Genomic DNA, 56088 nt, shown 5'->3' on the forward strand with positions numbered 1-56088 from the left:
TTTCCGAACCATCGTTGCTGCGATGGGTGGCTGAATAATACCCGACGACGGGATCGGGCCGTTGCAACCCCATACATCTGGGCCCGGAAAATACCCGTCGTCTTGCTTGTGGAACAGGATATGCGGCACCATGCCGTCCGCCCATTGGCCCGAGAAAAGCGTCTCTACTTCTGTCCAGGCGCGGTCGATGTCGAATTCGGCAAAGCCCACGGCGGCAATCGCGCTGTCCCAGTTCCACTGATAAGGATACAGCCCCTCGGTCGGGATTGTGTAACCCCCGCGATCATTGGCAATCAGGATATTGCGCGCTTCGCGGTTGTGGTTCGTATGTTGATTCATTTCTGTCATCCTTTGACGGACCCCGCAGTCAGGCCTTTGGTCATGAAACGTTCAAGCCCCAGGAACAACGCCATGATCGGCAAAGTGGCGATTACCGCGCCAGCCATGAGATGTTGTCGGGGAATTTCCGAGGAGTTCAGCATCGTGACGCCTCGGGTCAGGGTAAATTTCGACGGATCGTCCAGCAGCATGAAGGCAAGCAAGAATTCATTCCAGGCGATCATAAAGACATAGAGCGAGACCGAGGCCAGCGCAGGCAGGCTGAGCGGCAGGGTGATCTTCCAAATCACGGCCAGACGCGACAGACCATCCATCAGACCAGCCTCTTCCACTTCGGTGGGCAGACCACGGAAATAGCCTTGCAGCATGTAAAGCGCGACGGGGATCGTCGTGACCGGGTAGATCATGACAATGCCGAGGATCGAGTTCCGTAGGCCCGTAAGCGAAAACGCGATATAAATCGGCAGCGCCAGAACGATCATCGGAACCATGTAGATCAGCAGGATCGACCGCGAAAACGCCTTTTGCCCTTTGAACCGGAACCGCGCCACCGCGTAGGCACCGGGGACACTGAACAGCAACGTGATGAATACTGTCAGGACCGAGACGTAGAAGGACGTCCAGAGATAAGTGCCGAAATTGAAGTCGCGGAACAGCTCGGTATAGCTGCGGAACAGTGCAGTGCCCTGGCTCAGATCAACGGAAAAATCCAGCGGGTTCTGCAATAGCGCCTGCTGAGATTTCAGGCTGGTCATCACCATCACATAGAAGGGGATGACGACAATTGCCGTGAAAAAGATGTACCCGAATCCGGTGCAAAAGCGGATCACCGCATCTTCGAATTCATGGCGTGTCAGTTCGGTGAAGGGCAGTTCCTTAAGGATCTCGGCCAATGACAGGTGCATGACAACCGCAACAGCGATGACAGTAGTTAGGCTTGCCTGCAGCGTCGTATCCGGACCAATCAGAACGGGACCCAAACCGCTTAGGCAAGACAAACCCAGCAGCACAGAGATCGCCAAACGCGCCGGAGCATGACGCGCCGGAAACGCAACATAGGTAAGACCTGCCACCGCGCCCCAGATCAGGCTCAACCCCACCTGCGGGCGAAACGCTGCGCCCGTGGCGAAGGACATGGTGACGGAAACGGTGGTTGAAATGATGACCAACCAGAGTGCGCCCAGAACCGGGCCAGTGATGAAACCTTTGCGCATCACAAACCCTCCTCACGGCTGATGAAGCGGAAGAAGACAAAGCTGAAGGCGATCAGGCACAGCAGGATGACCACGGCCACCGCCGCGCCTGCCCCGATGTTTGAGATCGCAAACGCCTGCTCATAGACATTCACAGTCAGTGTGCGGGTACCCGCATTACCACCGGTCAGCAGGAAAATGTCGTCGAACTTGTTGAACGTCCAGATAAAGCGCAGAAGGAACAGTACCGACAGGATGCCCAACAATTGCGGGATGCTCAGCAACCAGAACTTCTGGAAGGGCGACGCTCCATCCATATCAGCGGCTTCATACATGCTGCTATCAATGGATTGCATCCGCGCCAGAATGAACAGGAAAGACAGCGGGAAATAGCGCCAGATTTCGAACACCGTGACCATGATCAGTGCCAGAGGGCGTTCGCCGAAAAAGTTGATCGGCGCACTGGTCAGACCCATCTGGATCAAGAGCGCATTGGCTGAACCCGAAAACGGATCAAACAGCGTGACCCAGGTAAAGGCCACCGCAATGACAGGAGCGACATAGGGAAACAAGTAAAGGCCCCGGATGACCCCCTGCCCTTTGAAGCTCTTGTTCAGCAAAAGCGCTGCAAACAGGCCCATAACCAAGGCGCCAATGGTCCCGAACACCGTGTAAAACAACGTTACCCAAAGCACGCCCCAGAACTCAGCTCCGTCAAAGACGCGAGCATAGTTTTCGAGGCTGAATTCAAAGTTGGTCAGAACGTTCGGTCCACTACCAGTCAAACGCGGTTCTGACGCTTCGACCACGTCTTCAAAGGCATCGGGATCGCCGTCGACGGCAACAGGAATGCGGATACGCTCACGCTGGCCCCCTTCCAGAGTGCCGAAGTCACAAAACAGGTCCTGCCCGTCCAAAACGCAGGGGGCGGCAACGTCCCCCGCAACGACACCGTCGGGCAGAACGTCACTAAGGGTGACGCCGTCGATTGCGATCTCCTGACTGGAGTTGCGCAGACGGTATTCAATCCGCAGATCGTCGCCCGATCCGCGCAGGCTTTCACGCACAACCGGTGCGGGTGGGCGGAGATCGGACAGGGTAAATGGCTTGAAGCTGATCCAGAAGATTGCCAGCAAAGGCAAGATCACCACAAGCGATACGCTGATCACGGTCGGAGCCAGCAGCGTCCAGGCCAGACGCGCCTCGCGTTTGGCTAACGCCCCGGTTCCGGTCGGTGGGGTGGCCGAAGTCATGGGGTACCTCGAAGGGTTAAGTGCAGCGGCGCGCACGCCGCTGCAGATGCCACTTGATTACTGAACCTTCGCCAGTTCTTCGTTCATGGCTGCAACCGCTGCGGCTGCGTCGATCTCGTCATCAATGTACTGACGTACAACACGATTGATGGCCTGAGAGTTGATCATTTTCGACGCCAGCGCCAATTGACCCTCGGCTACGCCCCAACGCTGCGCCACGTCCAGACCACCGACGATCTCATCGATCATCGCCTGTTCATACAACTCGCCCAGAGGGGCCTTACGGTCGACACCGACAGGCAGTTCCGCCCAGGCTTCAGAGAATGCAGTCGGATTGTCTGCATTACCACGACGCACGGGGAACTTACCCTCAGGCGCAATGGCCAGCGTCTGGGTATAGCCGTCATCCATGGCAAACCTTACGAATTCCATGGCCGCGTCGGTGTCCGCATCATTGGTGATACCGAAATACCGCACGTCGCCCCAGGCCGCGCCATCGGGGTTCGACGGGCCCGACAATTTGGTCACGATACCGGTCTTGCTGGCCAGATCGCGCGATGTCGGGTCGTCGTTGATGGTCGGAGGGGCGCTGTCCCGCAGACCGGCCAGTTCATCAAGAATGAAAGGCGACCAGATGATCATCGCGGCTTTACCGTCGAAATACAGCTCACGCGATTGCTTCCAGAAAAGTTCACCCGGAGGCGAGGCTTTGGAAATGGCCTTGTAGAAATCCAAAACCTCGGTGGTCTTGGCCTCATCAAGCGGCTGGAAGCCATCGGGGCCAACCGGGCTGACGCCGTTTGCCAGGAATACATGCTCCAGCACCTGGCTCATGAAGTTCTCGTCAACTTTTGTGGCCGAGACAAAGCCATACATTTCTGGCGGGTTGTGCAGCGCCTCAAGTGCGGCCTGAATATCTGCAAAACTGTCAGGCGCTTCCAGACCGGCCTCTTCAAAAAGGTCCTTCCGGTACACAACCATTTGCGTCCAGCCGTCCACCGGAACCGAGGCGGTTTCACCATTGAACGCCGCCATGCCCAAAGCACCCGGAGCGAAAGTATCAGCGCCCAGTTCTTCGATCACTTCGGTCGCAGCTTCGGTGTCCAGAATGCCAGCTTCGGCCCACGGCAGGGCGTACTGCAACGGGTGGTAGACCACATCTGGCAAGTCACCTGCGGCAAAGGCTGCGGTTGCGCGGGTGCCCAAATCTGTTTCTGTGACAGGGATCACCTCAACGGTTGTTCCGGTCTCAGCCTTGAACTGGTCGGCCATTTCCTGTTGTTTCGCCAGACGCTCGGGCTGCTCTTCGGTCGTCCAGAAACGGATCGTGTCCGCCTGTACCGACATTGCCGTCAGCGCCATTGCCAACGAAGAGCCGAGCATCAGCTTGGCTGCTTTTGGTGTAAGTTTCATGGTCGGTTTCCTCCCCGATTGTCTTCCATGGATCGTTTGATTTTTTTCGCCAACTCGTTCGACGTCAGCAGCGGCGGTCCGTCAGAGTCGCGTTCAATCAGCACCGCCTGACTGAGCTCGCGCAAAGTTGCGGGCTCTTCTCCTCGGGTCTGACGTATCAGCATCGTAGCAAGGCGTTCACCTGCCCGTTTAGAGTCGACGCTGAACGTCGTTAGCCCGGGGCTGGCGTATTGGCATTCCGGGACCCCGTCATATCCAAGAACCGAGACATCGCGCCCGATCTCAAGGCCAAATTCTGCGCAGACAGAGTAGCTTCCCAGTGCCGCTTGGTCTGTCGCAAATACAATCGCGGTCGGCGGGACAGGAAGACGCAATAAAGCGCGCGCTTCAGCGGCCCCTTCTTCGCGGGTGCGGGCCCCTTCGCGTATCAATTCGGGATCAACTGGCAATCCTGCGTCCCTAAGCCCGTCGACATAGCCATCCCGACGCAGGTGGCTGTAGTTGAACTTTGGATCACTGCCGACAAACCCGATACGGCTGTGACCAAATCGGACCAGACGTTCGACCGCGTCGCTCATGGCTGTTTCGCCGGAAATATCAAACCACGACGTATCGTCCTGAAACCCGACCTGACCATAGCCAGTCCGCCCATAAAGGATGAACGGCACCTGCAAGTCCTTCAGGTATCCAACGCGCGCATCATCGACTTCGGTTCGCGGCAGTATAAATCCGTCGGCCTTACGTTCTTCAACCAAACGGCCCAGCATGTTCAGCATGTCCTGTTTCGACTTCGCGGTCGAAATTGTCATCGTCCAGTCAGACGCACTGGCAGCTTCACAAGCCCCTGCCAGAAAGTCTTGGAAAAACGGATTGTGCCGATCCGGTTCTTCACTGTTGATGACCATTGCAATGGCACGCACGCGCCCCGTTCGGATGGCCTGAGCGTGGCTGAGCGGGCGATACCCCATCTTGCGCGCCGTCACCTCAACCCGCTTTCGCGTTGATTCTGAGATGTCGGAATACCCATTCAATGCCCGCGACACCGTGCTTTTCGAAAGGCCGAGTTGATCGGCCAGTTCATCAAGCTTCACCCGTCCAGTCGCCGAGGCGCGCCGGGATCGGATTTGTCGCTGTCGCGTGTTGAGATTCGCTGTCATTCCATCATTTTGCGTTTCCGAAACCGGTTTCGGCAATGGAAAAGTCCAATTTTTGTGCGTATTGTAAATTTCTGGTTTCACAAGCCGGGATACTTATGCTTCGGCATCAAATCTGAGGTCACCGCACTGATTGTCAGACAGTGACACTGATCACCTCTATGCACCGAGCCGCAACTACACGGCAGAAACACCTTATTGAAATTCGGTATTGCCCTAAGCGATGCCGCAAACGAGAGTTGACCGTGTACAAGTTTTTCTGCCATCAACGCGCCATGTTCGGTTCCGGGGACTCACCCGGAGGCAATAGGGAATGCAGTGCGGCTTTTTCTTCGCCAATTCTGCAACTGCCCCCGCAACTGTAAGCGGCGAGCGCGGCTGATCGTGCCACTGGGATATGCCCGGGAAGGCCAGCCAAGCGTTTTGACCCGCAAGTCAGGAGACCTGCCGAACATGCGCCCTCGGAATGGGCGTTGATCGTCGGCGACGGGGTGTGCGCCGAAACTGTTTGCCTATTTGAGCAAATGGTTTCGCATTCCCCAATGTCAAAAACCAATGCGTGCCGGGGAAGGCACGACGTGAGAAGGACTTGTTTGTGAAACACTTTTTGTTGGCGGCAACAGCTGCCATTGCATTGCCTGCGATGGCTCAGGCTCATTTCCTGCTGGAATACACCGAAGATACCATGATTGATCGTCCTGGTGACGTTCCGGTCAAGTTGGTCTTCTGGCATCCGTTTGAAGCCGGGCACGTGATGACCCTGGAAAAGCCAGAAGAATTTTATGTGATCCACAACGGCGAAAAGACCGATTTGTTGGGTACGTTGGAAGAAACCACGTTCGAAGGCCCCGAGAACACAGCCAAGGCCTTTTTGGGCTCGGTTCCAGTGAAACGTTCTGGCGATTACGTCGTGGTAACGGTACCTGCGCCTTATTACGAGGAATCTGAGGATATCTATATCCAGCAGGTCACCAAGGCATATCTGAACCGAAACGAGCTGCCCACCGACTGGGACCAGCCGCAAGGTTTGGCTACCGAAATACTGCCGCTGAACAAGCCCTATAACATCATCGCTGGCTCGACCTTCACGGGACGTGTATTGAGCGAGGGCAACCCAGTGGCTGGCGTAGAGATTGAAATCGAACACATGGCCGCGGAACCCGACTTGGCCGGAAACGGCGCAAAAAGCGCAACTGCTTCCCCACTGCCAGGCGGCGCACTGGTCGCAATTTCGGACGAAAACGGCTATTTCACCTTTGGCGTGCCAAAAGCAGGCTACTGGGGTTTCGCAGCGTTGGGTTCGGGCCCGAAGACTGAACATGAAGGCAAAGAACTAAGTCAGGACGCTGTGATCTGGATCCGCGCCTGGGATCTGGAGTAACCCATATGCATATTGTGGACGGAGCCCTTTCGAACCCTGTTGTGATTGGCGGCGCAATCGCGGCAGCAGGCGGGATCGCCATGGGGCTGAAATCGCTGGACCTGGATCGCATTCCCACTGCCGGGGTGTTGTCAGCCAGCTTTTTTGTCGCCTCACTGATCCATGTTCCGATCGGCCCGTCCTCTGTGCATTTGATCCTGAACGGTCTGGCCGGGCTTTTGCTCGGCTGGGCGGCCTTTCCGGCGCTTTTTGTTGGCTTGCTGCTTCAGGCTGTGTTCTTCGGCTTTGGAGGACTGACAGTGCTTGGGATCAACACAGTCAACATCGCCCTTCCGGCGGTGCTTACATGGATAATCTTCGGTCGTCTGATCGCCAAGGGCACGCCTGTTCAAGGAGCAGTTTGGGGCGGCATAGGCGGCGCTTTCTCAATCGCAGCTACGACGGCTTTTGTCGCAGTATCGCTGGCGCTGTCGGGCGACGAATTCCTGCCGGCTGCGAAGCTTGTGTTATTTGCTCACGTCCCTGTCATGGCCGTCGAAGCGGTTCTGACCGGGTTCGCCATTTTACTGGCTCGTCAGGTTAAACCAGAACTCTTTTACAAAGGCGCATCGGCATGAGGCATCTGCTCGTCGTTATTGCGTTGTCACTGATGCCGCTTCCTGCGCTGGCCCACAAAGTTATCGCAGGGGTCTTTCCTGCAGGCGATGCAATCGAAGGCGAATTGGGCTTTTCAAACGGCGATATGGCGCAAAACCAAGAAGTCATCGTGTACGGGCCCGATGGTGCTGAGTTGGGACGAACACTGACCGATACGGATGGTTTCTTCCTTTACACCCCCACCAACCCGGTAGAACACACGTTCAAAGCAGACTTGGGCGCGGGGCATGTGGCAGAAGTCACCATGCCTGCTGCCGATGTCGCGGCGATAATGGGTGTTGAAGCTGACGTGGTCGAAACTGCCGCAATGATTGCCCCTAAGGAAGGTGGGACGCAGGTGACTGTCGCATCATTGACGGACGAAGAACGCGCCGCAATTGCTCAGGCGGTCCGAGACGAAACCCGCCCGCTGCGACGCGAGATTGCCTCCTATCGTGAACACAATGATCTGCAAACGATCCTGGGTGGCATCGGTTACATCATTGGTTTGTTCGGAATCGGCTTTTACATCGCCGCACGCAAGAAGATGACCTCCTGATGGCCCACGCCCTGGAACCCCAGGCCAAGACATTGGCCGAGACTGGCCCGGGTGCATCCTTTGGGGTGATCCAAGGCTTGGATCCTCGGATGCGGATCGTGGTGGCGAGTGTTTTTTCCATTGTCACGGTCTCGCTCAGCACCATTCCAGGGCTGATTGCGGCATTGGCTGTTTCTATCGGAGTGCTGCTGATGTCTCGCCTGCCCATTCGCCGAACGCTCAAACGTATGGCGATGATGGACAGCTTTATCATCTTCATGTTGGTACTTTTGCCATTTACCACGCCCGGGGATGCGATGTTCAACTTGTTTGGGTTTCCGGCCAGTTGGCAAGGCCTTTGGAAAGCCACTGAGATTGCGCTGACAGCTAACGCCGTCATATTGTCCCTGATGGTTCTGGTTGGAACGATGGAACCGGTTACGCTTGGCCACGCGTTGCATAAACTGCGCTGTCCCGAAGCACTCGTCCACCTTCTGATGTTTACCATTCGCTACATCGAAGTTTTACGCGAGGAATATATGCGCCTGCGCGCGGCGATGAAGGTCCGTGGGTTTCGACCGGGCACTAATTGGCACACGTATCGCAGCTTTGGCTATCTGGTTGGCATGATGTTGGTCCGCGCCATCGAACGGTCCGAGCGAATCTTAGCAGCGATGAAATGCCGAGGGTTCTCTGGACGGCTTCTCTTGCTGCAGGAATTTAACCTGACCCTGCGCGACTACGTGTTTGCGGCGACTCTATGCATAGTGTGCATTGGGCTTCTTTGTCTGGATTTCGCATGACGATCCTCAAGCTGGAAGACATTCATTTCGCCTATCCCGGTCAAGCACCCGTACTGGACGGCGCCTCGCTTACGCTTGAACCAGGGCAACGCCTGTCGATTGCAGGACCTAACGGAGCAGGGAAATCCACCCTGTTTGGAATTGCGCTTGGTTTGCAAAAGCCAACCTCGGGTAGTGTGATCGCCCTTGGAAAAGATCGGCGCACCGAGGCCGATTTTCACGAGGTTCGCCGCGAGATCGGACTGGTGTTTCAAGACCCTGACGATCAGCTGTTTTGCCCCACTGTGGCAGAAGACATCGCGTTTGGGCCTCTCAATCTAGGGCGCAACAAGGACGATGCTCTCGCCATCGTCGACAGAGTTCTCTCTGATCTAGACTTGATGCACTTGCGTGATCGCATAACACATAAATTGTCGGGGGGCGAAAAGCGTCTTGTGACCCTTGCCACCGTATTGGCGATGGAACCCCGGGCACTGTTATTGGACGAACCAACAAATGCGCTCGATATCCAGAACGAAGCCCGCCTGCTGGAGATACTACAGGGTTTGCCACAGGCCATCTTACTGGTCAGCCATGCGCCATCCTTCCGTCAGGCATTGGCCCCGGACACGCTTGAATTGAGAAACGGTAGACTTGTCGCCGCGGGATTTTGAACTGCTGCGCTTTGCCGACGATTGGTCAACACATCGGCCCCCTGCCCCTCATCAGGCGAAACGGTATACGGAAAAGGCCGGTAAGCCCGCGCAGTGGTGCCCATGGATGTCGTTTCAGCTTCGATAGCGCTGTCCAGTGCTTTGCGGAACAGTTTTGCGCCCTTATCCAGACCAAGATCAATATAGGGTGTCTTGGCGTGCTTAATACCCAGATGCACCTGCTCCAACACCCCTTTGTCTTCGAGAAACGCCATCCGCATGCGTCATTCATGAACTTTAAAACCTCTGCGTTATCGGGGTCTGTGTTTCGGTGCTGAAACCAAAAGTACCGGGTTCGGTCCTCGTCAAACGGCGTCATGAAATTGTACGAGATATTGACTTAGATCTTGTCGAATGGGGGTTGCCATAGCCACCGGTTCCAACAGGCGCGTAAACGGATCTGTTCAGCGCGATAGCAGGCAGGCACATCTCGTAATGCTGAAGCCGGTCGCAATCGCTCGGAAACGACACCGGGGTGCCATCTTCCTGCCGGAAGAAAACGATGTTCTTAGCCAGAAACGTTTCGGCCTTCAGCACGCGCCCGATATTTTTTCTCAAGGCCACAACTTACCAGCAATTTCTCAGAAACATCGATTGCCCGCCAATCCATCATTTGGCTTGCTAAAGTATGGGCGCCTAAACGCCGCCATGCCATGTCAGAGTAGTAATGGGTTGTATAAGCCTGACTAATTTCAAACTGAAGCCGGCGGAGGGATGTCAGGTTGCGCAGCAACCTCGGAATGAATCCAGCTCAAGAATTCGGCAACCTTTTCGCTACCCTTGGTTTCGTGCGGTCGGACCAGCCAATAAGACAACGGCGATTGGGTCATTTCCGCAAAGGGTCGGACCAAACGCCCGTCTGCCATCATGTCAATGACCAAAGGCTCGCGCCCCAGTGCCACACCTAATCCTTCAATCGCCGCCTGAACAACCATGTTTGACTGCCCCAGTCGCCGTGTCCGCAGCGCGGCTGGCAAGGTCAGGCCACAGCGCCGCGCCCAGAATTCCCATGTGGGGCTCGCCGCTCTGTGATGTAGATTCTCGTCCACCAACATCGTGTGACGTGCGAGGTCATCGACCTTGCGAAGGTCCGGCAACAACGACGGCGCGCAAACCGGAAACAGCTGCTCTGTCATAAGTAAATCGACCTGACAGCCCGGAAAATCGCCCAAGCCATAGCGAATTCCGATATCCGCATCCGCACCGGAAAACGGGAATTGTCCGGTATCGGTTGCTATCGATATCGACAGGTTCGGGTGGGCCATGTCAAAGCGTAAAAGTCGTGGAAACAACCAGTTGAACGCAAAACCCGGCAGACATGAGATAACGATTGTCCGATCCGAGCGTGTTTTATCCCTGAGTTGTGCGCATACATCCGAGATGCGCCCCAGTCCTTCCGAGATCGCAAGGGCCAACAACTCTCCTTCACGGGTTGGGCGCGACTGACGTGCGCCCCGCACCAAAAGCTCGCGCCCCAACCATTCCTCAAGGCTGCGCACATGCTGACTGACAGCGCTCTGGCTGACGCCCAATTCGGTAGCGGCGGGTGAAAACCCCGAATGTCGGACGACGGCCTCGAACGCTCTTAGTGCGGAATAGGGCAAGTTCAAGATCATATTAGTAACTCTAATGTCACTCATTAATACTTTCAAATAGATTGGCTGCAAGCCCCTGGCGTAACCTTGACCAATTCGATCCTATGGGAGACGCGAATGTCGGACATCACGCCGGAACGTGGCGCGCAAAACCTGTTGGCAAACTGTGCCCATGCAACGGCCGGAGACCGGCTGCTGATCGTCTACGAACCGCCAGAGTACGGGTATTTCGACGCGGACAGTGTCGAAATCGTCTCGCGTGTTGCCAAGTCCATGGGCCTGTCCGTCGAAACGGTTGATGTGGGGTTCAACCCTGACACTCCGCATCTGCCTGTGGACTTGCTTAAAAGGTTCGAAACCGCCGATGTTATCCTGTTTCTGGCCCGCCTCGGAGATCAGCTACGGTTTTCGCAAATGCCCAAGGGCAAAAAGATCATCGTCAGCTTTGCCCTAAGCCGCGAACAATTCGGGTCGGGGTTTTCGAACGGGCACCACGACGCCTTCATGGAACTCAAGGCCGAGATCAACTCTGTACTAAATACCGCGCAGGAAGTGCGTTTCACGTGCCCCCTTGGCACGGATGTGCGGGGGCGGCCTGAAATGAACCTGGACCCTTCGGGTGATACCTCCATCCTGCGCTTCCCGATGTCGGTTTTCACGCCTGTCCCTGCACACAGCTTCTCTGGCCAAGTGGCCCTGACCTTCCTGACAGGGACCGGATCAAAATACTATGAAGGTTACACTACCGAATTCACTCATCCCGTTCTTGCGCGCCTAGATCAAGGCCGCCTGACCGGGTTCGAGGGGCATCCTTCAGATGTAGCGCGGGCAGAGACTCATTATGATCGGGTGGCCGAACAGTTCGAAATTGACCGGAACTTTGTGCATTCCTGGCATGCTGGCATTCATCCCGGATGCGGCTACCCCTGGGACATGCGTGAGAACTATGAACGGTGGGGCGGGGCGGCATTCGGCAATCCGCGCATCTTGCATTTCCACACATGTGGTGCTTACGCTCCCGGTGAAATCAGCTGGAACGTGATCGACCCGACCATTGTCATCGACGGCACAACCTATTGGCAGAGCGGGCGTTTTTACGCCGATCGTCTGCCGCGCGGTTCAGAGATACTAAGCCGGTATCCTTGCGCCGCAGGGCTATTTGCCCATCCCGACACAGATATCGGGTTGCGCAAAACAGGTTAATCATACTGACACTAATGCGCGCGCTCTACATTGGTTCACCAAGATACGGAATTCGCCAAACAAACGTGGCGTGACACCAACGATCGCTCAAAACCTGGGCTATGAATACAAGGAAGGAACCAAATTTGTCTGCCTGGATCAGGATGATATCTGATGAAGAGGCCGAAGCGCCGCTTAAGGCCGTTCTGGACCTTGCGCGAACTCCGCATGGAACGGTGGACAACGTTATGCGCGTGCATTCCCTGCGCCCCAATACCATGAAAGGGCATGTGGTTTTGTATCGCGCCTGCTTGCACGATGACAGCAACACGATCCCAATGTGGTTTCAGGAAGTGGTCAGTTCTTATGTTTCGACGTTGAACACATGCCCGTATTCCTACGCAAATCACTGGGCCAACGCGCGGCATCTGATCGGGGATGACGCGCGGGCGGACAAGATCGAGGCCGCGCTCAAGGCGCAACGACCGCAGGATGCGTTCGACGGCGAACATCTAGAGGCCTTGATCTACGCCGAAAAGCTCACTGTGTCGCCTGGCACTATGGTTGAATCCGACGTCACCGCACTGAGACACGCAGGTTGGGACGACGGCGAGATTCTCGAAATCAACCAGATCGTCGGCTATTTCAATTATGCCAATCGATTGCTCAACGGATTGGGCGTCACAACGGATGGCGATGTCGTAGGGTACTATGCCGGCGAATGACCTGAGCGCGACGCGTGCTGGTTTCATTGTCAATCGACAACCATCCTGATTTCGCCGAAGACCTTGAGTGAGGCGCTCTTGGTTCAACCTTTTACGCCACGGAAACTGGCAAACGCTCAGAGAAGAAGACTTCAGTTTTCACGCGTTTTGCCAATGGCGGGATTAGCCAGCCAGACCAAAGCGCATACGCTCGGTTTGATCTGGCCAACTTGCTCTGATGTCCTCGCTCCAAGCCAATGGAAGAAACGCACCTCAGGATAATTGTCGTCCTTGGCGATCAGCTGACCCCCCAAGATCGCCGCGCTGCGTCGGGGCATCGCCGCGCGTGATACCGTTCTTGTTTGCCGCAACACGGGACAACGCGCTGGAGCACTTTGTGCAGACGGCCTTACCGCATTTCGGTGACTGTCAGGACGCGATTTAGATGGGTGAACCGTTTCATTATTATTCGGTCCTAGCTCAGTATCTGAACGCCGGGCTGCTGTATCCACTGGAAATCTGCCGACGGGTTAAACGCGCCTATTATGACGGTCATGCCCCGCTGAACGCGGTCGAAGCCTCCAATGTCATTAGCTTGAGTCAGTTTGCCGACTGAGGATTGCTGGGATCGAAACCCTATGCGGCCAGCAGCAATTACATCAACAAAATGTCGGATAATAGCGACACGTGCCGATATGATGTAAAGCAAAAAACCGACCCGAAAGCTAGCCCGTTCAATCCGCTGTATTGGGATTTTTCGTTGCGCAACGTAGAAAAACTGCGCGGCAATCCTCGCCTCAGCCAAGCCTAACGAACGTGGGACCGGATGAGCCAAAAGAAAAAATCAGGGCTATCTTGAAAGCGCGGCGAGGGTGTTGGACAACCTATGGCTCATCGGTGGGCGTACCACAGCAGCGCGACAACTATGGCTAAAATCAACGAAAGAGGCGGCAGCAGAAAACCTCGGAAAAGGTGTGCCATTGGTCAAAACTGCTGTCCAAATTCTTGACGTAAATGTCCAACAGGAAACGCCGCGACAGGGCAGTAATAATACAGCTTGTTGAAAACGGCCAAGTCATCGGGACAGCTACCCTTGATCCGGCCACAGCACCTATCGCCCGTACCGCTAGATCGCTGGAAACCCGCAACTGCTAATTCAAGCAGACATGTGTCCAAGAAACCGTCCGTTCCGAACCTGTTCTGGGCGTAATTTGTAACGTTTAATAAAGGCCCGCGACATTGCCGTTCGGGACGAAAAACCAGTTGCAGATGCGACCTCAACAAGTGGCATGTCAGTATACTTCAAAAGACTGTTGGACCTCTCAAGGCGGAGTTCCTTATATGTGTCCAAAAGAGTCATGCCCGTTTTACACAAGAACCTTCGCTGAAGCTGCCGGATGGACGTCCCGACCAGTTCAGAAAGCTCAGAAATCCTGAGCGGGTCTTCGATGTTATCCAGCATTGTATCCACGGCAAGGCTCACAAGCCTGTCTCCATTGGACTTTCGAATGAGGCGATTTGCGACCTGGCTTTCAGTTGCACCCTTGGGTTCGGCCAGCCCGACATACCGCCGCAACGTGTCTGCCAAATGCTCACCATGATCCATTGACACAAACTCGGCCAGCAGACGTAGGGCGCTGATCCGAGTGTTTGCGCTGTGCGTGCGCCCATCTGGGGGAAAATGGATCGAAGTTCCGCTGTTTCCAATCCCGAGTTCCAGCGCTGCGGCTTCGAAACCCGAATGCACGGCTGCTGTGCTTCGGTCAGCACTTCCGAGTTGCGCCAGCAGCATCACCGCCCCCCCTACAAGAACAGACCTAGGGGACAAGTTCAGCACCTGATTCACCCAGGACCTTTCAGCTGCAGTGGGGCACCAGACGCGTTCAAAATCCCCCCAAAAAATCGCGGTACGTCCGGCCCAATACAGCGGACCTCCTACTGGCTCTTTAGCAAGGACACGTAAATTCACAACATAGGTGTGTTTTTCCACCAAAGTGTTCAGCGCCCGGTAAAACTCCATAATCAGTTCAGCAGAGGCTTTGTCAGAGTTTCGGTACAAAACGACATCTATGAATTGTAACCGATCTGACACCGGGGCAGAGCCTTTGGCAGCATTCTCGTGATCCTTCGTGACAACATAGTGTTTCATTGGATGTACCAACCTTGGTTTGGTCAGTGCCAAATTGTTTCGGAAGTTTCCGATTGGCGAAAACCCCGCCTATGTTTTGGCGGGGTTTTGTTATGGGATTATTCTGCGGCGTCTGCGTATGCGTCCATTGGGGGGCATGTGCAGACGAGGTTTCTGTCGCCATATGCGTTGTCGACGCGGTTGACGGGGGACCAGTATTTGTCGACACCCATGGAGCCCGGAGGGAAGCAGGCCTGTTCACGGGTGTAGGGGCGGTCCCATTCGCCGACCAGATCGCGCACGGTGTGGGGGGCGTTTTTCAGCGGGTTGTTTTCCGCGTCGATCTTGCCGTCGATGATGTCCTGCGCTTCCGAGCGGATGGACAGCATGGCGTCGCAGAAGCGGTCCAGCTCGGCCATGGGCTCAGACTCGGTCGGCTCCACCATCAGGGTTCCGGCCACCGGCCAGCTCATGGTCGGCGCGTGGAAGCCTGAATCGACCAGGCGCTTGGCCACGTCGTCGACGGTGACATGCGCCTCGGCATCCAGCGGGCGGGTGTCGAGGATGCATTCATGCGCCACCCGGCCCGTTTCCGAGGTGTAGAGGATCGGATAGGCATCCTTGAGCCGCGCCGCGATGTAGTTGGCGTTCAGGATCGCCACTTTCGTGGCCTGCGTCAGACCCGCGCCGCCCATCAGCAGCACATAAGCCCAGCTGACCGGCAGGATCGAGGGCGAGCCGAAGGGCGCTGCCGAGACCGGACCCACGGCGGTGCCGTATTCCGGGTGACCGGGCAGGTGCTCTTCCAGATGCGCCTTGACGCCAATCGGACCCATGCCGGGGCCGCCACCACCATGCGGGATGCAGAAGGTCTTGTGCAGGTTCAGATGGCTGACATCGCCGCCGATGTCTCCGGGGCGCGACAGGCCGACCATAGCGTTCATGTTGGCCCCGTCGATATAGACCTGACCGCCGTGATCATGGGTGATCTGGCAGACCTCCTGCACGGTGGTCTCGAACACGCCATGGGTCGAGGGATAGGTGATCATGCAGGCGGCCAGATGATCGCTGTGCTTCTCAGCTTTGGCGCGGAAGTCGTTCAGATCAATGTTGCCATTCTCATCCGCCAGCACAGGCACAACCTGCCAGCCCACCATCTGGGCCGAGGCCGGGTTGGTCCCGTGCGCCGAGGTTGGGATCAGGCAGACATTGCGCTGCCCTTCGCCGCGGGCGAAGTGATAGTTGCGGATGGTCAGAAGGCCCGCGTACTCGCCCTGCGCGCCCGAGTTGGGCTGCTGGGAGATCGCGTCATAACCGGTGATCTGGCACAGCTTGTCGTTCAGATCGGCGATCATCTCGTGATAGCCCTGCGCCTGATCTTCGGGGCAGAACGGGTGCAGATTGCCAAACTCGGGCCAGGTGACCGGGATCATCTCGATCGTGGCGTTCAGCTTCATGGTGCAGGAGCCCAGCGGGATCATCGCCCGGTCCAGCGCCAGATCGCGGTCGGCCAGACGGCGCATATAGCGGGTGATCTCGGCCTCGGCCCGGTTCTGGTGGAAGATCGGGTGGGTCAGATAGGCACTTTCGCGCAGCGCATAGTCCGGCAGGCGGTACTGCTTGTTCGAGCTGTCATCGGTGCGGTCGATGCCGAAAGCACCCCAGACGGCCTCGATGGTCTCAGGCCGGGTCTGTTCGTCCAGACTGATGCCCACTTTCGTATCGCCGACCTTGCGCAGGTTGACGCCACGGGCCACGGCAGCTTCCATGACGGTCTTCTGCAGATGGCCGACCTCGACCGTGATGGTGTCGAAGAACACTTCCGGCTCAACGGCAAAACCCGCCTCTTCCAGGCCAGCGGCCAGGCGCGAGGTCTTGCGGTGCACCGATTGCGCGATGGCCTTGATGCCGTCGGGGCCGTGATAGACCGCATACATCGAGGCAATGACCGCCAGCAGCGCCTGCGCGGTGCAAACGTTCGAGTTGGCTTTCTCGCGACGAATGTGCTGTTCGCGGGTTTGCAGCGACAGGCGGTAGGCCTTGTTGCCACGGCTGTCGATGGACACACCGATGATCCGGCCCGGCATCGAGCGCTTCAGCTTGTCGGTGGTTGCCATGTAAGCGGCGTGCGGGCCGCCATAGCCCATCGGCACGCCAAAGCGCTGGGTCGAGCCGATGGCGATATCCGCGCCCATCTCGCCCGGTGACTTCAGCAGCGCCAGCGACAGGATGTCGGCGGCAACAATGGCGATGGCTTTGTGTTCATGCAGTGCCGCGATCTCGGCGGTGAAGTCGCGCACATGGCCATGGGTGCCGGGGTATTGGAAGATCGCGCCAAAGACCGCGCCCGCATCCAGGCTGTCGGGATCACCCACCTGCACGTCGATGCCCAAAGGCTCGGCACGCGTCTTAATGACCGCGATGGTCTGCGGGTGGCAGTTCTTGTCGACAAAGAAGGCTGCATTGTTCGCCTTGGACCGCCCGCCGCGCTTGGCCATGGCCATGGCTTCGGCAGCCGCCGTGGCTTCGTCCAGCAAGGACGCGTTGGCCACGTCCAGCCCGGTCAGGTCGCTGACCATGGTCTGGAAGTTCAGCAGCGCCTCAAGACGACCCTGGCTGATCTCGGGCTGATAGGGCGTGTAGGCCGTGTACCAGGCCGGGTTTTCCAGAATGTTGCGCAGGATCGGTGCAGGTGTGGTGGTGCCGTAATAGCCCTGACCGATCAGCGAGGTCAGAACGGTGTTCTTGCTCGCCACCTCTTTCATGTGGAACAGAGCATCACGTTCCGTCATCGCCGGACCCCAGTCCAGCGGCTCTTTCTGCCGGATCGCGGGCGGGACGGTGACGTCGATCAGTTCGTCCAATGTCTTGAAGCCGATCACCTTGAGCATGTCGCGCATCTCGGTGGGCGACGGGCCAATGTGGCGGCGGTTGGCAAAGTCATAGGCTTCGTAGTCGGTCAGTTTGAAGGCCATTGCAGCGCTCCTATGAATAAGTCAGGTCCGGCAGAGACCGCGCAGATCTCCGGTGGAAGGCGGGCCAGTCCGGCCCGAGCGGGCGGAGCCCCAAAAGCAGAAGCTCCGGATAAAGCGGTGGAACCCCAGGCGCGGGCCCCCGGTTTGGTTTAGCCGATGAAGGCTTTGTATCCGGCCTCGTCCATCAGGTCCTCAAGCTGCGATGCGTCCGCAATCTTGATCTTGTAGATCCAGGCTTCGCCTTCGGGGTCTTCGTTCAGCGCGCCGGGGTTGTCGGCCAGCGCTTCGTTCACTTCAACGATCTCGCCATCCACCGGAGCATAAAGCTCGGACGCGGCCTTGACGGATTCGATCACGCCGATCTCGCCGTCTTTCTCGAACTCGTCGCCCGCTTCCTGCTGCTCGACAAACACCACCTCACCCAGCTGTTCAGCCGCGTGCTTGGTGATGCCAAGCGTGGCGGTATCGCCCTCAACGGTCAGCCATTCATGCTCTTCGGAATAATAGGTTGCCATCTTGTCTCTCTCCTGACTTCAACGCTTGTAATTCTGTGTGACAAAGGGCAGCGCCACGATCTGCGCCGGTTGCGCCTTGCCCCGAATGATTAGGTTCACCTTCTCGCCGGGCTCACCATGGCCCTTCGACACGTAGCCCATCGCAACCGGACCACCCACCGTGGGGCCAAAGCTGCCCGAGGTAATCTGACCAATCGTGTTGCCCTCAAGGCATTGCACTTCAACGCCCTGACGCGCCGGTGCCCGGCCGTCGGGCTTGATGCCCACCAGCTTGCGCGCCGCGCCCTCGGCCAGTTCCTTTTGCACGCGATCCGCGCCCGGAAAGCCGCCTTCTTCCTTGCGGCGTTTTTGAATGGCCCAGCCCAGGCTGGCCTCGATCGGCGAGGTGCTCTGGTCGATGTCGTTGCCATACAGGCACAGACCCGCCTCCAGCCGCAGGCTATCGCGCGCGCCCAGACCCGCAGGTTCGCAATCTTCATGCGCCAGGAAGGCCTTGCTGATCTCGATCGCCTTGTCCTCGGGGATCGAAATCTCGTAACCATCCTCGCCGGTATAGCCCAGGCGCGAGATGCGGCATTCAACGCCGTTGATATCGGCCACTGTGGTTTCCATGAACTTCAGATCGCGGGCAGCAGGGCAAAGTTCCCCCACCACATCCTCGGCCTTGGGACCCTGCACCGCCACCAGCGCCCGCTCGAAGATCTCGGTCACTTCGACGCCTTCGAGGTGCGCGCGCATATGCGGAATGTCCTGATGCCGCAGCGCCGCGTTCACAACCACAAAGAAATGATCGCCCGCATTCGACACGATCAGGTCATCCATGATCCCGCCATCCGCATTCGTAAAGAACCCGTACCGCGCCTTGCCTTCCTTCAGCGTCGCATAAGCCTGAGGGCACAAAGCTTCCAGCTTCTCACCCACATTCTCGCCGCGCAAAATCACCTGACCCATGTGAGACACATCAAACAACGCCGCCTTCTCACGACACTGCTTATGCTCCCCCATAATCCCCAAAGGATACTGAACAGGCATCTCCCAGCCAGCAAAATCAACCAACTTACCTCCCAACTCAACATGCAACGAATACAAGGGAGTGCGTTTCGGTGAAGTCATTGCGGATACCTTTTCCTACCTATGGGTCGGTGCGCATCCCAACAGTCTGCAACAAGCAGTGAGGATTGCAACGATTCCAGACAGCCTACGCCCGACGCACCGTTCCTGGGAACGTTCTGCATACGGATGTATGCACATAAATGTTCCTATAGGAAACTTTTTTCCCTTAAGCAACACGCCTTGTTTGAAACTCAGAGGCTCGAAACGTTTTCTGCCGGAATTTTTCCAGTCTACTTGACCGCAAGAAACAGAAAAAACAGTATTTTACCCTCACTTTTTGCTATTGCCCCGCAAGTGACTGAACAGCGGCGTCAAGCACGCTCAGGCCAGCAAGCAGGTCGCTTTCGGCGGTGTCTTCAGCGAAATCGTGACTGATTCCGTTGATCGACGGCACAAACAACATGGCAACCGGCATCAGGCGCGACACGTTTGTTGCGTCATGCAACGCGCCCGAGGGCATCCGGCGCCATTTCCCCGGAGCAACCTGTTGCGCGCCACCTTCCAACGCATCCTGCAATGCCTTGTCCATGGCCACAGGTTCAAGCCCCAGCATCGGGCCATACTCCAGCGCCATCGCCTGTTCATCGGCTACCTCTTGTGCTGTCGCGCGAATGATCTCTTCCATCCGGACGAGGCGCTCCGCATCGCCATCCCGCCATTGCATCGAAAACCGAACCCGACCCGGAACTATGGATGAGGCATTGGGGTACACGTCAACACGTCCGATGGTCCAGACGGTCTGAGGCGTCACCACATTTCGGAAACGTTCATTGAGACGCGTGTTGAAAAGGGACAACGCCTGAAACGCGTCGCGGCGCAGGTGCATCGGTGTGGTGCCTGCGTGGTTCTGCTGACCCTCAAAAGTGATCGACATGTCGCGGATGCCGACAATATCAGTGACGACGCCGACCTGATCTCCTGTCGCGTCCAGGGACGGGCCTTGTTCGATATGCATCTCGATATAACCTTTGAAGTTGGACGGGTCGATAAAGCCACCAGACAGTTCGGACATTGAGGACCGCGCGGCACCAAAACTGACGCCCGCACCATCTGTCAAAGCATCTGCCCGTTCCAATGGCAGGCCACCGGACCATACGGCTGAGCCTGTGGTCACGCCGAACCGACCTTCTTCGTCCTGAAAGCTGACGACCGAGATGGGCCGATCACTTGAACGCGCGATTTCCAGTGCTGCAATGACGCCAAGCGCTCCGTCCAGCCAACCGCCCTCGGGCTGACTGTCGGAATGCGATCCCATCAACAGCGACGGACCTTCGGCCAACCCAAACAAGTTTCCGACCGGATCGAAATGCGGTGTCAGCCCCGCGTCAGACATGCGTTCGGCAAGCCATTTGCGCGCTTGGATGTCTGCTTGGGAATAGGCCGGTCGGATCACACCCTTGCCTACACCCGAGGCCCCGAATTCACGCAGCTTGTGCAAATCCGCCAAGAACCGTTCGTGATTGACCGACATGACACCTCCAAGTTTTCCTTGGGCAGACCATAGCCACAAACCGGAACACAGCCAGGAATTTTTCAACCGCACATGAAACCCCTCTGGTCCCGGGGTAGAACCTGCCCTAAGACGTCTGCGCAAGAGGGACCGACATGTCACATATCACATTGGTGCGTCACGGGCAGGCCAATACCGCAGCGCGCGACGAAGTAAGCTATGACAAGCTCAGCGAGTTGGGGCATCAGCAAGCCCGTTGGCTGGGCGCGCATCTGCGCGACACACGCAGCCACTATACCCGCGTTTATTGCGGCACTCTGACTCGCCATGCAGAAACCGCCCAAAGCATGGGGCTGTCTGACCCGATCCGTGATGCACGATTGAACGAGATTGAATATTTCACCCTGGCACAACTGCTCGAAGAACAGCACGGGGTTGCGATCCCCACGGACCGCGAGGGTTTTGTCGAACATCTGCCCCAAACCTTTGCCGCTTGGGCCAATGGCGACATCAGGAACGCACCCGAAACCTTCGAAGCGTTCGAAACGCGTGTTCGTGATGCGCTGAGTGAAATCGGAACCGAAGGCGGACCCGCCATTGTTGTCACCTCGGGCGGGTTGATCTCGATGGTGGTGCGGCAGGCGATGGGGTTGGACATCCCGTCGATGGCACGTGTGGCCCTTGCCATCATGAACACGTCAATGCATCGTCTGCATCCGATTGGGGCGCAACTGAGCCCGGTTCTTTTCAATGCCGTTCCGCATCTTGAGGCACCCGACCGGCAGTTCGCGCAGACCCACCTGTAACCAGATCGGAGATACCCCATGCAGCTTTATTATGCCCCTCGCACGATCTCGGTCGCTGTTGCGATTGCTCTGGAAGAGGCCGGCTTAGAATATGAGGTGATCAAACTGGACTTTGCCGGGGGCGAGCAGACGAAACCGGCTTACCGGCAGATCAACCCCAAAGGTCGGGTGCCGGCGCTGGTTGTTGATGGTGGTATCCTGACCGAAACCGGAGCGCTGCTGGAGTATGTCGCTGCCCAAGCACCTGCCGCAGGCTTGGTTCCTGCTGATCCGGTCATGGCCGCGCGCATGCGTGAGGTGATGTTCTATCTTGCGTCGACCATGCACGTGAACCACGCGCACAAGATGCGCGGAGCGCGATGGGCGGACAAGAAGCCAAGCTGGAAAGACATGAAGGATAAGGTCCCACAAACAATGACAGCATCCTGTGAATACATCTGTTCAAACGGCCTGCGTGGGCCGTTTGTTCTGGGTGAGGCATTTTCGCTGGCAGATGCCTATCTTTATGTGGTTTGCAGCTGGCTGGAAGGCGACGGCGTCGATGTCACGGCCTTCCCCAAAATTCTCGCCTTCCGCGAGGCGATGGAGGCGCGGCCTTCAGTTCAGGCGGTACATGCCGCCGGAATGCTCTGACAAAAGGAAATACGATGACACATCTCTGGGTCCGGGCAGAACAGCGCCCGAACGAGGAACGGGTTGGGCTGACCCCCGAAGGTGCCGCGGCGTTGATCGCGGCTGGCATCCGCGTGACGGTCGAGGAAAGCCATGTTCGTGCCATTCCAATCGACGGCTACAAGGACGCAGGCTGCGAGATCGCACCTGAAAACTCCTGGCCTGACGCTCCGGCGGACGCGATCATTTTCGGCCTCAAAGAGTTGCCCGAAGATGGCACGCCCCTGCCCCACCGACACATCATGTTCGGACATGCCTACAAGGGCCAGCATTCCGGCCGCGCTTTGCTGGAACGGTTCAAGGCCGGGGGCGGCACGCTGTATGATCTTGAGTATCTGGTGGATGAAGACGGTCGTCGGGTTGCGGCCTTTGGCTATTGGGCCGGCTATGCGGGTGCGGCAGTGACGCTCAAAGCATGGGCCGCGCAGCATCGGGGCGACCAATGTCCGCCTGTTGGGGTTTATGCCGGTAAGGACAAGCTTAATGTCGATTTGCTGGCCGAACTGGACGCCACAGGGGCCGAACGACCAAGCGCCATTGTCGTCGGGGCCTTGGGCCGCGTCGGCACTGGTGCTGCCGATCTGTGCGAAGCGATGGGTATCACTGTCACCAAATGGGATATGGCCGAAACTGCCAGCGGTGGTCCTTTCCCGGAAATCCTGGACCATGACCTGTTCCTGAATTGCATCTTCGCGCGGCCGGGTACGCCGGTCTTTGTTCCGCGTGACGCGCTGACCGCATCACGCAAGCTGACTGCCATTGGCGACGTCGCCTGCGACCCGGACAGCGATTACAACCCGGTGCCGGTCTACGACCGCGCAACCACATGGGAGGCCCCAGTGCTGCGCGTGGCCGATGATCCGGTGATGGACGTCATGGCCATCGACAACCTGCCGTCGATGCTGCCGGTCGAAAGCTCGGAAGACTACGCCGCGCAACTGCTGCCGTCTCTGCTGACACTGACCGATCTGGACAGCGGCGTCTGGGGTCGGGCAGAAGCAACCTACAAAACGCATATTGAAGGACTCTGAACGATGACGATTCACTGGTGTGGCACCGGCCTGTCGGCCATCCCCGGCCTGCGCCGCCTGATCGAGGGCGGGCACAAGGTCACTGTCTGGAACCGAACCATCGAAAAGGCCCAAGCCGAGGTCGGCGACCTGACCGACGATATCCGGGCGTTCGACATCGAAGCCCTTGCCAAGGTGCTGGGCAAAGGCGATGTGATCGTCTCGATGCTGCCGGGCGACTGGCATGTTCCGCTGGCAGAATTGGCGATCTCGAAACAGGCCAACTTCGTCTCATCTTCGTACATCGCGCCCGAGATGCGTGCGCTGGACGACAAGGCGCGCGAGGCCGGTGTGATTCTGGTAAACGAAGTCGGGCTGGACCCGGGCATCGACCACCTGATGGCTCATGCGTTGGTCGACGACTATCGCGCCTCAGATGTGTTCGATCCTGAAAACCACCTGAGCTTTATTTCTTATTGCGGGGGCATCCCGAAAACGCCCAACCCGTTCCGATACAAGTTCAGCTGGTCGCCTCTGGGCGTGCTCAAGGCACTGCGGTCGCCCTCGAAGTCGATCCGCGACTATGCCCCGCTGGATGTTGCACGCCCATGGGATGCCATCAGCAGCTATATCGCGCCGCTGCCCACACCGGAGAGCTTCGAGGTTTACCCCAACCGCGACTCGATCCCCTTCATGGCGCAATACCATTTCGAGGATCACTGGCCGGTCAAGGAATTCGTCCGCGGCACCCTGCGCCTGAACGGCTGGGCCGACGCGTGGTCGGATGTGTTCACCGAGATCGAAACTCTTTCCGGGCCCGAAGGTGACGCTCGCCTGAAAGAGATGTCGGATCAGTTCTGGGACGAAAACGCCTATGATGAGGGCGAACCAGACCGCGTTGTGCTGTGCGTTGGCCTAAAGGCCGAGAAGAACGGTATTGAGGTCTGGAACAAGACCTATGTCATGGATGCCTGGGGCGATGCGCGCGGCACCGCCATGGCGCGTCTGGTGTCGATCCCGGTATCACTGGCAATCGAGGCGGTCCTGAACCGAGCAATCCCGGCAGGGGTTCACGCAGCGCCCAGCGATCCGAAACTTGTGCAGGATTGGATGAGTGAGATCGATACGCTGGCACAACATTTGCAGATCGTTGATCACTTGGCCTGATTGAAAAGTGAAAGCCATCCCAGTTTTGCTGGAATGGCTTTCATAGTTCTTGGCTAAACATGACTTGCGTTCCCTTTCGGGCTTTCAGATGTACCGCTCAATCGTGTCTTCGATGTCGCTTCGATTGATGCCGAGCTCGGACAATTGTTGATCGCTCAAAGCGTTCAGATGCTGGGCCGCCCGGACAATGTCCGGGCTGATGGCACGGATGCGCATGGCACGGTCGAATAGCAGCAATGCACTAGCAGCCGGGGCCGGTTGATTGGTGGGCGGGATAACGTCAAACATATTGATAACCTCACTAACAATGAACTGGGGATGATTTAACTCAGGGGTTTTTCACCATCATTGCCGGTAGGGTTTGTTGTGATAAACACTCTCGTACGCGCATCGATTGATCTGGTCCCGCTGGACACCGATATCGGCAAGTTGTTGATCATCCAGCTTCTCAAGATCGCGCACAGTTTTTGCAAGAATTCGGCGACGGAAGTGCTCGACCTTTTTGTCGGCGTACTTCGAAAACAGACCATCAAGAAGGCCGTTCTGGGTGTTTACTGCTTGGGTATGTACCATGTCTTTGTCCTCCTAAACTTGATTTGCGTTGTCTTGGTGAAATCAAACTTGGGGACGCCGCCTTAACGTTATCAAAGCGCATCATTAAGGTTTGTTTAAGTCTGGGTCAGAGAAAGCACGTGGAGGATGAGTTATGCCGAGGCGTGTCCGCAATTTACGCCAGCAAAGTGTATCTCAGTAATAGATAAAGCCCAGATGGCGGCCAAACCGCCATCCTCGTATTTGGTGTGGAAAACGAACTACATCAGGTCGTTCTCAATATCCTCAGCCGAAATGCCCAAAGCATCCAACCCGTTCTCCAAGTGATCCGACAAGTGTGGGGTTCCAATCAGATAGTCGGCACAGGGGGTCGAAGCTTCGGACTTGGCGGTGGCGATGGCTTCGGCCAAATCCTCGGCGAAAAAGCTTTCGCGGCCGATCCACATGATGGCGACCAGCTCGGCCTGTTCGTCTTCGCCCATGCGGTCGATGAACGCCCGCAGCTCGCCCTCGGCCCGGTTCAGTTCGCGGCCCATCATGGCCACCTGGGCAACTTTCCTTGCCGAAATTTCCAACATGTCTTCAGCTCCTGTTGTTCGCGGTTGTCAAACCATCACAATCATCGACAGGGGCCTGAGTCTTTGATCTTACGCAAACTGGGGGTCAGTCACGCACACGCGACATTGGCTGGTCTGGTACAGGCTGGGATCGAAACGGGCGAAAGGTTGCCTTTTTAAGCCACAGTTTGAACGCTTGCCAAACAATCAGAGTAAATGTCCGCCGGGCCCCAAACGGACGCCGCAGCAAGGACCACAGGATCACCCGATTGGTTAGCGGCTGACGGGGTCCTGTCAAGGTGGCGATCAACCCACCGTCGGGTCGAGTATAGTCGATCCAAACACCAACCCTGTCAGGACGGAAATCAAATCGAAACGTATAACTGCCTTCGATCTTCTGGAATGGCGAAACATGCATCAGCTTGTCCGCCACCACCCGATCCGATGGTTCGATGGATGCAAAGTCTGGCTTGTGGCACAGATAACTGTGACGCGTCCCAAAGGTGTTCGTCACCTCGGCCACCACCGTATAGAGTTGGTCGTTGCCGTCAAAGCAGAACCAGAAGCTGACGGGGTTGAAGACATGCCCCAGAACCCGTGGCTGGGTCAGCAATATTATCCGCGCCGGTTGCGGCACGGCCATCTCGTCAAAGCGGGTACGCACCCACGCGGCACCTTCGCCCTGACCGGGCGCCCCGCCATGATCACGCGTACGCCAATTGGCGAGGTTTGCGCGGTCACGTGAAAACAACAGGGGTGTGGACAACTTGGCCTCGGGGTCGAACAGGATGTAATCGACCGAATACCGAAACGCGTTTTCGATCCCGCCCTTGCGCCCGTGATAAGTGTGGCCCGCGATATGATCAATTTCTTTTGCCATCGTGTGTTTTCAGACCTGCCCATAACCGCTTAAAACAGCATCGTTTTCCGCCGTATTTGTATAGTAGTGTTACGGAAAATAGCGCGCTTTGGATCAAAATGTCCCGATAAAGTGATCCGGCTTGGGGCGCAGCCCGTAATGTGGTTATGTTTACCGAGATCAATACTGCGACCTTGGACGAACCTGCGGCTGACACAGCCGCCCCTCAGCCTTGGCGCGGGAAGAAACGCATCAAGGGTAGACAGGTGAACGGAACGAAAGCAAGTTGCGACACCAGAACCGAGTGGGTGGAACACGTCAAACGCATCCGGGATGCGCAGGACCAGTCGGCCTTTGCCGAGCTGTTCCAACACTTCGCGCCACGCATCAAGGCGTTCCTGATGAAATCAGGGTCTGATGCCACCATGGCCGAAGAATGCGCGCAAGAGGTGATGGCGACCTTGTGGCATAAGGCCCATCTGTTCGATCCAACACGGGCCACTGTGGCCACGTGGGTTTTCACGATTGCTCGGAACAAGCGCATCGACGTTCTGCGCAAGCAACGCCGCCCCGAACCCGAGGAACTGGGATGGGGACCCGAGGCCGAGCCTGACCAGGACGACGTAATCGCGCTGCAACAGGAAACCGCGCAGCTGCGCACCGCCATGCTGGCGTTGCCTGAAGCGCAGAGAGAGCTGATCGAGAAGGCGTATTTCGGCGACCTGAGTCACCGCGAAATTGCGTCTCAGACCGGGTTGCCCCTGGGAACGATCAAATCACGTATTAGGCTGGCGCTGGACCGCTTGCGCCACGCGATGAACTGAGATGAGTAAGATGAGCAAGTCGATTAAACATCACCTGACAGATGACCTGCTGATGGCATATGCCGCAGGAACTCTGCCCGAGGCGTTCGATCTTATGGTCGCAACCCATCTTTCCCTGTGTGACCATTGCCGCGCACGGGCCGAGAGCTTTGACGCCGTTGGCGGGCAGGTTCTGGATGATCAGGCAGGCTCGGTTGCCATGTCTGATGCGTCCCTCGCGGCGACCATGGCCTTGATTGCGCAGGGCGCACCGAGCCCCAAGCCCGCGCGACCGGGCTGCGCCGTGCTGCCTACCCCCTTGCAGGACTATGTGGGCGGAACTGTCGCGGACATCCGCTGGAAATCCATCGGTATGGGCGTGAAGCAGGCCATTCTGCCGACCACCAAAGAGGCCACGGCAAGGTTGTTGTTCATCCCGGCCGGTGCTGCGGTCCCGGATCACGGTCATCAGGGCATGGAACTGACTATGGTATTGCAGGGCGCGTTTTCGGACGAGGTGGATCACTTTGCCCGCGGCGACGTTGAGATCGCTGACGAGGATTTGGAACACACACCTGTCGCGGATATCTCGGAAGACTGCATTTGTCTTGCAGTCACAGATGCACCGTTGAAATTCAACAAGCTTATGCCGCGATTATTCCAGCCCTTCCTGCGCATCTGACCTGCTGGTGATTTCCGGCTAAAGCGAAGCTTGAAAGGAAACAGACATGACAGGAAAACTTCTTTTGTCGGCCCTTCTGCTTGGTTTCGCGCCTGCGGCGTTAGCCCAGATGACCTCAGAGGTGCAATTTCAGTCCGGCAATTATGGCACCATGGTCAGCGGGGCTGTCACTGGCGACGAATACTTCGACTATGTGTTGGGCGCAAAAGCCGGTCAGGAGATGTTCGCCGACCTTCAGGTCAGTGACACCAATGGAAACGGCGTGGTCTATTTCAACATCCTGCCCCCGGGCAGTGATGGGGTTGCGATTTATAATGGCTCGATTGACGGCAATACCGCTCGGATCAACCTGCCAGAGGACGGAGACTATACGATCCGTGTTTATCTGATGGGAAATGACCGAGATACCGGCAAAACCGTCGGGTACAACTTGGACCTGTCGATCCAGTAAGTCTCAACCTTCGTGACGCGCCAAAGGCACAACCTCTGACGCGGCATCAGGTGCGATTTCTTCAAAATCGAAATTGTCCAGACGCTGCGCCCGTCGGCCAGCTCTTTCCGCACTGATCTTGATTTCCGAGATATCCTTGGCCGCCTGACCAAAATGACGATCCAGATTGGTCACACGATCACCCAGACGCTCCACATCCTTGTGCAGCAGTCCCAATTCTTTGCGGATCGCACCTGCCTGTTCGCGCATCCGGGCATCTTTCAGGATCGCGCGCATCGTGTTCAGCGTCGCCATGCAGGTGGTCGGCGAAACGATCCAGACGCGCTTGCCGAAGCTTTCCTGAACCAGCTCAGGGAACTTTGCGTGAAGCTCGGCATAAACGGCCTCGGACGGCAGGAACATCAGCGCACCATCAGCGGTTTCACCATCCAGTATGTATTTCTCGGCAATGTCGTTGATGTGCTTACGCACCGTGCTGCGGAACATCTGCAGCGCCGCTTTCAGCTCAGTGTCATTAGTCGCGCCGATCAATGCTTCATACGCCTCCAGCGGGAACTTGCTGTCGATCACGATGGGGCCGGGCGGGTTCGGCAGATGGATCAGGCAGTCCGCACGACGCCCATTCGACAGGGTGGCCTGCAACTGGAAACTGTCCCTTGGCAGTGCCTTTGACACAATGTCTGTCAGCTGGATTTCGCCAAACGCCCCGCGCGTCTGCTTGTTCGACAGGATATCCTGCAGGCTGAGAACGTCACCGGACAGTTTGGTGATATTGTCCTGCGCTTTGTCGATCGCGGCCAGACGTTCCTGCAATTGGGTCAGGGATGTCGCGGTCTGTTTCGATGACCCATGCAGCGATTCTTTCATCCGCTCCTGCATTTCGGCCAGCGCGCGTGCAGACTTCATCGCGTTGTCCGCCAGCCGGTCATTCATCTGCTGCTGAACCGAGGAAAGGCGCGCCTCGACTGTTTGGATCACCTGCACTTGCGCATTGGCTTGCGTGTCCGAGACATGCTGAAGACCGCCGCGCAATTGTTCCTGCCCCTGCCCCAGTTGCTGCACATGCTGTCCCAGATGCGCCATCTGCCGCGCCAGAGGTTCCGCCATCCGGGCCGAGCGATTGGCCGCCCGCAGCGACAGGAACAAAAGCAAAAGGATCAGCAGGACAACCCCGCCACCGGTCAAAAAGACCGGGTCATCTACTGGGATCTGGGTGCCTGCAATCTGGATCATATCAGTCTTTATGTTCTCGTTTTGTTTCTGTCTTCTTAATTGGTTCCGAACGACGGATCAACTGCGTCCGAACAACCTTTCGATATCGCTGAGTTTCAGCTCCACATAGGTCGGGCGACCGTGGTTGCACTGACCGGAATGCGGCGTCGCCTCCATCTCGCGCAGCAAAGCGTTCATCTCTTCGGCGCGCATACGGCGACCAGAGCGGACAGAGCCGTGGCAGGCCACTCGGCTGAGGATCGCCTCGATCTTTGCCTGCACCATCTGGCTTTCACCCTGATCGGCCAACTCATCAAGGATATCCAGGATCATCGCGCGGGCATTGACCTCGCCCAAGATGGCAGGGGTTTCACGCACAGCAACGGCCCCGCCACCGAAGGGTTCGATGGTCAGACCAAAGCGCGTTAAGTTTTCAGCAACGGCCATCAGGCGCGCACAATCGCCTTCAGACAGCTCCACGATTTCCGGGATCAGAAGCGCCTGCGCTGCAACGCCGTTTTCCGCCATCTGCGTTTTCAGCTTTTCATAAACCAGCCGTTCATGTGCGGCGTGTTGATCCACGATCACCATACCGTCGGCGGTTTGCGCGATAATGTAATTCTCGTGCACCTGTCCCCGCGCAGCCCCCAAGGGAAGATCCTGCGGTTGAGATTCTTCTGCCTCGGCAATCGGCGCAACCGGGGTAGGCTCGACAATGCTGCCACTGTAGTCCTGGGCCAGTTCAGCAAAGCCCGGAGATTGCGCCCGGTAAGCGGCCTGTCGCGCTGCTGGCGAAGGTCGATCCATCTGGTACACCCGCGCTGTGGCAGATTGCGCAAGTTCGGGCCGCATCGCGCCCAAGGTCGCATTGGCCACGGTCGAGGACGCCCGATGCCCGGCCTCGGCCAATGCATGGCGCAGGCTGGACACAATCAAGCCCCGCGCAACGCCGGGGTCGCGGAACCGCACCTCGGATTTGGCGGGATGAACGTTCACGTCAACCAGCGTCGGATCACAGTCGATGAACAAAGCCGCCGCCGGATGCCGATCCCGGCTAAGAAAATCGAAATAAGCGGCCCGCAATGCGCCAGTCAACATCTTGTCACGCACAGGCCGACCATTGACGAAAAGATACTGCGCCACCGCAGCACCTCGCGAATAGGTCGGCAAGGCAGCGTAGCCATAAAGCCGGATGCCCTCACGCGTAGCGTCGATTTGCAGCGCATTCTCGGCAAACTCGCGCCCGATCACGCGGGCCAGACGGGCGTGGAGCGCGTCAAACAGATCTCCGTTCTCGCGATCCGCGCGGAAGGTCACACGACCCTCTCCGCCACCGGACACATCACGCAGGGTGAAGGTCACGGATGGCTCAGCCATGGCCAGCCGTTTCACCGTATCTGCAATGGCCTGCGCCTCGGCCCGGTCGGTGCGCATGAACTTCAGCCGTGCAGGCGTGGCAAAGAACAGATCGCGCAGCTCGACGACTGTGCCTGCGCGCAAGGCCACGGGTTTGACCGCGCCCATCTTGCCGCCCGCAACGTGGATCTGCGCCGCATCCGCACCCGGAACGCGGCTGGTAATGGTCAGACGCCCGACCGCACCCAAAGAAGGCAGCGCCTCTCCCCGAAACCCAAAGGTATGGATGTTCAGCAGGTCCGACCCATCAATCTTTGACGTGGCATGGCGGGACAACGCCAGTGGCAGATCACCTGCCGAAATACCGCACCCGTCATCCGTGACACGGATCAGGGTCTTGCCTCCATCCGCAATATCGATGGCAATCCGCGTGGCCCCTGCATCGATTGCGTTCTCGACCAGTTCCTTCACGGCAGAGGCCGGACGTTCCACCACCTCACCAGCAGCAATCCTGTTGATTGCAGCGTCATCCAATTGTCGGATCACCGGGCGATCTTCGCCGATATTGGGGTTTGCTTGCGCCATACCCCTAGACCTAGCACAGCCGCGCACGATTCTGCCACAGCTTTGCACAGGTTTTCTGATCAGAGAAAAGGCGTCCGGGTGGCCCTGAACGGTTTGGCCTTCGGGTCCACCCGGACGCACCAAGTGAGTGGTGTGAGTCAGCTAATGAATGGCTGCGTGTAACATGGGCCTGCCCAATAATCTGCTTAAGATTCATCTTTTGGGCATCTGGGCAGAGTTTGGCCGATGACGCATGGGAAGGTGCAGCGGGAACGTGCCGGGTCACGTAGATGTGTGCGCCCCGATATGCGCGCGGCACGGTCCGAACATGGCGGCTGCGGCAAGTATCAGACCAGACATCGTGGCAATCATGCCAGCCGCGCTGACTGCATCCGACCCGCCCAACCACAAGGGGCCGTATCCCGCCAATACATAGCCCGACACTGCCGAGGCCGTGGCGAACACAATGCTCCAGGCAATCTGTGCCTCAAGCCGGTTTGTCAGCATCCGTGCCGCCGCCGGAGGGCAGATGAACATGGCGATCACGATGATCGATCCCACCGCATCAAATGCAGCCACCGCCGCGATGGCCGCTGTTATGACCAATGCCATGCCAAGGGCACCCGTGCGAATACCGATCGTGCGCGCAAAGCCTTCATCGAAAGTCGAGATTTTCAACGGCCGCCAGAACAGCCAAGTGAACACAGACACACCCACCAGAGTCAGAGCAATCCGAGGCAGTTCAGGTGGCAGGCCCGCAAGAGCTTCGACATCCAGCAATGATCCCCAACCGGTTGCGTCCAGCCAGATCAGGCTTTCGAGATTGCCGTAAAGCGCATGTTCTACGTCCAGATGCACGGTAGAGGTGTCTGTTTGCTCAAGTAGCAAAACACCCGCTGCAAACATCGTGGTAAAGACAACACCCATGGCGGCACCGGGTTCGATCTGACCCAGTCGGCGAATGGCTTCGATCAGAACCACGGCCACAATCGCCGCCCCAGCAGCGCCCAGCATCATTGGCCATGTCGATATCGCCCCGGTCACCAGGAACGCCACCACGATACCCGGCAGCACCACATGGCTGATCGCGTCCCCAATCAGCGCCTGTTTGCGCAGCACCAGAAAGTTGCCGGGCAAGGCACAGGCAATGGCCGCAAATGTGCCAATCAGCAGCGGCGTCAACGACAGTGGGACAAACTCCTCGCCACTCATACCGGCACTCCTTGCGGCCCGCCGATTTGACGGTCGATTTCAGCGATCTGGTCATGCGTCAGGACCGTTTCGATATCCCGTAGCCCGTCATAGAGCGCAGCCGTCGCCTCATGCGCCTGATCCGCGCGGACGATTTCCCAGCGTTTTTCATCGCGCAGCGCCTTGGCCGCCCGCGCCTTGCCAGAGTCCGTGGCAACCCCGTCTGGCCGGACCAACCCCGCACGGCGCAACAAACGCAGCGTAAGAGGTTCATAAATTTTCTGCCCCTGCGCCAGCGCCAACAGACCCTGGCGGATATGCACCCGGCGCTGGAAGCGCAGATGCCGCAACACCGCCGCCAGCACCCCGCGCTTTGGGGCGCAGAACAGGGACAGGACGAAAAAGGCAAAGCTGACCAGAACGATGATAGGTCCCGTCGGCAAGTTGGGGGCAGAAGCGGAAATAGCAGCACCGATGTAACCCGCCAGACCTCCGGCAAGCCCGGCAAGCAGGACAACGTGCTCGGAACGCTCTGACCAGAACCGCGCCGTAACCGCCGGAATGATCAGCAAGGCCACAATCAGGATCAAGCCCACAATTTTCAGACCGACCACTGTGACAGCCATGACCAGCCCCATCATCGCAAGGTCGATGCGATGGATCGGCAAGCCACGGGCGGCAGCATATTCCGGGTCAAAGGCGACAAGAGTCATGGGACGGCGTAGGATCAGAACCAGCAGTAGCGTAGCCGAGCCACCGATGGCGATGATCATCGCATCCGCCCACAGCATTCCGGCGGTCGAACCCAACAGGAAACCCTCCAACCCCGCTTGACGCCCAACGCCCATGGTTTGAATGATCGTCAGTAAAACGATCCCAAAGCCAAAAAAGACAGACAGAACCGCGCCGATTGCTGCATCTTCAGCAAGTCGGGTGCGCCGTGTCAGCCAGTTCATGCAAAGAAGCCCAACCCAGGCCGAAATTGCAGACCCCGCAAGCAAGCCCAGCAGGTTTCGCCCATCCCCGCCCAGCGCGACCAAGACCATGAAGGCCAGACAGACGCCCGGCAATGTCGCGTGGCTGATGGCGTCGCTGACCAACGCGCGTTTACGCAGAAACAGGAACGTTCCTGTCACTCCGGCCGAAACACCCAGCAACGTCGCACCAATGGCGACCAGCGTGGCGTTATAGCCAAGCTGCAGGGTCAGAGCGTCCCAAATCATGTGTTATCCCAGCGCGCGCGATATCTGATCGATCTGCGCAGTTGCCAAACGCCCGCCATAGGCCGCTTGCAACGTTTCTGCAGTGAAAGCTTCGGACACCGGCCCTTCGGCCACTTTGCGGGTATTGATCAGGAAAACGTGGTCGAAATAATCGGTCACTGTCGCCAGATCGTGATGCACCACGACTACCGTCTTACCCGCCTCTTTCAGAGACTTCAGCACCGCGATAATGGCCTTCTCGGTGGCGGCATCCACCCCAGCGAAAGGTTCATCCAGCAAATACAGATCCGCGCCTTGCGCCAAAGCACGAGCGAGAAACACGCGCTGCTGCTGGCCCCCGGACAACTGGCCGATCTGACGATCCGCGAAGTCCCGCATCCCGACGCGATTCAGGCAATCCATCGCGCAGGCTTTGTGACGGGCACGTACGCGCCCCAGAAGCCCAAGCTCGCGCGACAGCCCCATCAGCACAACATCGATCACGCGTGTTGGGAAATCCCAATCCACGCTGGCCCGTTGGGGGACATAGGCAATACGCGCGCGCTGCGCCTCCAGCGGCTGTCCAAACACCGTCACCTGACCGGACAGGGGATTGACGATTCCCAAAGCCGCCTTGAGAAGCGTGGACTTGCCCGCACCGTTTGGGCCAATGATGGCGGTCATGGCACCAGGCTGCACTGTCATATCAACCGAAAACACAGCAGGCTTTTGGCCGTAAGAAACGGTCAGGCCACGCACCGCTAGCGGGCTTTCACCCAGCCCGCTATCCTCAAGCGTCACACCATCATTGCTGACCAGACCCAGCATTGTTCAAAACCCCGCAGACAGTTTGCCGTCCATGCCTCGACCGGGGGCGTCGCCGTTCAACGCACTTCCAATGACTGTGATGTTGTGATCCAGCATCCCGATATAGGTACCCTCATAGGTGCCTTCTGCGCCCATCGCATCCGAAAAAAGCTCACCACCGATCGTTACTTTGTGCCCCTTGGCCGCAGCCCCTTCGATCAACGCGCGAATTGAGCGATCCGAGACCGAACTTTCGACAAAGACAGCCGTGATTTGGCGATCAACCAGCAGGTCAACCAATTCGCTGATCCGGTTCAAACCCGCCTCGGACTGGGTCGAAATGCCCTGAATGCCCAGAACCTCGAACCCATAGCTTTGACCGAAATAGCCAAATGCGTCGTGGGCGGTAAGCAGAACTCTGCTGTTCTCGGGCACCGAAGACAGGACATTCTCGGCATAAGCCGCCAAACGGTCAATATCGGCAAGATGCGCCTGTGCATTGGCTGCAAACAAGCCTGCCGCTTCGGGACGAATGTCGGTTAGAGCGCCTTGAACCTCTAGCACAACTTCGCGCCAAAGCACGGGCGACATCCACACATGTGGGTCGTATTTGTCGGCGTAATCATCATGAGCACGCAGTTTGGACTTATCGACCCCCTCGGCAACCGCGACCACAGCGCGTTTGCGTTCGAGATCGTGGAAGAAGTCTTCCATTTGCGCTTCGAGATACAGACCGTGCCAAAGGATCAGGTCAGCGCGGGTCATGGCAACGATGTCGCTGCGGGTCTGTCGATAGGCATGAGGGTCAACGCCCGGCCCCATCAGGCCTGTGACCTCAACCTGATCACCGCCCACCTGGCGCGCTGCATCCGCGATCATGCCTGTTGTCGCGACCACTTTGAGTGGCGCTTCAGCCCAAGCGGCGACTGGCATCGAGAAGGCCAGCGCCAACGCTGCAAGAAAACTCCGACGAATCATCTTCGACCTCAGTTTTGCGTTCTGTTGAGACTGAATATGAGAACCATTCGCAACTAAGTCAACGCTAATGCGAATTATTCGCAAGAAAGCCCTCTCTTTTTGTCCAAATGGTCAAAAAATTGCCGTTCAATTGCATGCAGCACCTTCCATTCCCCGGTCTGCCGTGCGAATTTGTCGCAAACCTCCCAAAGGACGTGACTATGGATACGCAGAGCTCAGAAAGCCCCGTGCGCACCGCGCATCTGCCACAAGTGACCGAACCTCGGAATCCTGGTATGGAACTGGATCTGGATTGGGTCCGCGCAGTTCAGGCCAACACTTCCGCGATTGAACGTCGGGCGGCAACCCTGCCCGGGCGGCGTTCGGTCAAGAAGGATTATCAGGCGGCGTGGCTGCTCAAGGCGGTTACCATGATCGACCTGACCACACTGTCAGGCGACGACACCGTAGGCCGCGTACGCCGCCTTTGTGCGAAGGCGCGCCAGCCTGTGTCGTCATCGCTGTTACAGGCAATGGATATGCCGCCGATCACGACAGGTGCCGTCTGCGTCTATCATGACATGATCGAGACTGCCTTGGATGCCCTGAAAGGCACAGGCATTCCAGTGGCCGCCGTATCAACCGGATTTCCCGCTGGTTTGTCGCCCTTCCACCTGCGCGTGGCCGAGATTGAGGAAAGCGCAAAAGCCGGAGCGGAAGAGATCGACATCGTCATCTCACGCCGCCACGTGCTGTCGGGTGATTGGCAGGCGCTGTATGACGAGATGAAGGCCTTCCGCGTGGCCTGCGGCGATGCCCATGTCAAGGCCATTCTGGCGACCGGAGAGTTGGGCAGCCTGCGTAACGTCGCCCGCGCCTCGCTGGTCTGCATGATGGCCGGGGCGGATTTCATCAAGACCTCAACCGGCAAGGAAAGCGTCAACGCCACCCTGCCCGTATCGCTGGTCATGATCCGCGCCATTCGGGATTTCTATGATCGCACCGGGTATCGCGTTGGGTACAAGCCTGCCGGTGGCATTTCGAAAGCCAAAGACGCGCTGGTTTACCTGTCGCTGATCAAGGATGAGCTGGGCGACCGCTGGTTGGAGCCCGACCTGTTCCGCTTTGGTGCGTCGTCACTGCTGGGCGACATCGAGCGGCAGTTGGAACATTTTGCCACCGGGTCCTACTCGGCTGGCTACCGTCACTCCATGGGCTGAGGAAAGAACTATGACAGTCAAAGAAATCTTCGAGACCATGGAATACGGCCCTGCCCCTGAAAGCGCTGCCGAAGCATTGGCGTGGCTGGTCGATCAAGGTGACAAGTTCGGTCACTATATCGATGGCGGCTTCACCAAACCGGGAAAAGGCTTCGACAGCCGCAATCCGGCAACTGGCGAGGTGTTGGCTAAGCTGACACAGGCGAAACGGGCCGATGTGGACGCCGCCGTGGCCGCTGCCCGCAAAGCGCAGCCGAAATGGGAAAAGCTGGGTGGCGCAGGGCGTGCGCGATACCTCTATGCCATTGCGCGGCTATTGCAGAAACACGCGCGCCTGTTTGCGGTGCTGGAAAGCATGGACAACGGCAAGCCGATCCGTGAATCGCGCGACATCGACATCCCTCTGGCGCAGAGGCATTTCTACTATCACGCCGGCATGGCGCAGTTGATGGAGGCCGAGTTGCCCGATGCGCAGGCTTTGGGCGTTTGTGGTCAGATCATCCCGTGGAACTTCCCGCTGTTGATGCTGGCATGGAAGATCGCACCTGCGCTGGCGATGGGGAATACGGTGGTTCTGAAACCGGCCGAGTACACCTCGCTGACTGCGTTGTTGTTTGCCGACATCTGCTCGCAAGCCGGGCTGCCGAAAGGTGTCGTCAACATCGTGACCGGCGATGGCGCGGTGGGCGAGATGATCGTGAACGCCGACGTGGACAAAATCGCCTTCACTGGCTCGACCGTCGTTGGACGGCGCATCCGAGAGGCAACGGCTGGCTCAGGCAAGGAACTGACGTTAGAGCTGGGCGGTAAATCTGCCTACATCGTCTTCGATGACGCCGATATCGACAGCGCTATCGAGGGTCTGGTCGATGCGATCTGGTTCAATCAGGGTCAGGTTTGCTGCGCGGGGTCCCGCCTGCTGGTGCAGGAAGGTATCGCCGACCGGTTCCACGAGAAGCTACGCGCGCGGATGGATGGGTTGCGGGTGGGTGATCCGCTGGACAAATGCATCGACGTGGGCGCGGTTGTGGATCCGGTTCAGTTGCAGACCATCAAGGGCATGGTCGAAAGCAATACGGCGGGTCACGTGCATCAGGCCGCCTGTGAACTGCCCGCAAATGGCTGCTACTACCCGCCGACGCTGATCTCGGGGCTCGAGACATCCGACCCGCTGATGCAGGAGGAAATCTTCGGCCCGGTTCTGGTCTCCTCGACCTTCCGCACCCCGGCTGAAGCGGTCGAACTGGCCAACAACACCCGTTACGGGCTGGCCGCGACAGTCTGGACTGAGAATGTGAACCTTGCGCTGGACATCGCGCCCAAGCTGGTTGCAGGCGTGGTTTGGGTGAATGCCACCAACCTGTTCGATGCCGCCGCAGGCTTCGGCGGCGTGCGCGAAAGTGGCTTTGGCCGCGAAGGCGGCTGGGAAGGTCTGACGGCTTACACCAAACCCAAGGATAAGGCCAAACCTCTTGCGAAGGTCGAAGCGTCAATGGGCGAAGGGTCCCCGGTCGATCCGATTGACCGCACTGCCAAGATGTATGTCGGCGGCAAGCAGGCGCGGCCCGATGGTGGGTATTCCAAACCCGTCTGGGGCAAGTCCGGCCTGCTGGGCCACGTGGGTCTGGCCAACCGCAAAGACGTGCGCAACGCCGTTGAGGCCGCAGCGGGTGCCATAGGCTGGTCCAAGACCACCGGCCATCTGCGGGCACAGATTCTGTATTACATCGGCGAGAACCTCTCGGCCCGTGCGAGTGAATTCGCCGCGCGCATCGACGCCATGACCGGCAAGAAGGATGGCGCGAAAGAGGTCGAAACCTCGATCCAACGCCTGTTCACCGCAGCTGCCTGGGCCGACAAATATGACGGTCAGGTGCATGGCGTTCCGATCCGGGGCGTGGCTATTGCCATGAAGGAACCCGTGGGCGTCATCGGTGCGCTCTGCGCGGACGAAGCGCCTCTGTTGGGTCTGATCTCGGCGATGGCGCCTGCGATTGCTATGGGCAACCGGGTGGTTCTGGCGGCATCCGAGCCCTACCCGCTGGCAGCAACGGATTTCTACCAGATTCTGGAGACCTCGGACGTCCCCGCAGGCGTGGTCAACATCTTGACAGGCAGCCACGCGGAACTGGCGAAACCTCTAGCCTCGCATCTGAACGTGGACGCGGTCTGGTCCTTCTCGTCAACTGACCTTTCGAAAGAGATCGAGACAGTCTCGGCCGGGAACCTGAAACGGACCTGGGTTAATAACGCGACGGCATTTGACTGGAGCGTGGACCATTCCCGCCGCTTCCTACAGGCTGCAACCGAAGTGAAAAACATCTGGGTGCCCTACGGCGAGTAGGGCCCCCGCGCATCACGGGAGGCCCATATGAACTTTGCAGGACAAACCGTCATCGTCATTGGCGGCACCAGCGGTATCAACCGTGGCATTGCCGAGGCTTTTGCAGCCTCGGGTGCCAAACTGGCCGTCGCCAGCCGTTCACAGGAAAAGGTGGACGACACCGTGGCCGCGCTGAAAGCCGCAGGCGCACAGGACGCCATCGGGGCGGCCTTTGACGTGCGTGATCCGGATGCTGTGGCCGCTGGTCTGAAACAGTTTCACGACGCCTATGGTGATTTCGACGTGCTGGTTTCTGGCGCGGCAGGAAACTTCCCGGCGCTGGCATCCGAGATGTCGGTCAACGCGTTCAAGACCGTGATCGACATTGACCTGATGGGTACAATCCATGTGATGAAAGGGGCGTATCCTTTCTTGAAACGCCCCGGTGCCAGCATCATCAACATCTCGGCTCCGCAATCTTACCTGCCTTATGAGGGTCAAGCTCATGTCTGTGCCGCGAAGGCAGGGGTTGATCAGATCACCCGGACGCTGTCGATGGAATGGGGTGTTGAAGGGATCCGCGTGAACTCGGTCGTGCCGGGGTTCATCGAAGGCACCGAAGGCGCAAAACGCCTGGCCCCTACCCCGGATGCCGGTGAAGCGCTGCGCCGCGATGTACCGTTGGGCCGCTGGGGTCAGCCGCAGGACGTGGCCAATGCCTGCCTGTTCCTCAGCTCGGATCTGGCCAGCTATATCAGCGGTACTGTATTGGCTGTCGACGGCGCGCTGTATCAACGCGGCTCGGGTAAGTTCGGCCAGATGATGGGTGAGATGCTGCGCAGCATGAAAAAGGGGTGAGACGCGCTCACCCCCTCATGCTCAGTTCGTGGTCTCAAGGCCGACGGGTTTGCCCACTACGGTAAAATGCAGCCCGTCCGGATCCAGCAATTCCGAGGCAACCCGGTTCACGTCTTCCAACGTCACGGCGTTTACCTTGTCATTGCGTGTCGCGATATAGTCGATGGGCAGGTTTTCCATCTGCATCCCAACCATGATACCGGCAATCTGCCCGTTTCCATCAAACCGCAGCGGATACGCACCGGTCAGATAGGTCTTGGCATCGTCCAGCTCTTTCTGGGTGACACCTTCCGAAGCGGCCTTGGCCCATTCGTCACGGATCACCTCAACTGCCTCGGCAATGCGGTCGTTGGCTGACGAAACTGACCCCAGATAGACAGACGCCAGATCCTTGGGCACAAGATACGTTGCCACACCGTAAGTCAGCCCGCGTTTTTCCCGCACTTCCTGCATCAGGCGGCTTTCAAAGCCACCACCACCCAGGATGTGATTCAAGACAAACGCAGCAAAGAAATCCGGGTCGTCCCGATCAATCCCGGCCTGACCGAACAGGGCCACCGATTGCGGCGTATCGAACTCGACAACGCTGATACCTCCGGGAATTGTCACGTCAGCCTTTTCCGGGATGGGTCTGGCGGTCTCAGGCAAATCGGCCAGCAACGCATCAAGCAACGCGCCCAGTTCCTCTGCAGTGATGTCGCCCACGGCTCCAACATAAAGGCGGTCTTTGGCGAACACGCTGTCATATGCAGCCGCTACATCGTCCCGCGTCAGAACCGAAACGCTTTCGATCGAGCCCTTCCCTTCTGATCCGTAGGGGTGGTCGCCATAGGCCATCCTTGCAAAGTTCAAGCCTGCGATTTCATTCGGGTCGGTCTGATCCGAGCGCAATCCCGACAGTATCTGGGCGCGCACGCGATCAATGGCATCCTGATCGAAACGCGGCTCGTGCAAGGTGGTGCGCAATAGTTCGACCACCTCATCCCGGTTCTCGGTCAGAAATTGCGCCGAGATCGATACGGTGTCGTCGCCTGCATTATACCTGAATGATGCGGCCAGTGCTTCAAGCTCACGGGCATATGTCTGAGCGTCCATGTCGCCCGCGCCTTCTTCAATCAGACCGCTCATCAAATAGACAGCACCGCGCTTGTCCGGGTCGTCCAGAGAAGTGCCGCCCCGAAACCGTAGCTCCAGCGCGGTAAAGGGGATCGAATGATCTTCGACCAGCCAGGCCTTGATGCCGCCGGGTGAGGTCACTTCTTCGATCTCGATCTCGGCCAGGGCAGGCAGGGCAACCAGACAGGCAATCAGAGTTGCAAGGAACCGTTTCATTGCGTCACCTCATCATCTCGCATCAGCCAACCTGTGACAGATGCCTCGGGTTGCAGCACTTCGCGGGCAGCGGCGATGATCTCATCACCCGTCACGGCCTGAAGAATGTCGGGCCAAGCCTGTACATCTTCGACCGTCAAGCCGCTGGTCAGGGCGCGGCCGTACCGGTTGCCGATGCCGTCCACATTGTCGCGCGCATAGGTCTGAGCAGCGCGCAGCTGCATCTTGATGCGGTTCAGATCGTCTTCGTTCACGCCTTGGGCAATAAAGTCGGCCACAGCCTGATCCATGGCGTCTTCTGCCTCTTGCAGTGACACGCCCTGTGCCGGAACTACCAGCAGGTCAAAGGTCGTGTCATCCAGCGAGACGCCGCGATAAAATGCGCCCGCATAGACGACTTTTTGCTGATCGAACTGAAGCTTTTCGTTCAGGTATGATGTGGTGCTGCCACCCAACAGCTCAGCCAGAAGAAACAGGGCTGCTGCCTTTTCCTGCTCACCCGGATTGCGTTCGGGGGCCAGATAGCTGCGTTGCACATAGGGCTGCGCCACGCGCGGGTCCTTGTAGGTCAGGCGCCGTTCTGCCGTATGCGGTGGCTCCTGCGACCGAACCCGCTCGGGCAAATCCGGGTTGGCCGGGATCACGCCGTAGTATTGCTCGGCAAGGGCTCGGACCTCTTCAGGCTCAACGTCGCCAGTAACCACCAGAATGGCATTATTGGGTGCATAATGGGTCTGGTAGAACGACAGGGCATCCTCCATATCCAGCTCTTCCATCTCGTGCTTCCAGCCAATGATCGGCACGCCGTAGCGATGGTTGAGATACTGCGCAGCGTTCATCTGTTCACCGAACAGAGCGCGTGGGTTGTTTTCCGTGCGCTGATTGCGTTCCTCAAGGATCACGTCACGCTCGGTCAGAATATCCTCTTCGCTTAGCCGCAGGTTCCGCATCCGATCGGATTCCATCCGCATCATCAACTCAAGCCGGTCGGCTGCGACGCGTTGAAAATACGCGGTGTAGTCATAGGATGTGAATGCGTTGTCATTGCCGCCATTGGCGGCGACGGTGGCCGAAAACTCACCCGGAGCCAGCGTGTCTGTACCTTTGAACAGCAGATGTTCCAGGAAATGCGCGACACCGGAGGCCCCTATCGGCTCGTCCGCAGATCCAGCGCGATACCAGACCATGTGTTGCACCACCGGCGCGCGGTGATCTTCAACCACCACGACATCCATGCCGTTGTCCAAAGTGAATGTAGTGACCGCTTCTTTCCCGTCCTCGGCGAAAACCGGGGTGGCAGCGATCAGGGCAGCCGACAAAGCCAGGGCCCGAACCATGGGGCATCCTCCGTTTCGTTTCTGGTATTCAAACTACGGTGGTGCGGCCCGGGTTCAAGCCCGATGACGGAAAGTTAAGAATTATTCATCAGGAGGCGATGATGGCGTTTCAATCCCAGCGTTACGCGCGGCGTTTGTTTCCGCATAGGGATTGATGGATTGCCGTTCATAGACCTGACCATAACGATCGACAGGGAACAGACGCAAACCGGTCCAGCGACCGCGGCGCTTGCGGAACGCGGCATCCTCGGCCTCGACCACCTGACGCGCATCAGGTGGCACACCATAACGGCTTGAGGCCGTGACCAGCGCCGCATCTGACGACGGCACCGCTGTATTCGGGTTCAGTGCAGCCGCATTGCCACCCAGCGCTGCCACGGCGTCAGCGTTCGGGTTCGGATCGGTCAAGTTGGCACCGCCCGGCGTCGGAGCAGGCAAAAAGGCGTAATCCTGAGGTTCCGTCAGTGGTTTGACCGGAAGAACAGAAAATTCATCCGGACCCTGCCCCGGAGGCGCCAGATCCCGCAGACCGGGATTCGAACATGCCGCAACCGCTGCGACAACAGTCAGAACAAATATGGCGCGCGGCATCCGCATAGGTGTCTCCAGCCTGTTTCTGGCGCTTTTATCTCATATAATTCGGCGCGTCACGAGGGCTTTTTGCTGTCGAACAGAACCAGCCCCAAAGCGCCTGCAAATATGAACACATCCGCAAGGTTGAACACAAACGGGTTGTTGATGCCGCAACATGACATGTTCAGGAAATCCAGAACATAGCCGTATAACAGCCGATCCACCACGTTTCCAAGCGCGCCGCCTATCAACAGACCTGCGCAGAAGAGCATGAGTTTTGATGCGGCTATACGGCTGAGCCAGATAAGAACGCCGACACAGATCGCAATCGAAATACCGATCAGCACCCAACGCGCGGAGTCGGAATTCCCCTGAAACAGACCGAAATTGATACCGCGATTCTCACCGTATTTGAAAACCAGCAGCGGTGGCAGAACATCAATGCCACCTGGTTTCTCGGCCACGCGCATGACATGGACGACCAGATACTTGCTGATCTGGTCGATCGCAAAGGCGGCCAGCGCCGCCCAGAGAAGCAGGCGTGACTGCATTAGTGACGGAAGTGCCGCATGCCGGTAAAGACCATGGCCAAACCGGCCTCATCCGCTGCGGCAATCACTTCGTCATCGCGCATGGATCCACCGGGTTGGATGACGCAGGTTGCACCGGCCTCAGCCGCTTCCATAAGACCGTCGGGGAAAGGGAAGAAGGCATCCGAGGCGACAGCCGATCCAATGGTCAGCGGCTGCGGCAGTCCCAGCACATCTGCCATGCGTTCAGCTTTCTTGGCGGCGATCAGGGCCGAGTCCACGCGGCTCATCTGACCCGCACCCACGCCCACGGTTGAACCGTCTTTGACGTAGACGATGGCGTTGGATTTGACGTGCTTCGCCACTTTCCATGCAAACAGCAGATCACGCATCTGCTCATCAGTCGGGGCTTTTTTGGTGACGACCTTCAGGTCGTCCATGCCGACAAAACCGTTGTCCTTGTCTTGAACCAGCAAACCACCGGCCACCTGACGTACTGTTTTGCCACCGGCCGTTACATCTGGCAGACCGTCGGTCGTCAGCAAGCGCAAATTCTTTTTGGCCGCAAAGATCGCCTTGGCTTCGTCAGATGCTCCGGGGGCAATCACGACCTCGGTGAAAATCCCGGTGATCTCTTGCGCAGTTTCCGCATCCAACGGCTGGTTCAATGCCACGATCCCACCAAAGGCCGAGGTGCGGTCGCAGTCAAACGCCGCCTTATAAGCCTCAAGCAACGTCCCGCCCGTGGCCACACCGCAAGGGTTGGCATGTTTGATGATCGCGCAAGCCGCGCCCTGAGTGGGGTCGAACTCAGCGACCAGCTCAAACGCGGCGTCGGTGTCGTTGATGTTGTTGTAGCTCAGTTCCTTGCCCTGATGCTGCACGGCAGTGGCCACACCCGGGCGGTTGGTGCCATCGGTATAGAACGCAGCCTGTTGATGGCTGTTCTCGCCATAACGCAGAGTCTGTTTCAACTCTCCTGCAAAGGCGCGACGCTTAGGGGCCTCCAGCTGCAGAGCGTCGGCCATCCAGTTCGAGACTGCCGTGTCGTAGGCCGCCGTGCGGGCATACGCCTTTTGGGCAAGCCACTGGCGGAAACCATACGACGTCTTGCCGTAGTTCTCTTCCAACTGGTCCAGCAAAGAGGAGTAATCTTCAACATCCACCACTACGTTTACAAAGGCGTGGTTCTTGGACGCCGCACGGATCATCGCCGGGCCACCGATATCGATATTCTCGATGCATTCATCATAGCCCGCACCTTTGGCGACTGTGGCTTCGAACGGGTAGAGGTTCACCACCAGCAGATCGATCGCGCCAATACCATGCTCATTCATCGCAGCGACATGGGTGTCGTTGTCACGCAGCGCCAACAGCCCACCATGCACCACCGGGTGCAGGGTCTTGACTCGGCCGTCCATCATTTCGGGAAAACCGGTGATCTCGCTGACGTCCTTCACTTCAAGCCCAGCATCGCGCAGCGTCTTGGCCGTTCCGCCGGTCGACAGCAGCTCGACCCCGCGCTCGGCCAACGCCTTGCCCAGCTCAATCAGCCCGGTTTTGTCGGATACGGAAAGCAGCGCGCGGCGCACGGGGTGAAGATCGGTCATGGGTCCAAAGGTCCTTTTGGCGTCAGTCGAATTCTGGCTCGTCCCGGTGCGTATCGCGCACGGCATAGGCTGTGTCCTGTGCCTTGCTTAGCGTCCACCGGATGCGGGTCGCATACTCCATTGCGCGGCCAGATAGAACGATCTGTTTTGTCGCGCGCGGCTTTAAACGCCCCTTTTCAAGGTAAACGCTTGGCTCGACGGACAATTTTCCAATGCCATCATGGCGGAAAACCCAGATTTCGCCGCTTTTAAGGGCCATGGACACCGCCGCCCCGCCCAAATCCAGCGCCGCATCCACATCCGGATGCAGGTGAAAACGGATATCATACCCGATTCCCTTGAGCCCTGAAGCGTCCATAGCCTTGTCGAACTGGCGCTTTGCCTTGTCGGTCGCAGTCAGCAGAATATCCTCAACTGCAAGTTCGCGCCCATCAAATCGCAACTCAAAGGTCCGCGCATGAGTCAGGCCGAACACTTTGGCATACCCGTCATGACCAGCCATGAAGCGGATACCCTCAAACGCGTCTTCGAAATCGACAGGCACATCCTGCGGCGCATCCACCAACGCCTGACTTTCGCGGCCCGGCAATGGATTTGCCAGCCGCGCGCTGGAAAACCCATCCAGGCACAAGGTTGAATGCGACGGCGTCGCCCGCCCTGCGCGGCGCCATTCCAGGCCAAAACTGGCCCCTGATCCGCAATTCACGATCAACGGCCGCCGGCCCGAGGTCAGTTCGAATGCCAATGTGGACGCGTGCGCGTTGAACGAAGCGGCACCTTTGGGCGGCGCACTGGCATCTACAATCAGAGTGGTGCGTGCAGCAGACAAGCGCGCGTAGCCCATAGGCAATTCGGTCGCTGCCTTATGCTTGACGCCACTTTGTGCCAAGGCCTGTTCCAGACGCCCCTCGACTCCGCGTCCACCACCGTGGAATCGTGCCAAAGCGCCATCCGCATGGCGGAGGCTGCGCAAGGTCGGTGCAATCCGCTTGATTGCATTGACCTGCGCGACGGGCGCACCGCGCCCCAGATCGTTCAGCGCCGCGGTTGTCCAACTGAGCAGTGTGAAAACTTCCAGCAACTCCTCCGGGTTGCGCGTGGGGATCCCCCCCTGCGCGTCCACCTGACGATCGCATTCGCTGGCAAGAGCCCGCAGGGCAGGATCGGCCATCTGCTCCAACCCTTCCAACGCCAAACCGGCTTGTACCAATCCGGCCAGAGCCTCGAATCGGGGTAGGCCCGGCGTCGCCGCCGGCCAGCGTTTGGACAGGAACCATGTCTGTTGTGCCAGCGAGCGGAAGAACAGCCTGCTTTGCTTTTCATCCACCCCACGCAGCAGAAAGATCGCGTGGTTGATCCAGCGCATGACCCGCCGACCAGTCAGGTCAGGCACCCAACCGGGGCCCTGCCCGCGACCATGCGCTTCGATCCAGCCCCAGACCCAGCGTTGCGCCTTTTCCCGCGCGCGCATGTCTCCGACTGCGGCCAGATCATCCAGCCACGCAAAGCCGTGGCGTTCATCATCGAAACCTGCGCTGGGGGCGACGACGTCCCAGAGCCCGGTATCTTCGGCCTCGACCAGATATCCGGCAAACAAGAGGTTTCCGGCAACCAATTGCCGTCCACGTGCGAACGACCCGACAGTGCGCGGATCGGGCTGTGCGACAAATCCCGTGACCGCCTTTTGCCGCTGGCTCAGGCGCGCGTAGAAACGGTTCTGAAACCGCATCCATCGACTGGTCATGGTGTCCGAGTTCGACATGTCTCGCGTTACTCTGCCCCTTGCGCTCTGCTGGCGCTTGAGACCCAACGATAGACCGCGTCGATCGTCAAGTCATCGAAAAGCGTGCGCTTAGGCGGATTTGTTCAGACAGGCGATATAGAACCCGTCCATACCACCCTGATCCGCCCAATAATCGGGCCGCAGCCGCAGACCGCCTTCTTCCGTCATCCAATCCGTATCAACACCCGCTATGTTCACTGCGTCGCGATCCACGCTCATGTCCGGATACATCTCAAGCGCCTCTTCAATCTGCACTTCGCCTTCGTCCGGCAACAATGAACAGGTGCAATAAACCAAACGCCCACCGGGTTTCAGCAAACCCCATGCATGGGCCAACATCTGCGTCTGAAGCTCGATCAAACCGCCGAATTCGGACCCATCCTTGGCAAAGGGCAAATCCGGGTGCCGCCGGATCGTACCTGTGGCCGAACACGGCGCGTCCAGCAGGATCGCGTCATACTGACCTTCATGTTCCAGCGCATCCCCGACAATGACCTTCGCCGTCAGACCCGTCCTTTGCAGGTTTTCGCGCACCCGCTCCATCCGAGCTTCTGAAACATCCAACGCCGTAACGTCCGCTCCTGCCGCAGCCAATTGCATCGTTTTGCCACCGGGAGCAGCGCAAAGGTCCAAAACCGTCTCGCCCGCTTTGGGTGCCAGAACGCGAACGGGCAAAGCCGCCGCCGCATCCTGCACCCACCAGTCCCCGGCTTTGTATCCCGGTAGGGTCGAAACCTGACCGGCATCCTGCAGACGAATTGAGCCTGTCGGCAGCACATCGCCCGAGGGACCTATCCCCCCCCGCTTCACGGTAAGATCAAGCGGTGCACCTGCGAAATGCGCCTGCTCCATCCCGGCCACGGCATCCGCGCCCCACGCCATAGTCAGGGGATTGCGAAGCCATTCCGGCAAGCGCGGGACTCGCATTTTGGGCCAGGCTTCAGGGCCTTCGGCTGCCACTTTGCGCAGAACCGCATTCACCAGGCCCTTAAGACGCCCGTGCTTGCGCGAGCGGCTAATGATCTCGACCAAAGAATTCACCACACCATGCGCGGCTTCTCCGTTACAAAGCTCGACTGTGCCCAGCCTAAGCGCGTTATGGACTGTTAGGGCGGGTGTGCGGTTCAAGTGATTGTCCAACAACCTGTCGGCGCGTTCCAGGCCGCGCAAGGTCTCTGACGCCAACCGTTGAGCCCGCGCGCGATCTTCGGGACCCAGCCGGTCCAATGCACCCGCTGCGAGACATTCGGACAACAGGCGACCCTCACCCAGAACCTGATCGAGCAGATAGATTGCGCTGCGCCGTGCTGCTGTTGCGCTGTTTGCCATGGTACCGCCTTACTGTGACTTGCGCCCGCATTGCCAATGGCGGACGCGGGCGTATATCAAGACACAGCACGGAAAGGAACCCGATGTCATGAGTGACGACCGCAAAGATTTGCCCCCCGCCGCCCGGCGCGCGCTGGCCGAAGCGGAAGAACGCCGACGCAAGTCCGAAGCCGAAGCCAAGGCGTTGCCCAAAGAACTGGGCGGGCGCGACGGACCTGACCCCGCCCGCTATGGTGATTGGGAAAAGAAGGGCATCGCCATTGATTTCTAGGCGCTCAGCCGCGCAGTGCCTTGAGGAAGTCGCCTATCAAAGCGCGCTGTTTCTGGGATGTCGCCCGATCTTCGGGCCATGTCAGCCAGTACCCGTCTTTTGTTTGCAGCTCAGGTTGGTCCAGTCTGCGCAGCCGCCGCTCTTGAAGATCGGCAGAAGCCAGCGGAACTGACCCCAACACCACACCAAGGCCGCGCCGCGCCGCCGAGATTGCGTGCTCCATTGAATCAAAACTGATTTGGGAAGTCGGTACATCCTTCTTATCGCATTTCTGACACCATTCCCGCCACCCCGGGCGCTCACCACGCAGATCGATCAAAGGCGCACCCCATTCAACGTCGGGGGCCGCCATGGGCACAAGAACCTCGCGCGCGATCAAGGCCGCATCGCGCCCGGCCCACATACCGCGGCCATATCGGATTTGCAGCCAGGTCCGTTCTTCATCCAACGAAGACCGACGTGCGACCGAGTCGGTCATCACCTGCACTTTGGGTCTCAACTGGTGAAAGACAGGTAGAGCAGGCAGTACCAGCGCATGAATATTGGATGACAACCCGGCCACCCGCAACTCACGCGGGGACTTGCCGAACAGATCCTCTGTGTTGCGCTCCAACGCCTGCAGGCTGTCTTGCACCAAAGGCAAATAGCTCTCGCCTTCTACCGTCAGCGACACACCCCGCGCTTCGCGCACGAACAGGGATCGGCCCAACCAAGCCTCAAGGTTTCCGATCCGCTGGCTGACAGCGGCCTGCGTCAAACCAAACTCTTTGGCCGCAGCCGAGAACCCGCCCAAACGCCCTGCGGCCTCGAACACGCGCAGCCAGTCCAGCGGCGGTAATCCCACCTTTTTCTTAGCCATAAGATTTTCCAAGCCTCAGACGAAATAAGGATTAATTGTCGTAATGCCATGAACGGCGTATCTGCTCAACCAAAGCTCGCGCCGAACAGGAGATCCCCAATGCCGCGCACCGCTACTCATGACACCAACGTCGTGACCGTGACTTTCACCGACGATAGCCAAGCCCGCTTTCACGCCATCTGGCTGCGTGACAACGCGCTGGACCCGGACACCCGCGCGCCCGGCAACGGTCAGCGCCTGATCACTATCGGGGACATCCCCGCCAACATTTCGGTCAGCGCTGCCGATGTGTTGAACGGCGACCTCGTGATCACCTTCCAGCCCGAGGGCAAGACAGTGACCTTCCCTGCCGACTGGCTGGCCGATCACAGTTATGACAGCGCACAAGCCGCCGAGTTCGGCCGCATCGCCACCGGTATCACCACCTGGGAACGTGGCATCGACGCCCCCAGCGGAGATTGGAACGAGGTCCACGCCAGCCCGGTTGCTAAGCGCAATTGGCTAGCGGCGGTGGCCGAGTTAGGGTTTGCCAAGCTGACAGGCGGCCCAACCGAACCGGAATCGCTGCTGAAGGTGGCCGATCTGTTTGGCTATGTCCGCGAGACCAATTATGGCCCCTATTTCGAAGTGCGGACCGAGGTGAACCCCACCAACCTCGCCTATACCGGGCTTGGGTTGCAGGCCCATACCGATAACCCCTACCGCGACCCGGTGCCGACGCTGCAAATTCTGTATTGTCTGGAGAATTCAGCCGAAGGCGGTGACAGCATCGTGGTCGACGGCTTCCGCGCCGCCGAGAAGCTGCGCGATCAGAACCCCGAGGGTTTTGCCCTGTTGGCCGGCTTCCCGGCGCGGTTCGAATACAAGGGCTCGGACGGCGTCTGCCTGCGGTCGCGGCGCCCAATGATCGAACTGTCGCCAGATGGCGAACTGATCGGAATCCGTTTCAACAACCGCTCCTCCGCGCCGTTCGTCGATATCCCCTTTGAGAAGATGGAAGCCTATTACGCTGCCTACCGCCAATTGGGTGGAATCATCGACGACCCGGCGATGGGCGTGTCGTTCAAGCTGGAACCGGGCGAAAGCTTTATCGTCGACAACACACGCGTGCTGCACGCGCGTCTGGGCTATTCCGGTGCAGGCTCACGCTGGTTGCAGGGATGCTATGCTGACAAGGATGGATTGCTGTCCACACTCGCCGCGATGGAAATAACACAACCGGAGGCGGCTGAATGAAACCCGATTTCTCGACCCTGAACAGGGACAATATCGTGGCCTTCATCGGTGACATCTTCGAACGTCGCGGCGGCGAGGAGTACTTAGGCGAACCCGTCACCATGGCCCAACATATGCTGCAAGGGGCCACCATCGCCAAGCAGAACGGCCAGCCAGAGGAAATCATCGTCGGTGCACTTCTGCACGACATCGGGCATTTTACGTCCGAATTCGGCACTTATCACCCCGACGATACCGAAGACCGCCATCACGAAGACGCAGGCGCTGAGGTACTGGAACAGTTCTTCCCCTCGGTCATCACCGATTGCTGCCGCTATCACGTGGCGGCCAAACGGTATCTTTGCGCCACCAAGCCCGAGTACTTTCAACGCCTGTCGACTGCCTCGGTCCACACGCTGGAACTGCAGGGCGGCCCGATGAGCGCGGAAGAGGTTGTCGCATTCGAATCCAACCCAAACCTGAAAGAGATCATTCAGGTTCGCTATCTGGATGAGGCCGGTAAACGCGCGGATATGGAGACCCCCGATTTCCCCTATTTTGCACCCATGGTGCAGCGCATGGTCGACAAACATCTGGGCACGTCGTGACTGCACCTGAATACATCTTCGAGGCCAGTTCCAAGCCCTCGCTACCCTGGCACGAAGTTCCTCTGATCCGCGCAACAGATCAGACGGTCAAAGGCTATGGCTGTCTGGTCGATGACCCCGAGACCTTTGAAATCGAGATAGTCCGCTGGCCGCAACAAGGTTGGCGCCCCATCGACGAAGGCACCGGCGACGAAGGCGGCTGGGTCGAAGGCACGTTCAAATGTGACTGGCGAGGCGACGTGCTGTATGGCGAGAACGAAGCCGTCAAAGGGCATTACGTTCTTGGCTGGTCCACGGATCCGCAAACCGCGCAGACGGATCGGCAAACCGCGCCCCGTGATCAGGTGTTGCTCTGGCACATGAACTATCACCCCGACGGCGGTCAGATGTTTTGGCCTTTGGACAAAAAACCCTTCATCGTCCCCGCGGCCCTGCCCGGTGACAACCTGACGCCCGACAAGGTGGTGGCGTTCTGGTGCGACGGCTCGCGTGGCCTCTATATCCACCCGGGCATCTGGCACGAGGGGATATTCCCGGTCGAAGATGACCAACGATTCCTCGACCGGCAGGGTGCAGTTCACGCACGGGTCAGCGCGGATATCGGGAAAGAGTTCGGTGTGTACCTGGCCTGCCCATTGCGCGAAGACAGGATCAAGGGCTTTTAACCAAAGCCCCTTGATGCCCTGACCCTTTGCGCACGATCCAAATCTGCACAGCCAGCAAATAGGGCACGTAGAACGCAAAGTTCTGAACCAGATCGAAAGGGCCCGAGAAATCGGGCTCTGACCCCAGCCCACCGGTCAGCAGATACCAAAGTGTGTAATGCACCCGGTAGAGCCATGATCCCAGCGCCAGCCAGAACAGCCGCAGCCCCCAGGCCCAGTGCCCCGCGCGATCATTGCTGAGCACCATGCGTACAACCATAAGCGCCGCAGCAAAGAGGCAGAGGCCGTAAAGGAAAAACGCGGCAGACATCACCGGCCCACCAATCGTGCCTCGCAAAGGGATATAAGTCATCCCCGCCATCCCGGTCACAAGAGCCAGCGCGACCAGCACAGCACCCAAGGCGCGGTGAAACCAGTTGAAGCGCTGCCGAAGGGCGCGGACCAGTTGCAGCGGCACCAGCGTTACCAACACCGTTCCGGCAAAGATATGTAGAATCATCGCCGCGTTGCCGACGCTCTGACCGTCCGCAAACAAATAGCTTTGCGCAGGCGCATCATGCGACAGGCCGACGCCGATCATACCAAACCCGTGCGCCACAAACGGCAGCAGCGTCAGATAAAATAGTGCCAGCAGGACACCAGTTGCCAGACCGGAACGACGTAAACGCATAGATCAGAGCTTAGCGCCAACAATTCGGGCGTCTATGGCTTACAACCCCAGTACGTCCACCATGTCATACTGCCCGGGTGTCTTGCCTTGACCCCATAGTGCGGCCTTGAGGGCACCACGGGCAAAGATTGCACGATCACTGGCCAAATGGCGCAGGACGATGCGTTCTCCGGGGGCAGCGAACAGCACATCATGTTCACCAACGATATCGCCGCCGCGAATGGCGTGGAAGCCGATATCACCCCGCTTGCGCGCACCGGTGATGCCATCACGGCCTCGATCAGACACATCCGCCAATCTGACGCCGCGCCCCTCGGCAGCGGCCTCACCCAGCATCAGCGCTGTGCCCGAGGGCGCGTCGACCTTGTGGTGGTGGTGGCCTTCGATGATCTCGATATCGAAATCTTCATCCAATGCGGCAGCGACTTTCTTGGTCAGTTGCACCAGCAGGTTCACACCAAGGCTCATATTGCCCGCCCGCACGATCACGGCGTGGCGTGATGCCGGTTCAAGTGACGCGATTTGTTCGTCGGACATGCCCGTAGTGCCGATGACATGAACACAACGCGCCTGCGCAGCCAGAGCGGCAAATTCCAAAGTCGCTTCGGGCGCGGTGAAATCGATCACCGCCTGCGCTTGCGCAAACGCCTCCAGCGGATCATCAGTGACGGTGACGCCCAGCGCCTGACCACCCATGGCCGTGCCCACATCCTGATCGATCCAATCGTGACCCTTGCGCTCGACCACGCCAACCAGACGCGCCTGATCACTGTCGGTGACAGTCTTGATCAGCATCTGCCCCATGCGGCCCGAAGCCCCTGTGATAACGATCCCCGGAATATGGGTCATTGCGCTGGTCCTTTTCGCTAAGTCGGCTCAAAGCCTCCTACCCCGTTCGCGCCCGCTTGGCAAAGCCCCGCTTTGGGCTTAGATCGGGGATATGGCAAAGAACAAATTCCACGATGGCCCCGGCCCGTCCCAACGACAGCTGCGTGTCGGCGAACTGATACGTCGCACCCTGTCCGAAGTTCTGGCGCGCGGAGATGTCCACGACCCCGACCTGAACCGCATGTCGATCACCGTGGGTGAGGTCCGTACCTCGCCCGATCTCAAAATCGCCACGGCCTATGTGCTGCCGTTGGGCGGCAAAGGGCAAGAGGACGTGATCGACCTGCTGGCCCGCAATAAAGGTGAATTACGACGCGTGATCGGCAAGAAACTGAACCTGAAGTTCTCGCCCGATCTGCGGTTCCGTCTGGATGACACGTTTGACCGTCTGGACGACACCCGCCGCATGTTCCAGCAGGACGCGGTGCGCCGCGATCTGGACGAGTGATCCGTACTTTAACAACATTGGGCGCGATTTTGTGGGCCGCGCAAGCCTCTGCGGTTACGTGTGAAAAGGTTACTCACGACGGTCTGCGCTACACCGTCTGCGAGGTCAATGCGACTGCAGCGGATCTGCGCCTGTTTCTGAATGGTGAAGACGGCGAAGTGTTGGGGCATTTCTCATCGGTTAACGAGACGCTTGAACCCGAGGGCAAACGGCTGGCCTTTGCGATGAACGCCGGCATGTATCACGACGACCGCTCGCCCGTCGGCCATTATGTCGAAGATGGGCAGGAGCAGATGCGGGTAATCGCGAACCCCGGCCCCGGCAATTTCGGCCTGCTGCCCAATGGCGTTTTCTGCATCCGCAACGGGCGCGCCGATGTGTTCGAGACGCTGGATTTCGTGGATCAAACACCGGACTGCCGCTTTGCCACCCAATCCGGACCGATGCTGGTGATCGACGGCGAGCTGCACCCGCGCTTTCTGCCCGATTCGACCTCGCGCTATATCCGCAACGGTGTTGGCACCAGTGCCAATGGCGCGCGGGCCGTTTTTGCGATCTCAGAAGATTATGTCACCTTCCACGAATTCGGCAGACTGTTTCGCGATGTTCTGAACACCCCAAACGCGCTGTTTCTGGACGGCAATATCTCACGAATGTATGACCGCGCAGGCAACCGTTCGGATCTGGGATTCTCGTTGGGACCGATTGTGGGTGTAGTTGAGGACATGCCTGCAAATTGACAGGGCGGGTGTGATCCGTTAACCCGCGCGCCTCAGCAAAAGGCAAGGTGCAAGATGGGACGCAAACGCAAGGGTCGCGACATTTCCGGTTGGCTGGTTGTGGACAAGCCTGCGGGCATGACCTCGACCGCTGTGGTCAACAAGGTGCGTTGGGCGATGGATGCCAAAAAGGCGGGCCATGCGGGCACACTGGACCCCGAAGCAACCGGCGTTCTGGCCGTGGCTTTGGGCGAGGCAACAAAGACCGTTCCCTATATCACCGATGCGCTGAAGGCTTACACGTTCACCGTGCGTTTGGGTCAAGCCACCAATACCGACGATGCCGAGGGCGAAGTGATCTCAAGCAGCGATGCGCGCCCTTCGGATGAGGACATCAAACAGGCGCTGACCCCGTTTTTGGGCGACATCATGCAGGTTCCGCCTAAGTTTTCTGCCGTGAAGATCGACGGCCAGCGCGCCTATAAACTGGCGCGCGATGGCGAGGATGTGGAACTGACCGCTCGGCCCCTTTGGGTCGAGGAACTGATCCTTGTCGACCGCCCCGATGAAGACCACGTGGTGTTGGAAATGACCTGCGGCAAAGGTGGCTATGTGCGCTCAATCGCGCGCGATCTGGGTGAGGCACTGGGATGCCACGGGCATGTCAAGGAACTGCGCCGCATCTGGTCCGGCCCGTTTGAGGCCGAAGATGGCCTGACCATCGAACAGATCGACGATATGGCCAAGACAACCGCGCTGGACGCGTATCTGCACCCGCTGGAAACCGGCCTGTCGGACCTGCCCGAATTGAAATGCACCCCGGAGGGCGCCACCCGCCTGCGCAACGGCAATCCCGGCATGGTGATGGCATCAGACGTCGAATACGGCGATGAAGCCTGGGCCTCGTTGGACGGCAAGGCGGTGGCTGTGGGCATCTA

Annotated in this window: 57 protein-coding genes and 1 riboswitch (2 of these 58 only partly in view); of the genes, 25 read left to right on the forward strand and 32 right to left on the reverse strand. The window is 58.4% G+C overall.

The features are described 5' to 3' along the window. The 5 genes in view from GS630_RS02655 to GS630_RS02675 are tightly spaced (at most 57 nt apart) and all read right to left on the reverse strand, a layout consistent with a single transcriptional unit that may run on beyond the window. A protein-coding gene (locus GS630_RS02655) for a hypothetical protein (protein WP_371809091.1) crosses the window boundary here: on the reverse strand, window positions 1–339 show its 5' end (the start). It extends 909 nt beyond the left edge of the window; 339 of the gene's 1248 nt are visible here — the first part of the coding sequence; its start codon is at window positions 337–339; its stop codon lies beyond the left edge, outside the window. Window positions 340–344: 5 nt separating this feature from the next. Beyond that, window positions 345–1553, reverse strand: coding sequence for a carbohydrate ABC transporter permease (locus GS630_RS02660; protein WP_171177242.1), 1209 nt, complete (start codon window positions 1551–1553; stop codon window positions 345–347). After that, window positions 1553–2785, reverse strand: coding sequence for a carbohydrate ABC transporter permease (locus GS630_RS02665; protein ID WP_171177243.1), 1233 nt, complete (start codon window positions 2783–2785; stop codon window positions 1553–1555). The genes GS630_RS02660 and GS630_RS02665 overlap by 1 nt, the downstream gene beginning before the upstream one ends. Window positions 2786–2842: 57 nt before the next feature. Beyond that, window positions 2843–4198 (reverse strand): ABC transporter substrate-binding protein, encoded by a 1356-nt coding sequence (locus GS630_RS02670; RefSeq protein WP_171621101.1) that lies wholly within the window; start codon window positions 4196–4198, stop codon window positions 2843–2845. Beyond that, window positions 4195–5355 carry a LacI family DNA-binding transcriptional regulator gene (locus tag GS630_RS02675; protein WP_171621102.1) on the reverse strand — a complete coding sequence of 387 codons (1161 nt, stop codon included), beginning with the start codon at window positions 5353–5355 and terminating at the stop codon, window positions 4195–4197. The genes GS630_RS02670 and GS630_RS02675 overlap by 4 nt, the downstream gene beginning before the upstream one ends. Before the next feature lie 260 nt (window positions 5356–5615). After that, window positions 5616–5819, forward strand: a riboswitch (cobalamin riboswitch). A 128-nt stretch (window positions 5820–5947) separates the two neighbouring features. Between GS630_RS02675 and GS630_RS02680 the strand changes: the two genes are divergently transcribed. Genes GS630_RS02680 through GS630_RS02700 form a run of 5 tightly spaced genes read left to right on the forward strand, consistent with a single transcriptional unit; the run spans window position 5948 to window position 9363 of the window. Next, entirely contained in the window at window positions 5948–6733 is a 786-nt protein-coding gene (locus tag GS630_RS02680; protein WP_171621103.1) for a DUF4198 domain-containing protein, read from the forward strand. Window positions 6734–6738: 5 nt separating this feature from the next. Further along, window positions 6739–7350, forward strand: a complete 612-nt coding sequence (gene cbiM / locus GS630_RS02685) for a cobalt transporter CbiM (protein ID WP_171235057.1) — start codon at window positions 6739–6741, stop codon at window positions 7348–7350. Continuing rightward, window positions 7347–7928, forward strand: coding sequence for a cobalt ABC transporter permease (locus GS630_RS02690; protein ID WP_171621104.1), 582 nt, complete (start codon window positions 7347–7349; stop codon window positions 7926–7928). The genes cbiM and GS630_RS02690 overlap by 4 nt, the downstream gene beginning before the upstream one ends. After that, the gene (gene cbiQ, locus GS630_RS02695; RefSeq protein WP_171621105.1) at window positions 7928–8710 is read left to right on the forward strand and encodes a cobalt ECF transporter T component CbiQ; all 783 of its coding nucleotides are present in this window, start codon (window positions 7928–7930) and stop codon (window positions 8708–8710) included. The genes GS630_RS02690 and cbiQ overlap by 1 nt, the downstream gene beginning before the upstream one ends. Further along, window positions 8707–9363 (forward strand): energy-coupling factor ABC transporter ATP-binding protein, encoded by a 657-nt coding sequence (locus tag GS630_RS02700; protein ID WP_171177259.1) that lies wholly within the window; start codon window positions 8707–8709, stop codon window positions 9361–9363. The genes cbiQ and GS630_RS02700 overlap by 4 nt, the downstream gene beginning before the upstream one ends. Here the strand turns inward: GS630_RS02700 and GS630_RS22255 are convergent. Together GS630_RS22255 and GS630_RS02710 are read right to left on the reverse strand one after the other, a co-directional pair. After that, on the reverse strand, window positions 9300–9617 hold the full coding sequence (locus GS630_RS22255) for a hypothetical protein (protein WP_174827342.1): 318 nt from the start codon (window positions 9615–9617) through the stop codon (window positions 9300–9302). The two genes, GS630_RS02700 and GS630_RS22255, sit on opposite strands and share 64 nt — an antisense overlap. Window positions 9618–10094: 477 nt before the next feature. After that, window positions 10095–11018 (reverse strand): LysR substrate-binding domain-containing protein, encoded by a 924-nt coding sequence (locus GS630_RS02710; protein ID WP_171177261.1) that lies wholly within the window; start codon window positions 11016–11018, stop codon window positions 10095–10097. A gap of 96 nt (window positions 11019–11114) precedes the next feature. On the opposite strand from GS630_RS02710, the gene GS630_RS02715 reads away from it, so the two are divergent. From GS630_RS02715 to GS630_RS02725, 3 genes are all read left to right on the forward strand, one after another. Then, a complete protein-coding gene (locus tag GS630_RS02715) occupies window positions 11115–12200 on the forward strand; it encodes a hypothetical protein (protein ID WP_171177263.1) in 1086 nt (361 codons plus the stop codon). A 125-nt stretch (window positions 12201–12325) separates the two neighbouring features. Further along, window positions 12326–12904, forward strand: coding sequence for a carboxymuconolactone decarboxylase family protein (locus tag GS630_RS02720; protein WP_171177265.1), 579 nt, complete (start codon window positions 12326–12328; stop codon window positions 12902–12904). Window positions 12905–13328: 424 nt separating this feature from the next. After that, window positions 13329–13499, forward strand: coding sequence for a hypothetical protein (locus GS630_RS02725; RefSeq protein ID WP_171177269.1), 171 nt, complete (start codon window positions 13329–13331; stop codon window positions 13497–13499). A 540-nt stretch (window positions 13500–14039) separates the two neighbouring features. Here GS630_RS02725 and GS630_RS02730 read toward each other — a convergent pair. From GS630_RS02730 to GS630_RS02750, 5 genes are all read right to left on the reverse strand, one after another. Then, complete coding sequence (locus GS630_RS02730; RefSeq protein WP_171621106.1) at window positions 14040–15032, reverse strand: helix-turn-helix domain-containing protein; 993 nt, start codon at window positions 15030–15032, stop codon at window positions 14040–14042. A 98-nt stretch (window positions 15033–15130) separates the two neighbouring features. Next, window positions 15131–17986, reverse strand: a complete 2856-nt coding sequence (gene gcvP, locus GS630_RS02735) for an aminomethyl-transferring glycine dehydrogenase (protein WP_171621555.1) — start codon at window positions 17984–17986, stop codon at window positions 15131–15133. Between the two features lie 149 nt (window positions 17987–18135). Continuing rightward, on the reverse strand, window positions 18136–18501 hold the full coding sequence (gene gcvH / locus GS630_RS02740) for a glycine cleavage system protein GcvH (RefSeq protein ID WP_171181988.1): 366 nt from the start codon (window positions 18499–18501) through the stop codon (window positions 18136–18138). Between the two features lie 18 nt (window positions 18502–18519). Beyond that, entirely contained in the window at window positions 18520–19614 is a 1095-nt protein-coding gene (gcvT, locus tag GS630_RS02745; RefSeq protein WP_171711851.1) for a glycine cleavage system aminomethyltransferase GcvT, read from the reverse strand. A gap of 280 nt (window positions 19615–19894) precedes the next feature. Continuing rightward, the gene (locus GS630_RS02750) at window positions 19895–21085 is read right to left on the reverse strand and encodes a Zn-dependent hydrolase (protein WP_171178125.1); all 1191 of its coding nucleotides are present in this window, start codon (window positions 21083–21085) and stop codon (window positions 19895–19897) included. Between the two features lie 134 nt (window positions 21086–21219). Here GS630_RS02750 and GS630_RS02755 point away from each other — a divergent pair, with 134 nt between their 5' ends. From GS630_RS02755 to GS630_RS02770, 4 genes are read left to right on the forward strand one after another with little or no spacing between them, the layout of a single operon-like run. Further along, complete coding sequence (locus tag GS630_RS02755) at window positions 21220–21870, forward strand: histidine phosphatase family protein (RefSeq protein WP_171239074.1); 651 nt, start codon at window positions 21220–21222, stop codon at window positions 21868–21870. 18 nt (window positions 21871–21888) lie between these two features. Next, complete coding sequence (locus GS630_RS02760; RefSeq protein ID WP_171239075.1) at window positions 21889–22503, forward strand: glutathione S-transferase family protein; 615 nt, start codon at window positions 21889–21891, stop codon at window positions 22501–22503. A gap of 14 nt (window positions 22504–22517) precedes the next feature. Next, window positions 22518–23573 (forward strand): saccharopine dehydrogenase, encoded by a 1056-nt coding sequence (locus tag GS630_RS02765; RefSeq protein ID WP_171620167.1) that lies wholly within the window; start codon window positions 22518–22520, stop codon window positions 23571–23573. Between the two features lie 3 nt (window positions 23574–23576). Next, window positions 23577–24719, forward strand: a complete 1143-nt coding sequence (locus GS630_RS02770) for a saccharopine dehydrogenase family protein (RefSeq protein ID WP_171234827.1) — start codon at window positions 23577–23579, stop codon at window positions 24717–24719. 84 nt (window positions 24720–24803) lie between these two features. Here the strand turns inward: GS630_RS02770 and GS630_RS02775 are convergent, their stop codons facing one another. The 4 genes from GS630_RS02775 to GS630_RS02790 all read right to left on the reverse strand — a co-directional run bounded on the left by GS630_RS02775 (window position 24804) and on the right by GS630_RS02790 (window position 26708). Further along, entirely contained in the window at window positions 24804–25007 is a 204-nt protein-coding gene (locus GS630_RS02775; protein WP_171178137.1) for a DUF1127 domain-containing protein, read from the reverse strand. Window positions 25008–25064: 57 nt separating this feature from the next. Next, complete coding sequence (locus GS630_RS02780; RefSeq protein WP_171178139.1) at window positions 25065–25292, reverse strand: DUF1127 domain-containing protein; 228 nt, start codon at window positions 25290–25292, stop codon at window positions 25065–25067. 239 nt (window positions 25293–25531) lie between these two features. After that, complete coding sequence (locus GS630_RS02785; RefSeq protein WP_171178141.1) at window positions 25532–25849, reverse strand: DUF3775 domain-containing protein; 318 nt, start codon at window positions 25847–25849, stop codon at window positions 25532–25534. 85 nt (window positions 25850–25934) lie between these two features. Further along, entirely contained in the window at window positions 25935–26708 is a 774-nt protein-coding gene (locus GS630_RS02790) for a DUF1365 domain-containing protein (protein ID WP_171178143.1), read from the reverse strand. 146 nt (window positions 26709–26854) lie between these two features. Here GS630_RS02790 and GS630_RS02795 point away from each other — a divergent pair, with 146 nt between their 5' ends. The 3 genes from GS630_RS02795 to GS630_RS02805 are packed head-to-tail and all read left to right on the forward strand — an operon-like array spanning window position 26855 to window position 28623. Further along, window positions 26855–27511, forward strand: coding sequence for a sigma-70 family RNA polymerase sigma factor (locus GS630_RS02795; protein ID WP_171093317.1), 657 nt, complete (start codon window positions 26855–26857; stop codon window positions 27509–27511). A 10-nt stretch (window positions 27512–27521) separates the two neighbouring features. After that, window positions 27522–28172 carry a ChrR family anti-sigma-E factor gene (locus GS630_RS02800; RefSeq protein WP_171234825.1) on the forward strand — a complete coding sequence of 217 codons (651 nt, stop codon included), beginning with the start codon at window positions 27522–27524 and terminating at the stop codon, window positions 28170–28172. A 46-nt stretch (window positions 28173–28218) separates the two neighbouring features. Then, window positions 28219–28623 carry a hypothetical protein gene (locus GS630_RS02805; RefSeq protein ID WP_171178147.1) on the forward strand — a complete coding sequence of 135 codons (405 nt, stop codon included), beginning with the start codon at window positions 28219–28221 and terminating at the stop codon, window positions 28621–28623. Window positions 28624–28626: 3 nt separating this feature from the next. On the opposite strand, the gene GS630_RS02810 is transcribed toward GS630_RS02805, so the two are convergent. The 6 genes from GS630_RS02810 to GS630_RS02835 all read right to left on the reverse strand — a co-directional run bounded on the left by GS630_RS02810 (window position 28627) and on the right by GS630_RS02835 (window position 35933). Next, the gene (locus GS630_RS02810) at window positions 28627–29856 is read right to left on the reverse strand and encodes a DNA recombination protein RmuC (protein WP_171711853.1); all 1230 of its coding nucleotides are present in this window, start codon (window positions 29854–29856) and stop codon (window positions 28627–28629) included. A gap of 57 nt (window positions 29857–29913) precedes the next feature. Further along, window positions 29914–31776, reverse strand: a complete 1863-nt coding sequence (mutL, locus tag GS630_RS02815; protein WP_171178151.1) for a DNA mismatch repair endonuclease MutL — start codon at window positions 31774–31776, stop codon at window positions 29914–29916. Window positions 31777–32037: 261 nt separating this feature from the next. Then, window positions 32038–32967: a metal ABC transporter permease gene (locus GS630_RS02820; RefSeq protein WP_171178153.1), complete on the reverse strand. Its 930-nt coding sequence runs from the start codon at window positions 32965–32967 to the stop codon at window positions 32038–32040. Beyond that, window positions 32964–34169, reverse strand: a complete 1206-nt coding sequence (locus GS630_RS02825) for a metal ABC transporter permease (RefSeq protein WP_171178155.1) — start codon at window positions 34167–34169, stop codon at window positions 32964–32966. Before GS630_RS02825 ends, GS630_RS02820 begins: the two co-directional genes overlap by 4 nt. A 3-nt stretch (window positions 34170–34172) precedes the next feature. After that, complete coding sequence (locus GS630_RS02830; RefSeq protein WP_171234821.1) at window positions 34173–34976, reverse strand: metal ABC transporter ATP-binding protein; 804 nt, start codon at window positions 34974–34976, stop codon at window positions 34173–34175. Window positions 34977–34979: 3 nt separating this feature from the next. Beyond that, window positions 34980–35933 (reverse strand): metal ABC transporter solute-binding protein, Zn/Mn family, encoded by a 954-nt coding sequence (locus tag GS630_RS02835; protein WP_171620171.1) that lies wholly within the window; start codon window positions 35931–35933, stop codon window positions 34980–34982. Window positions 35934–36133: 200 nt separating this feature from the next. Here GS630_RS02835 and deoC point away from each other — a divergent pair, with 200 nt between their 5' ends. Genes deoC through GS630_RS02850 form a run of 3 tightly spaced genes read left to right on the forward strand, consistent with a single transcriptional unit; the run spans window position 36134 to window position 40313 of the window. Further along, entirely contained in the window at window positions 36134–37132 is a 999-nt protein-coding gene (deoC, locus tag GS630_RS02840) for a deoxyribose-phosphate aldolase (protein ID WP_171620173.1), read from the forward strand. Between the two features lie 10 nt (window positions 37133–37142). Continuing rightward, window positions 37143–39476, forward strand: a complete 2334-nt coding sequence (locus GS630_RS02845; RefSeq protein WP_171620175.1) for an aldehyde dehydrogenase family protein — start codon at window positions 37143–37145, stop codon at window positions 39474–39476. Between the two features lie 27 nt (window positions 39477–39503). Then, the gene (locus GS630_RS02850; protein ID WP_171178175.1) at window positions 39504–40313 is read left to right on the forward strand and encodes an SDR family oxidoreductase; all 810 of its coding nucleotides are present in this window, start codon (window positions 39504–39506) and stop codon (window positions 40311–40313) included. 21 nt (window positions 40314–40334) lie between these two features. Here GS630_RS02850 and GS630_RS02855 read toward each other — a convergent pair whose 3' ends face one another. The 7 genes from GS630_RS02855 to GS630_RS02885 form a co-directional block, all read right to left on the reverse strand. Then, window positions 40335–41645, reverse strand: coding sequence for a pitrilysin family protein (locus tag GS630_RS02855; protein ID WP_171711855.1), 1311 nt, complete (start codon window positions 41643–41645; stop codon window positions 40335–40337). Next, on the reverse strand, window positions 41642–42982 hold the full coding sequence (locus tag GS630_RS02860; protein ID WP_171620177.1) for a pitrilysin family protein: 1341 nt from the start codon (window positions 42980–42982) through the stop codon (window positions 41642–41644). Before GS630_RS02860 ends, GS630_RS02855 begins: the two co-directional genes overlap by 4 nt. An 81-nt stretch (window positions 42983–43063) precedes the next feature. After that, window positions 43064–43579 carry a DUF3035 domain-containing protein gene (locus GS630_RS02865; RefSeq protein WP_171178181.1) on the reverse strand — a complete coding sequence of 172 codons (516 nt, stop codon included), beginning with the start codon at window positions 43577–43579 and terminating at the stop codon, window positions 43064–43066. Between the two features lie 50 nt (window positions 43580–43629). Next, entirely contained in the window at window positions 43630–44106 is a 477-nt protein-coding gene (gene lspA, locus GS630_RS02870; protein WP_171178183.1) for a signal peptidase II, read from the reverse strand. After that, on the reverse strand, window positions 44106–45695 hold the full coding sequence (purH, locus tag GS630_RS02875) for a bifunctional phosphoribosylaminoimidazolecarboxamide formyltransferase/IMP cyclohydrolase (RefSeq protein ID WP_171620179.1): 1590 nt from the start codon (window positions 45693–45695) through the stop codon (window positions 44106–44108). The genes lspA and purH overlap by 1 nt, the downstream gene beginning before the upstream one ends. A gap of 22 nt (window positions 45696–45717) precedes the next feature. Continuing rightward, complete coding sequence (locus tag GS630_RS02880; RefSeq protein WP_171620181.1) at window positions 45718–47457, reverse strand: heparinase II/III family protein; 1740 nt, start codon at window positions 47455–47457, stop codon at window positions 45718–45720. Window positions 47458–47547: 90 nt separating this feature from the next. Beyond that, window positions 47548–48807 carry an RsmB/NOP family class I SAM-dependent RNA methyltransferase gene (locus GS630_RS02885; RefSeq protein WP_171178190.1) on the reverse strand — a complete coding sequence of 420 codons (1260 nt, stop codon included), beginning with the start codon at window positions 48805–48807 and terminating at the stop codon, window positions 47548–47550. A gap of 88 nt (window positions 48808–48895) precedes the next feature. Here GS630_RS02885 and GS630_RS02890 point away from each other — a divergent pair, with 88 nt between their 5' ends. Beyond that, a complete protein-coding gene (locus tag GS630_RS02890) occupies window positions 48896–49078 on the forward strand; it encodes a DUF1674 domain-containing protein (RefSeq protein WP_171178192.1) in 183 nt (60 codons plus the stop codon). Window positions 49079–49082: 4 nt separating this feature from the next. On the opposite strand, the gene GS630_RS02895 is transcribed toward GS630_RS02890, so the two are convergent. Then, complete coding sequence (locus GS630_RS02895) at window positions 49083–49937, reverse strand: LysR family transcriptional regulator (protein WP_171620183.1); 855 nt, start codon at window positions 49935–49937, stop codon at window positions 49083–49085. Window positions 49938–50036: 99 nt separating this feature from the next. Here GS630_RS02895 and GS630_RS02900 point away from each other — a divergent pair, with 99 nt between their 5' ends. From GS630_RS02900 to GS630_RS22565, 3 genes are read left to right on the forward strand one after another with little or no spacing between them, the layout of a single operon-like run. Beyond that, complete coding sequence (locus GS630_RS02900; protein WP_171620185.1) at window positions 50037–51173, forward strand: TauD/TfdA family dioxygenase; 1137 nt, start codon at window positions 50037–50039, stop codon at window positions 51171–51173. Further along, window positions 51170–51760 carry an HD domain-containing protein gene (locus tag GS630_RS02905; RefSeq protein ID WP_171178206.1) on the forward strand — a complete coding sequence of 197 codons (591 nt, stop codon included), beginning with the start codon at window positions 51170–51172 and terminating at the stop codon, window positions 51758–51760. The genes GS630_RS02900 and GS630_RS02905 overlap by 4 nt, the downstream gene beginning before the upstream one ends. After that, window positions 51757–52425, forward strand: coding sequence for an ureidoglycolate lyase (locus tag GS630_RS22565; protein WP_171178208.1), 669 nt, complete (start codon window positions 51757–51759; stop codon window positions 52423–52425). The genes GS630_RS02905 and GS630_RS22565 overlap by 4 nt, the downstream gene beginning before the upstream one ends. On the opposite strand, the gene GS630_RS02915 is transcribed toward GS630_RS22565, so the two are convergent. Beyond that, window positions 52412–53095, reverse strand: a complete 684-nt coding sequence (locus GS630_RS02915; protein ID WP_171620187.1) for a DUF2306 domain-containing protein — start codon at window positions 53093–53095, stop codon at window positions 52412–52414. The genes GS630_RS22565 and GS630_RS02915 overlap by 14 nt on opposite strands. 39 nt (window positions 53096–53134) lie before the next feature. Next, window positions 53135–53944 (reverse strand): 4-hydroxy-tetrahydrodipicolinate reductase, encoded by an 810-nt coding sequence (gene dapB, locus GS630_RS02920; RefSeq protein ID WP_171178212.1) that lies wholly within the window; start codon window positions 53942–53944, stop codon window positions 53135–53137. 91 nt (window positions 53945–54035) lie between these two features. Between dapB and rbfA the strand changes: the two genes are divergently transcribed. The 3 genes in view from rbfA to truB are tightly spaced (at most 54 nt apart) and all read left to right on the forward strand, a layout consistent with a single transcriptional unit that may run on beyond the window. Further along, the gene (gene rbfA / locus GS630_RS02925) at window positions 54036–54431 is read left to right on the forward strand and encodes a 30S ribosome-binding factor RbfA (protein ID WP_171093264.1); all 396 of its coding nucleotides are present in this window, start codon (window positions 54036–54038) and stop codon (window positions 54429–54431) included. Beyond that, entirely contained in the window at window positions 54428–55171 is a 744-nt protein-coding gene (locus GS630_RS02930) for a phosphodiester glycosidase family protein (RefSeq protein ID WP_171711857.1), read from the forward strand. Before rbfA ends, GS630_RS02930 begins: the two co-directional genes overlap by 4 nt. A 54-nt stretch (window positions 55172–55225) precedes the next feature. Further along, window positions 55226–56088 carry the 5' portion of a tRNA pseudouridine(55) synthase TruB gene (gene truB / locus GS630_RS02935; RefSeq protein WP_171178217.1) on the forward strand. 43 nt of this gene lie beyond the right edge of the window, so the window shows 863 of its 906 coding nt (coding positions 1–863); its start codon is at window positions 55226–55228; the stop codon falls past the right edge of the window.

This window comes from Ruegeria sp. HKCCD7303, assembly GCF_013111185.1.
Taxonomy (GTDB): domain Bacteria; phylum Pseudomonadota; class Alphaproteobacteria; order Rhodobacterales; family Rhodobacteraceae; genus Ruegeria.

What these genes read in the sequence shown, in the direction of transcription:
- GS630_RS02895 (WP_171620183.1), bottom strand. Translation starts at nt 49,937, where the DNA reads ATGGCTAAGAAAAAGGTGGGATTACCGCCGCTGGACTGGCTGCGCGTG.
- lspA (WP_171178183.1), bottom strand. Translation starts at nt 44,106, where the DNA reads ATGCAGTCACGCCTGCTTCTCTGGGCGGCGCTGGCCGCCTTTGCGATC.
- GS630_RS02905 (WP_171178206.1), top strand. Translation starts at nt 51,170, where the DNA reads ATGAAACCCGATTTCTCGACCCTGAACAGGGACAATATCGTGGCCTTC.
- GS630_RS02710 (WP_171177261.1), bottom strand. Translation starts at nt 11,018, where the DNA reads ATGATCTTGAACTTGCCCTATTCCGCACTAAGAGCGTTCGAGGCCGTC.
- GS630_RS02670 (WP_171621101.1), bottom strand. Translation starts at nt 4,198, where the DNA reads ATGAAACTTACACCAAAAGCAGCCAAGCTGATGCTCGGCTCTTCGTTG.
- GS630_RS02730 (WP_171621106.1), bottom strand. Translation starts at nt 15,032, where the DNA reads ATGAAACACTATGTTGTCACGAAGGATCACGAGAATGCTGCCAAAGGC.
- gcvT (WP_171711851.1), bottom strand. Translation starts at nt 19,614, where the DNA reads ATGACTTCACCGAAACGCACTCCCTTGTATTCGTTGCATGTTGAGTTG.
- GS630_RS02845 (WP_171620175.1), top strand. Translation starts at nt 37,143, where the DNA reads ATGACAGTCAAAGAAATCTTCGAGACCATGGAATACGGCCCTGCCCCT.
- GS630_RS02820 (WP_171178153.1), bottom strand. Translation starts at nt 32,967, where the DNA reads ATGAGTGGCGAGGAGTTTGTCCCACTGTCGTTGACGCCGCTGCTGATT.
- GS630_RS02660 (WP_171177242.1), bottom strand. Translation starts at nt 1,553, where the DNA reads ATGCGCAAAGGTTTCATCACTGGCCCGGTTCTGGGCGCACTCTGGTTG.
- GS630_RS02805 (WP_171178147.1), top strand. Translation starts at nt 28,219, where the DNA reads ATGACAGGAAAACTTCTTTTGTCGGCCCTTCTGCTTGGTTTCGCGCCT.
- GS630_RS02795 (WP_171093317.1), top strand. Translation starts at nt 26,855, where the DNA reads ATGTTTACCGAGATCAATACTGCGACCTTGGACGAACCTGCGGCTGAC.
- GS630_RS02690 (WP_171621104.1), top strand. Translation starts at nt 7,347, where the DNA reads ATGAGGCATCTGCTCGTCGTTATTGCGTTGTCACTGATGCCGCTTCCT.
- GS630_RS02850 (WP_171178175.1), top strand. Translation starts at nt 39,504, where the DNA reads ATGAACTTTGCAGGACAAACCGTCATCGTCATTGGCGGCACCAGCGGT.
- GS630_RS22255 (WP_174827342.1), bottom strand. Translation starts at nt 9,617, where the DNA reads ATGGCGTTTCTCGAAGACAAAGGGGTGTTGGAGCAGGTGCATCTGGGT.
- GS630_RS02780 (WP_171178139.1), bottom strand. Translation starts at nt 25,292, where the DNA reads ATGGTACATACCCAAGCAGTAAACACCCAGAACGGCCTTCTTGATGGT.
- GS630_RS02765 (WP_171620167.1), top strand. Translation starts at nt 22,518, where the DNA reads ATGACACATCTCTGGGTCCGGGCAGAACAGCGCCCGAACGAGGAACGG.
- GS630_RS02790 (WP_171178143.1), bottom strand. Translation starts at nt 26,708, where the DNA reads ATGGCAAAAGAAATTGATCATATCGCGGGCCACACTTATCACGGGCGC.
- purH (WP_171620179.1), bottom strand. Translation starts at nt 45,695, where the DNA reads ATGACCGATCTTCACCCCGTGCGCCGCGCGCTGCTTTCCGTATCCGAC.
- GS630_RS02665 (WP_171177243.1), bottom strand. Translation starts at nt 2,785, where the DNA reads ATGACTTCGGCCACCCCACCGACCGGAACCGGGGCGTTAGCCAAACGC.
- GS630_RS02800 (WP_171234825.1), top strand. Translation starts at nt 27,522, where the DNA reads ATGAGCAAGTCGATTAAACATCACCTGACAGATGACCTGCTGATGGCA.
- cbiQ (WP_171621105.1), top strand. Translation starts at nt 7,928, where the DNA reads ATGGCCCACGCCCTGGAACCCCAGGCCAAGACATTGGCCGAGACTGGC.
- GS630_RS02775 (WP_171178137.1), bottom strand. Translation starts at nt 25,007, where the DNA reads ATGTTTGACGTTATCCCGCCCACCAATCAACCGGCCCCGGCTGCTAGT.
- GS630_RS02900 (WP_171620185.1), top strand. Translation starts at nt 50,037, where the DNA reads ATGCCGCGCACCGCTACTCATGACACCAACGTCGTGACCGTGACTTTC.
- rbfA (WP_171093264.1), top strand. Translation starts at nt 54,036, where the DNA reads ATGGCAAAGAACAAATTCCACGATGGCCCCGGCCCGTCCCAACGACAG.
- GS630_RS02825 (WP_171178155.1), bottom strand. Translation starts at nt 34,169, where the DNA reads ATGATTTGGGACGCTCTGACCCTGCAGCTTGGCTATAACGCCACGCTG.
- GS630_RS02865 (WP_171178181.1), bottom strand. Translation starts at nt 43,579, where the DNA reads ATGCGGATGCCGCGCGCCATATTTGTTCTGACTGTTGTCGCAGCGGTT.
- GS630_RS02885 (WP_171178190.1), bottom strand. Translation starts at nt 48,807, where the DNA reads ATGGCAAACAGCGCAACAGCAGCACGGCGCAGCGCAATCTATCTGCTC.
- GS630_RS02860 (WP_171620177.1), bottom strand. Translation starts at nt 42,982, where the DNA reads ATGGTTCGGGCCCTGGCTTTGTCGGCTGCCCTGATCGCTGCCACCCCG.
- GS630_RS02810 (WP_171711853.1), bottom strand. Translation starts at nt 29,856, where the DNA reads ATGATCCAGATTGCAGGCACCCAGATCCCAGTAGATGACCCGGTCTTT.
- cbiM (WP_171235057.1), top strand. Translation starts at nt 6,739, where the DNA reads ATGCATATTGTGGACGGAGCCCTTTCGAACCCTGTTGTGATTGGCGGC.
- GS630_RS02700 (WP_171177259.1), top strand. Translation starts at nt 8,707, where the DNA reads ATGACGATCCTCAAGCTGGAAGACATTCATTTCGCCTATCCCGGTCAA.
- GS630_RS02755 (WP_171239074.1), top strand. Translation starts at nt 21,220, where the DNA reads ATGTCACATATCACATTGGTGCGTCACGGGCAGGCCAATACCGCAGCG.
- GS630_RS02835 (WP_171620171.1), bottom strand. Translation starts at nt 35,933, where the DNA reads ATGATTCGTCGGAGTTTTCTTGCAGCGTTGGCGCTGGCCTTCTCGATG.
- GS630_RS02725 (WP_171177269.1), top strand. Translation starts at nt 13,329, where the DNA reads ATGGGTGAACCGTTTCATTATTATTCGGTCCTAGCTCAGTATCTGAAC.
- GS630_RS02855 (WP_171711855.1), bottom strand. Translation starts at nt 41,645, where the DNA reads ATGAAACGGTTCCTTGCAACTCTGATTGCCTGTCTGGTTGCCCTGCCT.
- mutL (WP_171178151.1), bottom strand. Translation starts at nt 31,776, where the DNA reads ATGGCGCAAGCAAACCCCAATATCGGCGAAGATCGCCCGGTGATCCGA.
- GS630_RS02830 (WP_171234821.1), bottom strand. Translation starts at nt 34,976, where the DNA reads ATGCTGGGTCTGGTCAGCAATGATGGTGTGACGCTTGAGGATAGCGGG.
- GS630_RS02760 (WP_171239075.1), top strand. Translation starts at nt 21,889, where the DNA reads ATGCAGCTTTATTATGCCCCTCGCACGATCTCGGTCGCTGTTGCGATT.
- gcvP (WP_171621555.1), bottom strand. Translation starts at nt 17,986, where the DNA reads ATGGCCTTCAAACTGACCGACTACGAAGCCTATGACTTTGCCAACCGC.
- GS630_RS02675 (WP_171621102.1), bottom strand. Translation starts at nt 5,355, where the DNA reads ATGACAGCGAATCTCAACACGCGACAGCGACAAATCCGATCCCGGCGC.
- deoC (WP_171620173.1), top strand. Translation starts at nt 36,134, where the DNA reads ATGGATACGCAGAGCTCAGAAAGCCCCGTGCGCACCGCGCATCTGCCA.
- GS630_RS02785 (WP_171178141.1), bottom strand. Translation starts at nt 25,849, where the DNA reads ATGTTGGAAATTTCGGCAAGGAAAGTTGCCCAGGTGGCCATGATGGGC.
- GS630_RS02715 (WP_171177263.1), top strand. Translation starts at nt 11,115, where the DNA reads ATGTCGGACATCACGCCGGAACGTGGCGCGCAAAACCTGTTGGCAAAC.
- GS630_RS02880 (WP_171620181.1), bottom strand. Translation starts at nt 47,457, where the DNA reads ATGTCGAACTCGGACACCATGACCAGTCGATGGATGCGGTTTCAGAAC.
- GS630_RS02770 (WP_171234827.1), top strand. Translation starts at nt 23,577, where the DNA reads ATGACGATTCACTGGTGTGGCACCGGCCTGTCGGCCATCCCCGGCCTG.
- GS630_RS02750 (WP_171178125.1), bottom strand. Translation starts at nt 21,085, where the DNA reads ATGTCGGTCAATCACGAACGGTTCTTGGCGGATTTGCACAAGCTGCGT.
- dapB (WP_171178212.1), bottom strand. Translation starts at nt 53,944, where the DNA reads ATGACCCATATTCCGGGGATCGTTATCACAGGGGCTTCGGGCCGCATG.
- GS630_RS02915 (WP_171620187.1), bottom strand. Translation starts at nt 53,095, where the DNA reads ATGCGTTTACGTCGTTCCGGTCTGGCAACTGGTGTCCTGCTGGCACTA.
- GS630_RS02890 (WP_171178192.1), top strand. Translation starts at nt 48,896, where the DNA reads ATGAGTGACGACCGCAAAGATTTGCCCCCCGCCGCCCGGCGCGCGCTG.
- gcvH (WP_171181988.1), bottom strand. Translation starts at nt 18,501, where the DNA reads ATGGCAACCTATTATTCCGAAGAGCATGAATGGCTGACCGTTGAGGGC.